The sequence below is a fragment of the Dickeya chrysanthemi NCPPB 402 genome (assembly GCF_000406105.1).
GTDB classification, from domain to species: Bacteria; Pseudomonadota; Gammaproteobacteria; order Enterobacterales; family Enterobacteriaceae; genus Dickeya; species Dickeya chrysanthemi.
In genome coordinates this window covers 1179190-1236860 of sequence record NZ_CM001974.1, presented here as the reverse complement: position 1 = coordinate 1236860, position 57671 = coordinate 1179190, and the positions used below count along the sequence as shown (strand labels likewise).

47 protein-coding genes, 4 pseudogenes and 1 riboswitch (2 of these 52 only partly in view) are annotated in these 57671 nt (G+C 55.7%); of the genes and pseudogenes, 32 read left to right on the top strand and 19 right to left on the bottom strand.

Going from position 1 to position 57671, the window contains the following annotated elements; all coding sequences use genetic code 11:
- On the bottom strand, positions 1 to 1279 hold the 5' portion of the coding sequence (gene helD, locus DCH402_RS05640; protein ID WP_040000262.1) for a DNA helicase IV. 779 nt of this gene lie to the left of the window's left edge; the window shows 1279 of its 2058 coding nt (coding positions 1–1279); its start codon is at positions 1277 to 1279; its stop codon lies beyond the left edge, outside the window.
- Positions 1280 to 1432: 153 nt separating this feature from the next.
- Here helD and DCH402_RS05635 point away from each other — a divergent pair.
- Together DCH402_RS05635 and yccS are read left to right on the top strand one after the other, a co-directional pair.
- Positions 1433 to 1878 (top strand): annotated as a pseudogene (locus DCH402_RS05635) (YccF domain-containing protein).
- Between the two features lie 18 nt (positions 1879 to 1896).
- The gene (yccS, locus tag DCH402_RS05630) at positions 1897 to 4092 is read left to right on the top strand and encodes a YccS family putative transporter (protein ID WP_040000261.1); all 2196 of its coding nucleotides are present in this window, start codon (positions 1897 to 1899) and stop codon (positions 4090 to 4092) included.
- On the opposite strand, the gene DCH402_RS05625 is transcribed toward yccS, so the two are convergent.
- The gene (locus DCH402_RS05625; protein ID WP_027711366.1) at positions 4089 to 4718 is read right to left on the bottom strand and encodes a TfoX/Sxy family DNA transformation protein; all 630 of its coding nucleotides are present in this window, start codon (positions 4716 to 4718) and stop codon (positions 4089 to 4091) included. The genes yccS and DCH402_RS05625 overlap by 4 nt on opposite strands.
- Before the next feature lie 219 nt (positions 4719 to 4937).
- On the opposite strand from DCH402_RS05625, the gene sulA reads away from it, so the two are divergent.
- Together sulA and ompA are read left to right on the top strand one after the other, a co-directional pair.
- A complete protein-coding gene (gene sulA / locus DCH402_RS05620) occupies positions 4938 to 5432 on the top strand; it encodes an SOS-induced cell division inhibitor SulA (RefSeq protein ID WP_027711365.1) in 495 nt (164 codons plus the stop codon).
- A 365-nt stretch (positions 5433 to 5797) separates the two neighbouring features.
- Entirely contained in the window at positions 5798 to 6862 is a 1065-nt protein-coding gene (gene ompA / locus DCH402_RS05615; protein ID WP_027711364.1) for a porin OmpA, read from the top strand.
- A gap of 719 nt (positions 6863 to 7581) precedes the next feature.
- On the opposite strand, the gene DCH402_RS05610 is transcribed toward ompA, so the two are convergent.
- Positions 7582 to 8544 carry an aldo/keto reductase gene (locus DCH402_RS05610; protein ID WP_027711363.1) on the bottom strand — a complete coding sequence of 321 codons (963 nt, stop codon included), beginning with the start codon at positions 8542 to 8544 and terminating at the stop codon, positions 7582 to 7584.
- Positions 8545 to 8802: 258 nt separating this feature from the next.
- On the opposite strand from DCH402_RS05610, the gene DCH402_RS05605 reads away from it, so the two are divergent.
- From DCH402_RS05605 to trhP, 9 genes and pseudogenes are all read left to right on the top strand, one after another.
- The gene (locus tag DCH402_RS05605; protein WP_040000260.1) at positions 8803 to 9984 is read left to right on the top strand and encodes a NupC/NupG family nucleoside CNT transporter; all 1182 of its coding nucleotides are present in this window, start codon (positions 8803 to 8805) and stop codon (positions 9982 to 9984) included.
- A gap of 210 nt (positions 9985 to 10194) precedes the next feature.
- A complete protein-coding gene (locus DCH402_RS05600; RefSeq protein ID WP_040000259.1) occupies positions 10195 to 11454 on the top strand; it encodes an MdtA/MuxA family multidrug efflux RND transporter periplasmic adaptor subunit in 1260 nt (419 codons plus the stop codon).
- Positions 11454 to 14594: an MdtB/MuxB family multidrug efflux RND transporter permease subunit gene (locus DCH402_RS05595; RefSeq protein ID WP_040000258.1), complete on the top strand. Its 3141-nt coding sequence runs from the start codon at positions 11454 to 11456 to the stop codon at positions 14592 to 14594. Before DCH402_RS05600 ends, DCH402_RS05595 begins: the two co-directional genes overlap by 1 nt.
- Complete coding sequence (gene mdtC / locus DCH402_RS05590) at positions 14591 to 17680, top strand: multidrug efflux RND transporter permease subunit MdtC (protein ID WP_040000257.1); 3090 nt, start codon at positions 14591 to 14593, stop codon at positions 17678 to 17680. Before DCH402_RS05595 ends, mdtC begins: the two co-directional genes overlap by 4 nt.
- A 93-nt stretch (positions 17681 to 17773) precedes the next feature.
- A pseudogene (gene mdtD / locus DCH402_RS05585) lies at positions 17774 to 19176 on the top strand (multidrug transporter subunit MdtD).
- A gap of 8 nt (positions 19177 to 19184) precedes the next feature.
- The gene (gene baeS, locus DCH402_RS05580) at positions 19185 to 20543 is read left to right on the top strand and encodes an envelope stress sensor histidine kinase BaeS (RefSeq protein WP_040000256.1); all 1359 of its coding nucleotides are present in this window, start codon (positions 19185 to 19187) and stop codon (positions 20541 to 20543) included.
- 13 nt (positions 20544 to 20556) lie between these two features.
- Positions 20557 to 21288, top strand: a complete 732-nt coding sequence (gene baeR, locus DCH402_RS05575; protein ID WP_012768945.1) for an envelope stress response regulator BaeR — start codon at positions 20557 to 20559, stop codon at positions 21286 to 21288.
- A 127-nt stretch (positions 21289 to 21415) separates the two neighbouring features.
- Positions 21416 to 22378: a glutathione S-transferase family protein gene (locus DCH402_RS05570; protein ID WP_040000255.1), complete on the top strand. Its 963-nt coding sequence runs from the start codon at positions 21416 to 21418 to the stop codon at positions 22376 to 22378.
- Between the two features lie 168 nt (positions 22379 to 22546).
- A complete protein-coding gene (trhP, locus tag DCH402_RS05565) occupies positions 22547 to 23923 on the top strand; it encodes a prephenate-dependent tRNA uridine(34) hydroxylase TrhP (protein WP_040000254.1) in 1377 nt (458 codons plus the stop codon).
- 185 nt (positions 23924 to 24108) lie between these two features.
- Here trhP and psiE read toward each other — a convergent pair whose 3' ends face one another.
- The 5 genes and pseudogenes from psiE to DCH402_RS05540 all read right to left on the bottom strand — a co-directional run bounded on the left by psiE (position 24109) and on the right by DCH402_RS05540 (position 27470).
- Positions 24109 to 24516, bottom strand: coding sequence for a phosphate-starvation-inducible protein PsiE (gene psiE / locus DCH402_RS05560; RefSeq protein ID WP_012768942.1), 408 nt, complete (start codon positions 24514 to 24516; stop codon positions 24109 to 24111).
- Positions 24517 to 24715: 199 nt separating this feature from the next.
- Positions 24716 to 25519, bottom strand: coding sequence for a bifunctional hydroxymethylpyrimidine kinase/phosphomethylpyrimidine kinase (thiD, locus tag DCH402_RS05555; protein ID WP_040003405.1), 804 nt, complete (start codon positions 25517 to 25519; stop codon positions 24716 to 24718).
- Between the two features lie 2 nt (positions 25520 to 25521).
- Positions 25522 to 25821: pseudogene (locus tag DCH402_RS05550) on the bottom strand (hydroxyethylthiazole kinase); the annotation flags it as partial.
- Between the two features lie 35 nt (positions 25822 to 25856).
- Positions 25857 to 25953: riboswitch (TPP riboswitch) on the bottom strand.
- A 70-nt stretch (positions 25954 to 26023) separates the two neighbouring features.
- The gene (locus tag DCH402_RS05545) at positions 26024 to 26443 is read right to left on the bottom strand and encodes a VOC family protein (protein ID WP_040000253.1); all 420 of its coding nucleotides are present in this window, start codon (positions 26441 to 26443) and stop codon (positions 26024 to 26026) included.
- A gap of 247 nt (positions 26444 to 26690) precedes the next feature.
- Entirely contained in the window at positions 26691 to 27470 is a 780-nt protein-coding gene (locus DCH402_RS05540) for a DUF3750 domain-containing protein (RefSeq protein WP_040000252.1), read from the bottom strand.
- A gap of 505 nt (positions 27471 to 27975) precedes the next feature.
- Here DCH402_RS05540 and DCH402_RS05535 point away from each other — a divergent pair.
- The 13 genes from DCH402_RS05535 to DCH402_RS05475 all read left to right on the top strand — a co-directional run bounded on the left by DCH402_RS05535 (position 27976) and on the right by DCH402_RS05475 (position 40539).
- Positions 27976 to 29100 carry an FIST N-terminal domain-containing protein gene (locus DCH402_RS05535; protein ID WP_027711340.1) on the top strand — a complete coding sequence of 375 codons (1125 nt, stop codon included), beginning with the start codon at positions 27976 to 27978 and terminating at the stop codon, positions 29098 to 29100.
- Complete coding sequence (locus tag DCH402_RS05530; RefSeq protein WP_040003403.1) at positions 29093 to 30208, top strand: sensor histidine kinase; 1116 nt, start codon at positions 29093 to 29095, stop codon at positions 30206 to 30208. The genes DCH402_RS05535 and DCH402_RS05530 overlap by 8 nt, the downstream gene beginning before the upstream one ends.
- Entirely contained in the window at positions 30199 to 31296 is a 1098-nt protein-coding gene (locus tag DCH402_RS05525) for an HDOD domain-containing protein (RefSeq protein WP_040000251.1), read from the top strand. The genes DCH402_RS05530 and DCH402_RS05525 overlap by 10 nt, the downstream gene beginning before the upstream one ends.
- Positions 31289 to 32428, top strand: a complete 1140-nt coding sequence (locus DCH402_RS05520; protein ID WP_040000250.1) for a response regulator — start codon at positions 31289 to 31291, stop codon at positions 32426 to 32428. The genes DCH402_RS05525 and DCH402_RS05520 overlap by 8 nt, the downstream gene beginning before the upstream one ends.
- A gap of 195 nt (positions 32429 to 32623) precedes the next feature.
- Positions 32624 to 33352, top strand: coding sequence for a MerR family transcriptional regulator (locus DCH402_RS05515; protein WP_040000249.1), 729 nt, complete (start codon positions 32624 to 32626; stop codon positions 33350 to 33352).
- Positions 33353 to 33740: 388 nt separating this feature from the next.
- Positions 33741 to 34175: a nuclear transport factor 2 family protein gene (locus DCH402_RS05510; RefSeq protein WP_040000248.1), complete on the top strand. Its 435-nt coding sequence runs from the start codon at positions 33741 to 33743 to the stop codon at positions 34173 to 34175.
- The gene (locus DCH402_RS05505) at positions 34172 to 34891 is read left to right on the top strand and encodes an SDR family NAD(P)-dependent oxidoreductase (protein ID WP_040000247.1); all 720 of its coding nucleotides are present in this window, start codon (positions 34172 to 34174) and stop codon (positions 34889 to 34891) included. The genes DCH402_RS05510 and DCH402_RS05505 overlap by 4 nt, the downstream gene beginning before the upstream one ends.
- Positions 34888 to 36150 carry an NAD(P)/FAD-dependent oxidoreductase gene (locus DCH402_RS05500; protein WP_040000246.1) on the top strand — a complete coding sequence of 421 codons (1263 nt, stop codon included), beginning with the start codon at positions 34888 to 34890 and terminating at the stop codon, positions 36148 to 36150. The genes DCH402_RS05505 and DCH402_RS05500 overlap by 4 nt, the downstream gene beginning before the upstream one ends.
- On the top strand, positions 36143 to 36886 hold the full coding sequence (locus DCH402_RS05495) for a DUF1365 domain-containing protein (protein WP_040000245.1): 744 nt from the start codon (positions 36143 to 36145) through the stop codon (positions 36884 to 36886). The genes DCH402_RS05500 and DCH402_RS05495 overlap by 8 nt, the downstream gene beginning before the upstream one ends.
- Complete coding sequence (locus DCH402_RS05490; RefSeq protein WP_040000244.1) at positions 36883 to 38103, top strand: SAM-dependent methyltransferase; 1221 nt, start codon at positions 36883 to 36885, stop codon at positions 38101 to 38103. Before DCH402_RS05495 ends, DCH402_RS05490 begins: the two co-directional genes overlap by 4 nt.
- Before the next feature lie 175 nt (positions 38104 to 38278).
- On the top strand, positions 38279 to 38809 hold the full coding sequence (locus tag DCH402_RS05485; protein ID WP_040000243.1) for a DUF3833 domain-containing protein: 531 nt from the start codon (positions 38279 to 38281) through the stop codon (positions 38807 to 38809).
- Positions 38806 to 39765 (top strand): YbgA family protein, encoded by a 960-nt coding sequence (locus DCH402_RS05480; RefSeq protein ID WP_040000242.1) that lies wholly within the window; start codon positions 38806 to 38808, stop codon positions 39763 to 39765. The genes DCH402_RS05485 and DCH402_RS05480 overlap by 4 nt, the downstream gene beginning before the upstream one ends.
- 138 nt (positions 39766 to 39903) lie before the next feature.
- Positions 39904 to 40539: a carbonic anhydrase gene (locus DCH402_RS05475; protein WP_012768917.1), complete on the top strand. Its 636-nt coding sequence runs from the start codon at positions 39904 to 39906 to the stop codon at positions 40537 to 40539.
- Between the two features lie 140 nt (positions 40540 to 40679).
- On the opposite strand, the gene DCH402_RS05470 is transcribed toward DCH402_RS05475, so the two are convergent.
- Positions 40680 to 41540 carry an SDR family oxidoreductase gene (locus DCH402_RS05470; protein WP_040000241.1) on the bottom strand — a complete coding sequence of 287 codons (861 nt, stop codon included), beginning with the start codon at positions 41538 to 41540 and terminating at the stop codon, positions 40680 to 40682.
- Positions 41541 to 41605: 65 nt separating this feature from the next.
- Here DCH402_RS05470 and DCH402_RS05465 point away from each other — a divergent pair, with 65 nt between their 5' ends.
- A complete protein-coding gene (locus DCH402_RS05465) occupies positions 41606 to 42043 on the top strand; it encodes a winged helix-turn-helix transcriptional regulator (protein WP_233276322.1) in 438 nt (145 codons plus the stop codon).
- Between the two features lie 141 nt (positions 42044 to 42184).
- Positions 42185 to 42331: pseudogene (locus DCH402_RS05460) on the top strand (acyl-CoA thioesterase); the annotation flags it as partial.
- 201 nt (positions 42332 to 42532) lie between these two features.
- Here the strand turns inward: DCH402_RS05460 and DCH402_RS05455 are convergent.
- Together DCH402_RS05455 and DCH402_RS05450 are read right to left on the bottom strand one after the other, a co-directional pair.
- Positions 42533 to 42910, bottom strand: a complete 378-nt coding sequence (locus DCH402_RS05455) for an antibiotic biosynthesis monooxygenase family protein (protein ID WP_040000240.1) — start codon at positions 42908 to 42910, stop codon at positions 42533 to 42535.
- 98 nt (positions 42911 to 43008) lie between these two features.
- Complete coding sequence (locus DCH402_RS05450) at positions 43009 to 43902, bottom strand: NAD(P)/FAD-dependent oxidoreductase (RefSeq protein WP_040000239.1); 894 nt, start codon at positions 43900 to 43902, stop codon at positions 43009 to 43011.
- Positions 43903 to 44267: 365 nt separating this feature from the next.
- Between DCH402_RS05450 and DCH402_RS05445 the strand changes: the two genes are divergently transcribed.
- Positions 44268 to 44915 carry a TetR/AcrR family transcriptional regulator gene (locus DCH402_RS05445; RefSeq protein ID WP_040000238.1) on the top strand — a complete coding sequence of 216 codons (648 nt, stop codon included), beginning with the start codon at positions 44268 to 44270 and terminating at the stop codon, positions 44913 to 44915.
- 581 nt (positions 44916 to 45496) lie between these two features.
- On the opposite strand, the gene guaA is transcribed toward DCH402_RS05445, so the two are convergent.
- Positions 45497 to 47074: a glutamine-hydrolyzing GMP synthase gene (guaA, locus tag DCH402_RS05435; RefSeq protein WP_040000237.1), complete on the bottom strand. Its 1578-nt coding sequence runs from the start codon at positions 47072 to 47074 to the stop codon at positions 45497 to 45499.
- Between the two features lie 87 nt (positions 47075 to 47161).
- Positions 47162 to 48625, bottom strand: a complete 1464-nt coding sequence (gene guaB, locus DCH402_RS05430) for an IMP dehydrogenase (RefSeq protein ID WP_040000236.1) — start codon at positions 48623 to 48625, stop codon at positions 47162 to 47164.
- Positions 48626 to 48797: 172 nt separating this feature from the next.
- Between guaB and xseA the strand changes: the two genes are divergently transcribed.
- From xseA to DCH402_RS05415, 3 genes are all read left to right on the top strand, one after another.
- Positions 48798 to 50189, top strand: a complete 1392-nt coding sequence (gene xseA, locus DCH402_RS05425) for an exodeoxyribonuclease VII large subunit (protein WP_050583264.1) — start codon at positions 48798 to 48800, stop codon at positions 50187 to 50189.
- A gap of 82 nt (positions 50190 to 50271) precedes the next feature.
- Positions 50272 to 51321, top strand: coding sequence for a M4 family metallopeptidase (locus tag DCH402_RS05420; protein ID WP_040000235.1), 1050 nt, complete (start codon positions 50272 to 50274; stop codon positions 51319 to 51321).
- Positions 51302 to 51670: a protealysin inhibitor emfourin gene (locus tag DCH402_RS05415; protein WP_040000234.1), complete on the top strand. Its 369-nt coding sequence runs from the start codon at positions 51302 to 51304 to the stop codon at positions 51668 to 51670. Before DCH402_RS05420 ends, DCH402_RS05415 begins: the two co-directional genes overlap by 20 nt.
- A 3-nt stretch (positions 51671 to 51673) precedes the next feature.
- Here the strand turns inward: DCH402_RS05415 and DCH402_RS05410 are convergent, their stop codons facing one another.
- The 6 genes from DCH402_RS05410 to ispG form a co-directional block, all read right to left on the bottom strand.
- On the bottom strand, positions 51674 to 51934 hold the full coding sequence (locus DCH402_RS05410; protein ID WP_040000233.1) for a zinc ribbon domain-containing protein: 261 nt from the start codon (positions 51932 to 51934) through the stop codon (positions 51674 to 51676).
- Positions 51935 to 52011: 77 nt separating this feature from the next.
- Positions 52012 to 53505, bottom strand: a complete 1494-nt coding sequence (gene der, locus DCH402_RS05405; protein WP_040000232.1) for a ribosome biogenesis GTPase Der — start codon at positions 53503 to 53505, stop codon at positions 52012 to 52014.
- Between the two features lie 140 nt (positions 53506 to 53645).
- Positions 53646 to 54827, bottom strand: coding sequence for an outer membrane protein assembly factor BamB (bamB, locus tag DCH402_RS05400; RefSeq protein WP_040000231.1), 1182 nt, complete (start codon positions 54825 to 54827; stop codon positions 53646 to 53648).
- A gap of 10 nt (positions 54828 to 54837) precedes the next feature.
- Complete coding sequence (locus DCH402_RS05395; RefSeq protein ID WP_040000230.1) at positions 54838 to 55458, bottom strand: YfgM family protein; 621 nt, start codon at positions 55456 to 55458, stop codon at positions 54838 to 54840.
- Positions 55459 to 55471: 13 nt separating this feature from the next.
- A complete protein-coding gene (hisS, locus tag DCH402_RS05390; RefSeq protein ID WP_040000229.1) occupies positions 55472 to 56746 on the bottom strand; it encodes a histidine--tRNA ligase in 1275 nt (424 codons plus the stop codon).
- A 152-nt stretch (positions 56747 to 56898) separates the two neighbouring features.
- A protein-coding gene (gene ispG / locus DCH402_RS05385; protein WP_012768868.1) for a flavodoxin-dependent (E)-4-hydroxy-3-methylbut-2-enyl-diphosphate synthase crosses the window boundary here: on the bottom strand, positions 56899 to 57671 show its 3' portion. It continues 349 nt past the right edge of the window; only the last 773 of its 1122 coding nucleotides appear in the window; its start codon lies off the right edge, out of view — the gene reads right to left on this strand; it ends in the stop codon at positions 56899 to 56901.

The window sequence follows — 57671 nt, the reverse complement described above, 5'->3', positions numbered from 1 at the left end:
AACGACCCTTATCCAGATAGTTGACCGCCTGGTGGATCAAACCGGAAAAATCGACGGCACCTTCATCCTTCAAGGCTTTTTTCCATGCTTTCAGCAGTGGCGCCATTAATCTTAACCGTTGCTGGAATAGCGGCCGGGTTTCGTCGTCGGCCAATGCCAGCATCTCGCTTTGGGTGCCGCCTTGCATCCGCATCACCCCTAACCAGCGCTCCAGCCGCCCGGCCAATCTTGATGCGATGGTCTCATCCTGCCAAAAATTTCCCTCAGGCAACGTCCATTCCAGTTCTTCGGTCAACCACTGCCGCCAGCCTTTCGCCTGAGTTTTCTTTTCGTCACACTGCTGCTGCCAGTGCTGGATCAGAAATGCGCGCCGGTGCGCGCCGTCGGTTTCCAGCCGACTGATGACCGGAGCCTTACGGCTGCACTGCTGGATAATGTGCAGCGCCAACGCATGAAACGTCTTCGCCTGAACCTCATCAGTATGCAGCCGCTCATGAATACGGCCGTTCATTTCATCCGCAGCTTGCCGACCAAATGCCAATAATAAGATCTGCTCAGGCGACGCCTCGGCCCGATGCAGCAACCAGGCGGCTCGCGCCACCAATACCGAGGTTTTGCCGCTGCCTGCGCCGGCCAACACCAGCACGGCATTTTCGCCATTCACTACCGCCCGGCACTGACTGGGGTTCAACGGTGAGCTTTCCACCGTATCGAAAAAGGCTTTGTGCCCGACCAACGTGGTTTCCGTCCAGAGCTGGTTGGCTTGCTGACGCAGGGTCTCCCCCTGCTCCAACCAACGCAGACAACGCTGATAATTGTCCCGGCAATGTTCAAATTCATCCAAACGCGCCAATGGTAACGGCAACGCGGCGAACCCGCTTCGGATCGCTTGTTGAACGCGCATCAGTGTCTGACGGCTGAACCAGCCATCTACCGTTTCCTGCGTCGTAATCTTCTCCGCCAGTTGCTGCAATACGTCTTTGCACACCTCGCTCATCTCCTGACTCCAGCTCTGCCAGGACTTGAACAGATGACGGAAAAACTGCTGCGTTTCCTGCCATTCCGTACCGTGCAAACGCACCACCTTGTTCTCCGGCAACTCGAATTCCAGCTCTCCCCAGATCAACCCTTTCTTACAGCGAATCGCCAGCAACTGATTAAAGGGGATGAGGTATTCGTGTCGGTCGCCGCTGACATTGACACCGGCATTCAGCAATTGCACACGGTTGTAGGGATGCTGTGCCAGATGCTTACCCAACGAGGTCGATTTCAGTTCCATGAGCGCTGTGCCATTTTCAGAAGAAATGTTCAAAGTTGTAGTGTAACCGCTATCCGACCCCACGCTCTAGCCAGAAAAACACGTTAGAATAACCCGGCTAATAATGTGATAATTCGTTTCCCGTCATAGGGTTTGACCGAGGGTGTTCATATCATGCGAGCCGTACTTAATATCCTGAATTTCGTGCTGGGTGGTTTTTTCACCACGCTCGCCTGGCTGCTGGCCACGGCGGTCAGCATTGTATTGGTCTTTACCCTGCCGCTGACACGCTCATGCTGGGAAATCACCAAACTCTCACTGTTACCCTATGGTAATGAAGCCATTCATGTCGACGAACTGCAGCCTGAGCAAAAAATACGCTGCTTAATGCCGGCGGTACTCTGCTAAATGTATTCTGGCTGGTCTTTTTCGGCTGGTGGCTGTGCCTGTCGCACATTGCCAGCGGTATCGCGCAATGTCTGACGATTATCGGCATCCCGGTGGGCATCGCCAATTTCAAAATCGCCGCCATCGCACTCTGGCCGGTGGGACGTCGCGTCGTGTCGGTGGAAGAAGCGCGCGCCGCAAGAGAAGCCAACGCCCGTCGGCGTTATCAGTAACCAAAGCGGGTCATCATCGTGCAACTGAACGTCACAACCAACCTGCGGCAGGTCATCTATAACAGTAGCTGGCTGTATAATCTACGGATTCTCATCGCACTCAGTGGTGTGGCGCTCGTCCCTTGGTGGCTGGGAGTATCGACCAGCACCATTCCTTTAACGCTGGGGGTCGTCGCCGCCGCGCTGACAGACCTCGATGACCGGTTGTCCGGCCGTCTGTTTAATTTGATCATTACGCTTGCCTGTTTCCTGGTCGCCTCGGTGTCAATCGAACTGCTCTACCCGCATCCCTGGTTATTCGCCATTGGGCTGGCCGGTTCAACCTGGAGCTTTATTCTACTGGGCTCACTGGGGCAACGCTATGCCACCATCGCGTTTGGCGCACTGCTGATTGCCATCTACACCATGCTGGGTATATCGCTTTACAACGACTGGTACCAGCAACCGTTTCTGCTGTTGTTGGGGGCATTGTGGTACAACTTGCTGACCCTACTCGGCCACTTGCTGTTTCCTATTCGACCGCTTCAGGACAACCTGGCTCGTTGCTACCAGCAGTTGGCCCATTATCTGGAAACCAAATCCAATCTGTTTGACCCTGATCTTGATGATAACGACCAACCGTTGATTGACGTGGCGATGGCCAACGGCCAGTTGGTTGATACGCTCAATCAGGCTAAGGCGTCGCTACTGACTCGGTTGCGCGGCGACCGCGGCCAGCGCGGAACCCGACGCACGTTACACTATTATTTTGTCGCGCAGGATATCCACGAACGCGCCAGCTCGGCACATATCCAATACGAACAACTGCGACAGATGCTGCGCTACAGCGATGTGCCGTTTCGGTTTCAGCGTTTGCTATTTATGTTATCGCGCGCCTGCCAGCAAGTATCTCAATCCATTTTGCTGCAACAAAAATATCAGCATGATTACCGTATTGAGCGAGCCTTCTTTCATCTTGATGCAGCTATCGACAGGTTAGCCGCTCAAGGGATAGAAACGTTGTACATCAAGGCATTACGCCATTTACTCAATAACTTGCGAGCAATTGACGCCCAATTCATCAATATCCAGTCCGAGCAGACGCTGGAACGCCACAATCACCGTCTTACGGCGGAAAGCCGGCTTTCAGACGATAAAATTACCGGCTGGAGTGATATCAGGTTACGTATCAGCCGTCACCTGACGCCGCAATCCTCACTATTTCGTCATGCGGTTCGTATGTCGCTGGTACTGTGCATCGGCTACGCGATTATTCAATTAACCGGGTTACAACACGGCTACTGGATCCTGTTGACCAGCCTGTTTGTCTGTCAGCCTAACTACAACGCAACCCGCCGACGTTTAGCCCTACGTATTGTCGGAACGCTGGGCGGCGTACTCATCGGCGTTCCTTTGCTGTATATCGTGCCCTCTCTGGAAGGACAACTGGCGCTGATTGTTATCAGCGGCGTCTTGTTTTTTGCCTTCCGCACCGTGCAATACGCCCAAGCCACGCTGTTTATCACGCTGCTGGTATTGATGTGTTTTAATTTATTGGGCGAAGGGCTGGAGGTTGCCATTCCCAGGGTAGTCGACACGTTGGCGGGCTGTGGTATTGCCTGGGCAGCGGTCAGTTTTATCTGGCCGGACTGGAAATTCCGCGGTCTTCCCGCCGTGATAAATAAAGCGATGATGCGGAATTGCCGCTATCTCGATGCCATCATGCTCCAATATCATCAAGGCAAAGATAACGGATTGCCTTATCGCATCGCTCGTCGCGATGCCCACAATAGCGATGCGGAGCTGGCTTCAGTGGTGTCCAACATGTCGGCAGAACCCCACGCCCGCCCTGGTATGCGGGAAAACGCCTTCCGGTTAATGTGCCTCAACCACACCCTGCTGGGATATATCTCGACGTTGGGAGCTCACCGCGAACACATTCAGTCGTCTGAAACCCTGCAATTACTCAATGATGCCGTTTGTTATGTCGATGACGCACTTCATCAAGATAACAGCGACCAGGCGGTACTGGACCGCGAACTGGAAGCGCTGAAAAACCGTATTCATACTCAGTCACCGGAACAAGACAGCACAGGGCAATTACTGCTGCAGCAGGTGAACCTGATCATCGGCCTGCTGCCGGAACTGACGCAACTGAAAAATCAGATGATTGCCGAAGAAAATCACACACAGGAACCGATGCATCGGAATCGACAACAGACCTCTGCGCCCTAATTGATTCTGGGAGGTCTGATAGCACGCAGACTGGTATTCTCGAACCATTCAATCAGTTCGCTGCGCACGACTTGCGGTAACGCCGCCTGATGGACGCCACAGATTGCACCCGCCAGCGCCAGCAACACATTAACGCTCAGATTCTGACTGACAGACCGCAGTTTGAGGTAACTGGTTTTAGCACCAAGACGATGTAATTCATCAATATTTCTAATCCCGACCTTCCAGAGTAAACGCTCCAGGTCATGATTGATATTCGGTAGGTCTTTTAATCTGATGCAACGCATTCTGGCGGCTTTGTCCTGACGAGCCCCCTGTAGGGCACGCGACGCCAATTCCAACAGCACGGATTCGTCCTGCCAAAGCGCCTCCCCCACCAGATAATAATTAAGCGGCACCGGCAAACCGCGTTTGGTATAGATAAGTTTGGGTGTTTGCCTGTCGAGAAAAAACGCCTCATTATCAGGTGCTGCACGCAGATAAAGCTCACCATTGGAGACTAAAGCGAAAATCACACCATCCACTGCAATGCTGTAGCCGCCAAATTGTGAGCGAGAAAGGATACTTCCCAGCGGGGAAAATACTGTTTTCGCCTGTAAAATCCTTTTTTCACATAGCTTTTTCATTACTCATTCCTTGTATTGAATATTTTTCCCTGTTTACCAGATACATCTGTAACGCGAACAATTAATTAAACACAGCAAAACACCCTCTTCAAATACAAAAAATGTTATGAAGGCAACGACATAACGATTATGCGAAGCGCTTTCAGAAATTCCGGTTGATCTTTGCTCACACAAAAGATACTGTACGCACATACAGTAATACTGTGAGGTAAAGAAATCATGCGTACTCAAACCATCCGTTCTCGTCATGTTTGTCACACGTCACGTCTGAGTAATAACGCGATGCCTCAAGCCGCCTCCAGCGGTTTCATCAGTGAAATCGTCTATGGCGATGATCATCCGGTATTAACGCCGTTACTGCTTCCTTTATTGCAACAGTTGGGTACGCAATCACGCTGGTTACTCTGGCTGTCGCCACAGCAAAAACTCAGCCGTTTATGGCTGCAACAGGCAGGGTTGCCACTGGAAAAAATGATCGAATTGCACCGTATCAATCCAGTGTCTACGGTTGATGCCATGGAGAAAGCATTAATGACCGGTAATTACAGCGTCGTATTGTGTTGGTTAGCGGATGAACTGAATCATGAACAAAAAATGCGGTTGCAAAGGGCGGCGCAGCATGGAAATACCTATGGATTTATTATGCGTCCAGAGGAAAAAACAATCACAAGACCTTTTTCCACACTAAAAATTCACTCAAGATTGTATCACTAAATGAATATTAGGACTTTTCTTACAAGGAGGTAAGAAGTTCGCTTTAGCCCCCGTAAATAGGGTGTCTGGCGTATTATTGCGGAGTGTTAATATTAAAAGACATCCGGGTAATCTGACAAAATCGTCCATGCTTTGTTAGTAATTATGTATGAACGACTGATTTTTTCATGGCGTCTGTCACATCATACTTGTAACTTTCTCCCCACGTTGTAGACTTTAGCTCGCTGGAGTTGTCCTTAATCATAATGCCAGTTCACTGGCAGCACGTAATTAGACCAAGGGCAATGTCTCCGAGAAAGGATTTTAACCAAAGGCTGATTAGCTTACAGAGTTAATTGCCGATTTGGATGATAATGAGGCGTAAAATGAAAAAAACAGCTATCGCGATTGCAGTGGCACTGGCTGGCTTTGCTACCGTAGCACAAGCCGCACCGAACGATAACACTTGGTACGCAGGCGGTAAACTGGGTTGGTCCCAGTATCACGACTCTGGCCTGAACGGTAATGGTTACAACGTGACCAATGCTGCACAGAACCAGTTGGGTGCCGGTGCATTCGGCGGTTATCAGGCTAACCCGTACCTGGGTTTTGAAATGGGCTATGACTGGCTGGGCCGTATGAAGTATAACGGCGGCAACCAGGGCAGTTTCAAAGCTCAGGGCATCCAGCTGGCAGCGAAACTGAGCTACCCGATTGTTGACGATGTGGACGTCTACACTCGTCTGGGTGGTTTCGTATGGCGTGCAGATAGCCATGACGACTCCGGCCTGAACGATCACGACACCGGTGTTTCTCCGCTGGCTGCCGTCGGTGTTGAATACGCTATCACCAAAAACTGGGCAACCCGCCTGGATTACCAATGGGTGAACAATATTGGCGACGCTTCCACCGTTGGCGGTCGTCCTGACAATGGCCTGCTGAGCGTAGGCGTTTCCTACCGTTTCGGTCAGGAAACCGTTGCTCCAGCTCCAGTAGTGGCTGCTGCTCCGGCCCCGACTCCGGCTCCGGCTCCGGTTGTTCAGACCAAACGCTTCACACTGAAGTCTGACGTACTGTTCAACTTCAACAAAGCCACTCTGAAACCGGAAGGTCAGCGTTCTCTGGACCAACTGTACTCTCAGTTGAGCTCTCTGGATCCGAAAGATGGTTCTGTAGTCGTTCTGGGCTTCACCGACCGTCTGGGTTCCGACCAGTACAACCAGACCCTGTCTACCAAACGTGCTCAGACTGTTGTCGATTACCTGGTTCACAAAGGTATCCCGTCTAACAAAATCTCTGCTCGTGGTATGGGCAAAGCCAACCCGGTTAGCGGCTCTACCTGTGCTAACGTGAAAGCACGTGCTGCGCTGATTGACTGCCTGGCACCGGATCGTCGCGTAGAGATCGAAGTGAAAGGCATCAAAGACGTAGTGACTCAGCCTCAGGCTTAATTGCCGCGCACGCGTTAAGTTAAGGGTAAGCACGGCCCCTATAGATAGTTGTTCTATCGTTGTAAGTGGTTGCGGTTTCCCTGACAAAGAAACAGTCTCTGTTTATGCAGAGGCTGTTTCTTTATTCCTGACGCTTACTGTTGCTCATAAACACACTACCTCAATTACCTCATCCTACTCTGGAATAAACGCATGTGCTTCATAGAATAAAACAATGATGGCAGCGCTAAAATGCCTCATCGGTTATATTCAGGTAGTACCAAAACCACCCGCCATCACCACACCGGATGACAACCAGAACCGGCTACAATCAAGGCAGTATCAGCAGCTCGCTCGTTATCCCCCAAATAATTTGAGTTGCAGGACAACATGCATGGTGTGTTAAACAACGCAACGCGTTGGCCCTCGAAATAATTTCGCACATTGATGCTTCACTTCTCATCGCGCGAGGCCAGTGCTGACAGGACCACCTCCCACAATAGATGCAAAGCTATTTAGGCAAGGCTCATATTGGGCATTGTCACGCGGCAAGAGAGTGGATGACGATGAGCTTATCCAGGTCAGTGATTCGGGTGAACGACAACGCTGCCGGGAGCCGCGTTGAACGCAGCGTGTTGCGGCCCTGAAAAGGACAAGGCCCATTTATGATGAGCCGAGTAAGAAAGCCAACGTGCCGGACAGCCGCCTCGTCATATCAACGTAACGACTGCACTCAACACTCAGGCGCTGACGACAGTTAGCCGTTCAATCTCATGAGGCGTCAACGCCAGACGAGTCGCGCCAGCCAGCTCTGCGACCTGCTCAATCGACGTTGCGCTGACTATCGGCGATGTGACGCCCGGTCTGGCTATGAGCCATGCCAACGCAACCTGACTGGGTGTAGTATGGTGAGCCTCCGCCACCTGATCTAACGCATTCAAAATCGCCAGCCCGCGCGGATTAAGATAACGTTCCACCACTCCCTGACCACGTGCGCTTTTCACCGCATCGGCGGCCGAACGATATTTGCCTGACAAAAAGCCGCTTGCCAGCGAATAGTACCCGATCACCCCTAGCCCATTGGCTTTCACCACCGGTTCCAGCGTGGTTTCATAGTGCTGTCGATCATACAGGTTATATTCCGGTTGCAGCGTTTCATAGCGAGCCAAATGGTTATCCTTACTGACCTGCAACGCCTGCGCCAGACGTTCGCCTGCATAATTGGATGCCCCGATAGCACGCACTTTGCCTTCGCGAATCAACGCATCAAAAGCCGACAGAGTTTCTTCCAGCGGAGTCGAGCGGTCATCATCATGGGATTGATACAAGTCGATATAATCGGTCTGCAAGCGACGTAATGAATCCTCTACCGCCCGACGGATATAACCAGCCGACAACCCCTGCCGATCGCCGCCCATAGTCTTACCCACTTTAGTGGCGATAATCACCCGATCACGGTTTCCACGCTGTTTGAGCCAGTTGCCGACAATACTTTCCGACTCACCGCCTTTATTGCCCGGAGCCCAGATCGAATAGACATCGGCGGTATCAATAAAATTAAGTCCTTGCTCAAGCAAGGCATCCAATACGCGAAACGAGTTCGGCTCATCAATAGTCCAGCCGAACACGTTGCCGCCAAACGTCAGCAACGGTACCCGAATTCCTGAATGCCCTAATTCACGTAATACGTCAGATGCAGGCATGATTCTCTCCTTGTGGTTAGGTTTTCCCTACTCTGCCGGAGTGACGGACAGGGAACTTCCATCACAGCATTTTCCAGTCAGCCGTGCTGAAATGCCCGACGATCTCTCAGACAGAAGCGAATGCTATGAGACCAACGCTTTAGTTTAGGTTATTTTCCGCGATATAATTCCGCTTTTGCGTCTTACGTCTCATTTTAAGCGCAATCGTTACATAAAATGACGTCCAAAAATCGGCCCCTATCATAATTTGGAGCAAACATGTCCAACATTCTGCAATTTATCCTGGCCCTGATTGTTGTCGCCGGCCTGTCACTGCTGGTGTGCCGCGATCGCAAAAGCATTCGCGTCAGGTATATTGTTCAACTTTTAGCCATTGAAATCCTGCTCGCTTATTTCTTCCTTTACTCCAGTGCAGGTCTCGGTTTCGTAACAGGCTTTGCCGGTCTGTTTGACAAGTTGCTCGGTTTCGCCGGTGAGGGTACAACCTTCGTCTTTGGCAATATTGGTAACAATAGCTTTGTGTTCTTCCTGAAAGTACTGTGCCCGATTGTATTCATCTCCGCGCTGATCGGGATTTTGCAGCACATCAAAGTGCTGCCGTTCATTATCCGGCTGATCGGTACCATCCTGTCCAAAGTCAACGGCATGGGCAAGCTGGAGTCGTTTAATGCCGTCAGTTCGCTGATTCTGGGCCAGTCTGAAAACTTCATTGCGTATAAAGACATTCTCGGACAGATGTCTGAAAAACGCATGTACACCATGGCAGCCACCGCGATGTCGACCGTCTCCATGTCGATCGTCGGCGCTTACATGTCAATGCTGGACGCCAAATACGTCGTAGCGGCACTGGTGCTCAACATGTTCAGTACCTTTATCGTGCTGTCGCTCATCAACCCATACGACACCAATGAAGAGAAAGAACTGCACCTGAGCAATCTGCATGAAGGTCAAAGCTTTTTTGAAATGCTGGGCGAATACATCCTGGCCGGTTTCAAAGTTGCGGTTATCGTTGCTGCGATGTTGATCGGTTTCATCGCGTTGATCGCCGCTATCAACGCGCTGTTCAGCGCCGTATTCGGGCTGAGCTTCCAGGAAATCCTGGGTTACGTGTTCTATCCGTTTGCCTGGGTAATGGGGATTCCCAAAGCCGAAGCGCTGCAGGTGGGCAGTATTATGGCCACCAAACTGGTGTCCAACGAATTCGTCGCCATGATGGAGTTGCAGAAAGTGGCCGGTCAGCTGTCCCCGCGCAGCGTGGGTATTCTGTCGGTATTCCTGGTGTCTTTCGCCAATTTCTCCTCGATCGGTATCGTCGCCGGGGCCATCAAGGGGCTGAACGAAGCGCAGGGCAACACCGTTTCCCGTTTTGGTCTGAAACTGGTCTATGGCTCAACGCTGGTCAGCTTGCTGTCCGCCGCCGTTGCCGGTCTGGTGCTGTAACCCGATTGTCGTGGCAATGACACCTTGCTGACACACTCAGCACCGTTCCCGGCGTTCACCACGCCGGGGATTCTTTTTCTACAAACCCTGACATATCTTCCATATTTCCTCCATTTTTGTCCTCCCTTCGCTGTTTAAACTAGTATCATAATATTCAGTGTTTCATGGGCTTATCTTGGCCTGTGCTGATTGGAGGTTCCTTCCATAATTATGAACGCCGCACGCTTATTTCGTTTCCTGATCCTCGTTATTGTTATTGCCGCGGCGTTGTTCGCCTGGCGTTATTTTCGCCCATCACAATCAGAATCCGCCAACGAGGCGACGACCTCACAGCAAGCCTCACGTCAGGGACAAAACCGCAACGGCAGTGGCCGCCGCGGTTCTACCGCTCCGCCGCCGGTTCAGGCTGCGTTTTCCGCTTCATCCAACGTGCCTTACTATCTGTCGGGTCTGGGTACGGTGACGGCGGCCAATACCGTTACGGTACACAGCCGGGTGACGGGTCAATTGATGGCGATCCATTTTCAGGAAGGGCAACAGGTTAAAGAAGGCGAACTGCTGGCGGAAATCGATCCACGGCCATTTCAGGTCGCGTTGGCACAGGCTCAGGGGCAATTAGCCAAAGATCAGGCTTTGTTGATCAACGCCCGTCAGGATCTGGCTCGTTACCAGCAACTGTCTAAAACCAGCTTGGTTTCCGGCCAGCAACTGGATACCCAGGAATCGTTGGTCCGCCAGTACGAAGCAACGGTGAAATCGGATCAGGGATCGGTCGCCAGCGCGCAACTGCAACTCGATTACAGCCGCATCACCGCACCGTTTAGCGGCCGCGTCGGCCTGCGTCAGATTGATATCGGCAACTATGTCACCAGTACCGATAACCTGCTGGTATTAACCCAAACCCACCCGATAGACGCCGTTTTCACTGTACCGGAAGGCGATATCCCCACTGTGCTGAAAGCACAAAAATCCGGCCAGCCGGTACTGGTGGAAGCCTGGGATCGCGCCAGTCAGCGCCTCCTCTCGCAGGGGCGATTGCTGAGCATGGATAACCAGATCGACGCGACCACCGGCACCATCAAGCTAAAAGCCCGCTTCGACAACACCGATGACGCGCTGTTCCCCAATCAGTTCGTCAATATCAAGATGAAAGTGGACACACTGCAAAATGTGGTGGTAGCACCCTCCTCGGCGATCCAAATGGGCAACGAAGGGCGCTTCGTCTGGGTATTGAACGATAAGGATCACGTCAGTAAACACCTCGTCACCACCGGTATTCAGTACGGCCAGCAAACCGTCGTGGCAAACGGGCTGAACGCGGGCGAGCGGGTCGTTACCGACGGGATCGACCGCCTGACCGAAGGCGCGCAGGTAGAAGTGCTGGCGCCAGTGGCGGCTGACGCCAAATCCACTGCCGGCACCGAAAAGCCTCAGCGTGAAAAATCTCAGCCTAAAGCGGAGAAATTCTGATGCAGGGGACAACGCCGTCAGAGGACACCACGCTGCATAACAGTGGCGGACCGTCACGCCTGTTTATTCTCCGGCCGATTGCCACCACGCTGTTGATGATCGCCATTCTGCTGGCCGGGATTGTGGGCTATCGTGCGTTACCGGTTTCCGCGCTGCCGGAAGTCGACTATCCGACCATTCAGGTCGTTACGTTGTACCCCGGCGCCAGCCCGGACGTGATGACTTCGGCGGTCACCGCACCGTTGGAACACCAATTCGGCAGCATGTCCGGCCTCAAGCAGATGTCGAGCCAAAGCTCCGGCGGTTCATCGGTGATCACATTGCAGTTCCAGCTGTCGCTGTCGCTGGATGTCGCCGAACAGGATGTACAGGCGGCGATTAACGCCGCCACCAATCTGCTGCCCACCGATCTGCCGTTCCCGCCTACCTACAGCAAGGTCAACCCGGCGGATCCGCCGATCATGACGCTGGCGGTCACCTCCACTGCCCTGCCGCTGACACAGGTGCAGGACATGATTGAAACGCGCATCGCGCAGAAAATCGCTCAGGTGGAAGGCGTCGGGCTGGTTACCCTGGCCGGCGGGCAACGGCCATCGGTACGCGTCAAGCTCAATCCGGGCGCGCTGGCCGCCTATGGGCTGAGCAGCGAAACGGTGCGCACCGCCATCACCGCGGCCAACGTCAATACCCCCAAAGGCAGTTTTGACGGCCCGGCACGCTCGGTGACGCTATCCGCCAACGACCAGATGCGTTCGCTCGATGACTATCGCCAGTTGATCATTACCTGGAAAAACAATGCTCCGGTACGGCTACAGGACGTCGCAACGGTAGAACAGGCGGCGGAAAATACCCATCTGGCGGCATGGGCTAATCAGAATCAGGCCATTGTCCTCAATATTCAGCGCCAGCCGGGGGCCAACGTTATTGCGACGGCCGACCATATCCGCAGCCTGTTGCCATCGCTGAAAGCCAGCTTACCCAAGTCGGTGGATGTTGCTCTGCTCACCGACCGTACCACCACTATTCGCGCATCGGTGGACGATGTGCAGTTTGAGCTGATTCTGGCCATCGCATTGGTGGTGATGGTGATTTACCTGTTCCTGCGCAACGCGGTAGCCACGCTCATCCCCAGTATTGCCGTGCCGCTGTCGCTGGTGGGGACGTTCGCCGCCATGTATTTTCTCGGTTTTTCGATCAACAACCTGACGTTAATGGCGTTAACCATCGCCACCGGTTTTGTCGTCGATGACGCCATCGTGGTGATTGAAAACATCGCCCGTTACATTGAAAAAGGCGAAAAGCCGCTACAGGCGGCGCTGAAAGGCGCGGGGGAAATCGGCTTTACCATTATTTCACTCACCTTTTCACTGATTGCAGTGCTGATCCCGCTGCTGTTTATGGGCGATATTATCGGTCGCCTGTTCCGCGAATTCGCCGTAACATTGGCGGTATCTATCCTGATCTCCGCGGTAGTGTCGCTGACGCTGACGCCAATGATGTGCGCCCGCTTGCTCAGCCACCATTCGCTGAGCCAGCAGAACCGGTTTACTCGTGCCAGCGAGCGCTTCTTTGATGCGGTGATCGCCTGGTATGGTCGCGGCCTGACCCGGGTGCTTAATCACCCGTGGATTACCCTCGGCGTCGCATTGAGTACGTTGGTACTCACCGTCTTGCTGTATATCGTGATCCCCAAAGGTTTTTTCCCGATACAAGACAACGGCATCATTCAGGGCACCGTGCAAGCGTCGCAAACCATCTCCTTCTCCGGCATGGTGGACAAGCAGCAGCAGGTCACTTCGCTTATCATGCAGGACCCGGCGGTGGAAAGCGTCTCGTCGTTTATCGGCGTTGACGGCACCAACCCATCGCTCAACAGCGGCAGGTTGCAGATTAACCTGAAGCCGCTGGATGAACGCAGCGACCGTATTCAGGGCGTGATCGAACGGCTGCAACAGCGCACATCCGCCCTGCCCGGCATTCAGCTTTATCTGCAACCGGTGCAGGACTTGACCATCGATACGCAAGTCAGCCGCACTCAGTATCAGTTTACTCTGCAAACCATGTCGCTGGATGAGCTCAGCACCTGGGTGCCGAAACTGACCGCCGAGCTACAAAAATTGCCGCAGTTGCAGGATGTCAGCAGCGACTGGCAGGACAGCGGCGCGGTAGCCTACCTCAAGGTCAACCGCGACAACGCCAGCCGTCTCGGCATCACTATGTCGCAGGTGGACAGCGCGCTGTACAACGCCTTCGGCCAGCGGTTGATTTCCACCATTTACACCCAGTCCAACCAGTACCGGGTGGTGTTGGAACAGCACCACGAAAGCAGCAACGGGCTGGCGGCGCTGAGTGATATCCGGCTTATCAACAGCAGCGGCGGCGTAGTGCCGCTCAGCAGCATCGCCACGGTGGAAGAGCGCCAGGGGCCGCTGTCAGTCAACCACATCGACCAGTTCCCCTCGACGACCATTTCGTTCAACGTCGCCTCCGGCTACGCGTTGGGCGATGCGGTAAAAGCCATTCAGCAGACGCAGCAACAGATGCAGTTGCCGAGCGACATCATTACCCGCTTTCAGGGCAGTACGCTGGCGTTCCAGTCGGCGCTGACCAGCACCATCTGGCTGGTGGTGGCCGCAGTCGTGGCGATGTATATCGTACTGGGCGTGCTGTATGAGAGTTTTATCCACCCGGTCACTATCTTGTCCACCCTGCCGACCGCCGGAGTCGGCGCGTTGCTGGCGCTGATGATCGCGGGCAGCGATCTGAACATCATCGCCATCATCGGTATTATTTTGCTGATCGGTATCGTGAAGAAAAACGCCATCATGATGATCGATTTTGCACTGGCGGCCGAACGCGAACAGGGAATGGCGCCGTATCAGGCTATTTATCAGGCTTGTTTGCTGCGTTTTCGCCCGATACTGATGACCACCATGGCGGCGCTGCTCAGCGCCGTACCGCTGATGTTCAGTACCGGCGTCGGCGCGGAGCTGCGACGTCCGCTCGGCATCTGTATGGTAGGCGGGTTGGTGATGAGCCAGGTGTTGACGCTGTTCACTACGCCGGTAATTTACCTGTTGTTTGACCGTCTGGCGCATCGTCTGCGTCGCCGTCGGCCGCAGGAAGGGGAAGCACAGTGAAGTTCTTCGCACTGTTTATCCATCGTCCGGTCGCCACCACGTTGCTGGCGCTGGCGATAGCGCTATGCGGGCTGCTCGGCTATCAGTTGCTGCCGGTATCGCCGCTGCCGCAGGTGGATTACCCGGTGATTTCGGTCTCCGCCACCTTGCCCGGCGCGTCGCCGGAAACCATGGCGTCGTCGGTGGCAACACCGCTGGAGCGTTCGCTGGGCCGCATCGCCGGCATTAACGAAATGACGTCGATGAGTTCGCTGGGCAGCACCCGCATCATCCTGCAGTTTGCGTTGGATCGTGACATCAACGGTGCGGCCCGTGACGTGCAGGCGGCGATCAACGCCGCCCAGAGCCTGTTGCCAAGCAGCATGCCGAGCCGTCCCTATTACCGCAAGGTGAACCCATCCGATGCGCCTATCATGATCATCACGCTGACGTCGGACACTTACGGCCCCGGCCAGTTGTACGACTATGCCTCGACCCAGATTGCGCAACGCGTCTCGCAAATCGACGGCGTCGGCGACGTCACCATCGGCGGCAGTTCGTTACCGGCGGTCCGGGTGGCGCTCAACCCACAGGCACTGTTTAATCAGGGTGTATCGCTGGACGCCGTGCGCCAGTCGATCGCCCAATCCAACGTGCGCCAGCCGCTCGGTAGCGTGGACAGCGGCAGTACTCACTATCAGATTCAGACCAACGACGAGCTGAAAACCGCAGAGGCCTATCGCTCGCTGATCATCCACTACAACAATGGCGCGCCGGTGCGCCTGAGCGATGTGGCGACGGTGAAGGACTCGGTGCAAAACGTGCTCAACGCCGGGATGACCAACGCCAAACCCGCCGTTCTGGTGATGATCCGCCGCGCGCCGGATGCCAACATTATTTCCACCGTGGATGCTATCCGCGCCTCCATGCCGGAATTGCAGGCGATGTTGCCCGCCTCGATCACGTTGAATGTCGCACAAGACCGCTCGCCGACGATTCGCGCCTCGCTGCACGACGTGGAACGGTCGTTGATCATCGCGGTATCGCTGGTGATTCTGGTGGTGTTTTTGTTCCTGCGATCCGCACGCGCCACGCTGATCCCGGCCATCGCCGTACCGGTGTCGTTGATTGGCACCTTCTCCGCCATGTACCTGTGCGGTTTCAGTTTGAACAATCTGTCGCTGATGGCGTTGACCGTCGCCACCGGTTTTGTGGTGGATGACGCCATCGTGGTGCTGGAGAATATTTCCCGCCATATCGAAGCCGGTATGAAGCCGTTGCAAGCCTCGCTACAGGGGGTGCGGGAAGTCGGGTTCACCGTGGTATCGATGAGCCTGTCGCTGATCGCCGTGTTCATTCCGTTGCTGTTCATGGATGGCCTGCCCGGCCGCTTGTTCCGCGAATTTTCGATTACGTTGTCGGTCGCCATTCTGATCTCATTGTTGGTATCCATCACGCTGACGCCGATGATGTGCGCCCGCTTGCTGCGCCCTCATACGCCCCGCAGCCAGCCGCGTACCCGCGGTTTCAACCGGCTGTTGCTCGGGCTGCAACAAGGCTATGGACGCAGTCTGCGTTGGGTGTTGAACCACTCGCGCTGGGTAATGATGGTGCTGCTGGGGACGATCGGCCTGAGCGTCTGGCTGTATATCAGCATCCCCAAAACCTTCTTCCCCGAGCAGGATACCGGGCGGCTGATGGGGTTCATCCAGGCCGACCAGAGCATTTCCTTTCAGGCGATGAAGCGCAAACTGCAGGATTTCATGACCATCGTACGCGCCGACCCGGCGGTGGATAATGTCACCGGTTTTACCGGTGGAATGCGCACCAACAGCGGCTCAATGTTTATTAGCCTGAAACCGCTTGCCCAGCGCGACGTTAACGCGCAGCAGGTGATTACCCGGCTGCGCGCCAAACTGGCGAAGGAGCCGGGCGCCAATCTGTACCTGATGGCGGTACAGGATGTGCGTATCGGTGGGCGCGAAGCGAACGGCGGTTACCAGTTCTCACTGTTATCGGATGATTTGGCGGTGTTACGGAACTGGGAACCCAAAATTCGCGATGCGCTGAGCAAATTGCCGCAACTGGCGGACGTCAGTTCCGACCAGCAGGACAAGGGCGCCGAATTGATGATGGTCTACGATCGTGATGCCATGGCACGGCTTGGCATCAATGTGTCCAGCGTCAACGCGTTGCTGAACAATGCCTTTGGTCAGCGGCAGATTTCCACCATTTACCAGCCGATGAACCAGTATAAAGTGGTGATGGAGGTGGATTCGGCTTACACCCAGGACCCCAGCTCGCTGGACAAAATGTTTGTGATCAACAACGACGGTAAGCCGATCCCGTTGTCATTCTTTGCTCACTGGCAACCGGCCAACGCGCCGCTGGCGGTTAACCATCAGGGGTTGTCGGCCGCGGCGACCCTCTCGTTCAACCTGCCGGAAGGCGTCAGCCTGTCGGATGCCACCACCGCCATCGAACGCACCATGACCGCAGTGGGCGTGCCGCCCACGGTTCGCGGGCAATTTGCCGGCACCGCGCTGGCGTTCCAACAATCGCAGCATTCGCAGGTGGTGCTGATTATCGCGGCGATCCTGACGGTCTACATCGTGCTGGGAATATTGTATGAAAATGTCGCCCACCCGCTGACCATTCTCTCTACCCTGCCCTCTGCCGGGGTCGGTGCACTGCTGGCGCTGGAGCTGTTCAACAAACCGTTCAGCCTGATTGCGCTGATCGGTATTTTGTTGCTGATCGGCATTGTGAAGAAAAACGCCATCATGATGGTGGATTTTGCGCTGGTAGCACAGCGGGAAGGAAAACTGTCGGCGCAGGAGGCGATTTTCCGCGCCTGCATGTTGCGTTTCCGCCCGATCATGATGACCACTATGGCCGCGCTGTTCGGCGCGTTGCCGCTGGTGCTGAGCAACGGCGACGGCTCGGAACTGCGCCAGCCGCTGGGTATCACCATTGTCGGCGGGCTGGTGATGAGCCAGTTGCTGACGCTGTACACCACGCCGGTGGTGTACCTGTTCTTCGACCGTCTGCATTGGCGCCGTCGTGATCGCACCGATGCGGCCGGGCATACCGAACCGTTGGCCTGATGCCGCTTCAGCCGTCATTGTCGTACCTGTAATCATCGCCGGGGTTCGCCCCGGCGCCTGTCAGGGACAGGATATTCCCGGGAGTGATACCGCATGACCCATCAGCTTGCATCCGTTCGCTGGCAATTGTGGATTGTGGCCTTCGGCTTTTTATGCAAGCGCTGGACACCACAATCGTTAACACCGCCCTGCCCTCTATGGCCGCCAGTCTGAATGAAAGCCCGCTGCGTATGCATGCAGTGATCGTCGCTTATGTGCTGACCGTCGCCATGTTGTTGCCGGCCAGCGGCTGGCTGGCGGATAGGCTGGGTGTGCGCAACATTTTCTTTTCCGCCATTATGCTGTTCAGCCTTGGTTCACTGCTGTGCGCCCGCTCCACCACCCTCAATGAACTGCTGTTTTCCCGGGTAATTCAGGGCGTCGGCGGCGCGATGATGGTGCCGATAGGTCGGCTGACGGTGATGAAGCTGGTGCCGCGTGCTCAGTACATGGCGGCAATGACCTTCGTTACGCTGCCGGGGCAGGTAGGCCCGCTGATGGGGCCGACGCTCGGCGGTTTTCTGGTGCAATACGCCAGTTGGCACTGGATCTTCCTGATCAATCTTCCGGTCGGGTTGATAGGCGCGCTCGCCACCTGGCGGTTAATGCCCAACTTCACCATGCCGCCACGCCGTTTCGACCTGCGTGGGTTTATCTGTCTGGTGATCGCGATGGGCACGCTGACGCTGGCGCTGGACGGGCAGAAAAGCCTTGGGTTTTCCGCGCCGACGCTGATCGCGCTGGTGCTGACCGGCATGTTGGCGCTGCTGGGTTACTGGTGGCATGCCAGGAACAACGAGGCATCGCTGTTTAACCTGCGCCTGTTCCACACCCGCAGCTTTACCATCGGGTTGTTAGGCGGCTGGCTGGCGCGCATCGGCAGCGGCATGTTGCCGTTTATGACGCCGGTATTTCTGCAAATCGGGCTGGGGTACACCCCGTTTCATGCCGGTATGATGATGATCCCGCTGGTGCTGGGCAACATGGGGATGAAGCGGCTGGTAGTGCTGACCGTCAACCGGTTCGGCTACCGTATCGTGCTGATCGCCTCTACGCTGACGCTGGCGCTGGCTACCTTGCTGTTTGCGCTGGTCGCGCTGATGAACTGGCACTGGATGACGCCGTTAGTGTTACTGTTGGTGGGGATGGTCAACGGTATCCGTTTTTCCACCATGAATACCCTGACGCTCAAAGATCTGCCCGACTCCCTGGCCAGTGGCGGCAACAGCCTGATGTCGATGTCGATGCAGCTCTCTACCAGTATGGGTGTGACCATCGCCGGCTTACTGCTGGGCATTTTCGCCAATCAGCATCTGGTGAGCGGCGCGCCGGAAACCCACAGTGTGTTCCTTTACACCTATCTCTGCATGGTGGCGGTGATGGCGCTCCCGGCGCTGATTTTCAACCGGGTGCCGCCCGATACTGTTCAGCAGGCGACGCTGACACATTCCTCATGAGGTGAATGATGAGATTCGGCATTACCGCCAGACTGTTTCTGGCGATATTTTCCACCTGCATGTTGGTGTTGGTCATCATGCATTTCGGCGTCCGGCTCAGTTTCGAAAAAGGCTTTATCGATTACATTCGCCGCGGCAACGAACAACGGGTGGTGCAGATCCGCAGCTGGCTGGAGGATCAGTACCAACAGTACGGCAACTGGGATTTTCTGCACAACAACGAGCGCGGTATCTTCCCGATGCTGCGGACGATGGAGCAGAACAACGATGAAGCCATGCAGGGTTGGCGTACCCGGTTTTGGGTCACGGACGAGAACCGCCGCCGCCTGATAGGCCCGCCGATCTCGATGCCTGCCGGCAGCACCTGGCAGCCGCTGATGATGCAGAACCGGGTCGTGGGTTGGCTGGTGGCGGCACCGGTCGAAGGGCTGACGCGTAGCGCCGACATCAGTTTCGATCGCCAGCAGCAACGTACCAGTTGGCTGATTGTCGCCTTTACCACCCTGCTGGCGGCCGTAGTCACCTGGCTGATGTCGCGTGGCTTGCTGGCGCCGGTCAAACGGCTGGTCAACGGCATCCACCAACTGGCGGGCGGCGATTTCAGTACCCGCGTCAGCGCCGGCAGGCGAGACGAGTTGGATCGGCTGGCACAGGATTTCAACCAGTTAGCCTCGGCGCTGGAGAAAAATGAACAGTCGCGCCGCGCGTTCATGGCTGATATTTCCCATGAGTTGCGTACACCGTTGGCCGTGTTGCGCGGCGAACTGGAAGCATTGCAGGATGGCGTACGGCGGCCCGATACCGCAGCATTTTCTTCACTGCAGGCGGAAGTCACGTTGTTAACTAAACTGGTGGACGACCTGCACCAACTGTCGTTGTCTGATCTGAGTGCGCTGGCTTACCGCAAAGCGGCCGTTAATGCCACCGCACTACTGCAATTGTCGGTAGCGGCATTCAAAGAGCGTTTTCATCACAAAGGCATCCGGCTGACCACCCGCTTTCATCCCGAAGCCATCGTATTTGGCGATCCGGACCGCCTGAACCAGTTATTCAACAACCTGATGGAAAATAGCCTACGCTATACCGATGATGGCGGACGACTGGAAATAGAAACCGAGTTACGCCCGCAACGATTGGTGATTCACTGGCGCGACAGCGCTCCCGGCATCAGCGATGAACAGCTGGCGCTGATTTTCGAGCGCTTCTACCGTGCGGAGAGTTCGCGCAACCGAGCCAGCGGCGGCTCCGGACTGGGATTATCCATTTGCGCCAATATCGTTGAGGCACATGATGGACGCTTGTATGCTGAGCATTCCACGCTTGGCGGTGTACAAATCACCGTCGAACTTCCGTTGCACTTATCCTGATACAGGAATCGACATGACTGCATCGTCTCCTGCAGCGGCCGGTGATGAAAACCCGCCGGTGCTGATCGTTGAAGATGAGCCCAAACTGGCCCAATTGCTGGTGGATTATCTGCAGGCATCGGGTTATCGCACCCACTGGCTGACGCAAGGTGAAGAGGTCGAGCCCTGGGTTCGCGAACACCCCTGCCAGCTAATCCTGCTGGACCTGATGCTGCCGGGCCGCGACGGCCTGACGCTCTGTCGCGCCATTCGCGGCTTTTCCAACGTGCCGATCATCATGGTGACCGCCCGCTCCGACGAAATCGACCGGCTGCTGGGGCTGGAAATCGGTGCCGACGACTACATTTGCAAACCCTACAGCCCGCGTGAAGTGGTCGCGCGAGTGAAAACCCTGCTGCGCCGCTGCCGCTGGCAACACGAACCGCTGCCGAATGACGCCTTACCCGCATTGCTGATCGATCAGAATCGCTATCAGGCCAGTTATCTCGGCCGCCACCTGGAACTGACGCCCGCTGAATTCAGGCTGCTGAAAACCCTCTCCGCCGAACCGGGGCGTGTCTTTTCACGCGAGCAACTGCTCGATCATCTGTATGACGACTACCGGGTGGTGACCGACCGCACCATCGACAGCCACATCAAAAACCTGCGCCGCAAGCTGGAAATGTTCGACCGGGAAACCTCGTTCATCCGTACAGTCTATGGTATCGGTTACCGTTGGGAAGCCGCCGCCAGCCAGGAAATCTAGACGACTAGCCGCGTACTGCGGCAAGTCGTCAAAGAAACTGTCCGACTCGGTTAAAAATTTGCAATTTTCTCTCCGCTACCGGCTGCTAGCATAATCACACAACATAATGATGATGATGAGGGTAAACATGTCGGGATTAGTCAATGGCAAATGGGTCGAGGGCGATGTAGCGGCCGAGGAAATCAAAGGCGGCGCCTTTCACCGTCAGGAAACGCTGTTTCGTGCAACAGCGCTGATACCGGAAGCGGGACGCTATCAGTTATTCGTCTCATACCTTTGCCCATGGGCGTCCCGCACCACTATCTACCGCAACCTGAAAGAACTGCAAAATGTGATAGCCCTGTCGGTCGCGGAACCCCGCATCGGCGAACAGGGTTGGGAATTCAGGACTCCGCAGGATGCCGGCGACACCATCGCGCCGGTACGCTACCTGCACCAGCTCTACACCGCCAGCGACGCGCACTACACCGGCAAGGTTTCAGTACCGGTGCTGTGGGACCGCAAAGAAGGCCGTATCGTCAATAATGAATCGGCGGAGATCATTCGCCTGCTCAACCACGCGTTCAATGACCTGACCGGCAACCGGCTGGACTTTTACCCGCCGGAGCTGCAACCGGAGATCGACCGCTGGAACAGTCTGATTTACGACAACATCAACAACGGCGTATACAAAACCGGTTTCGCCAAAACACAAGCGCATTATGACCAGGCGGTAACGAACCTGTTTGCCGCGCTGGATTCGGTGGAAGCCCTTCTGGCGCATCATCGCTATCTGGCAGGCGACACGCTGACCGAAGCCGACTGGCGGCTGTTCGTGACGTTGGTGCGCTTTGATGCGGCTTATCACGGCGCGTTCAAATGCAACATCCGTCGGCTGGAAGATTACCCGCACCTTTCCGGCTACCTGCGCGAGCTGTACCAGTGGCCGGGGGTCAAAGACACAGTCAGGTTGGATGATATTAAAGCCGGGTATTACAGCATCCGCTGGCTCAACCCCACGGGTATCGTGCCGAAGGGGCCGTACACGGATTTTGAGCGCCCGCACTTGCGCTATCAGGTAGGCTCATCAGCCGGTATCCGCACGGCATAATCGCCCTTGACGGCCGGCGCAGACCCGGCCGCCACAGACCCGGTTTCCAATAGTCGCACTTTCTGTAAGCCGACTACTGATTTTTCCTGCCGTTGGCGTTAGAATCTGCCGCCTTTACTGTTCCCAACCGGGAACAGCCTGACCTGTGATCAGACTCGAGAAAACACCATGTTCAAACCGGAATTACTCTCTCCGGCCGGTACGCTAAAAAATATGCGTTACGCCTTTGCTTATGGCGCTGACGCAATTTATGCCGGCCAGCCTCGCTACAGCCTGCGTGTGCGTAATAACGAATTCAACCACCAGACGCTGGCGCAAGCCATCAATGAAGCCCATGCGCTGGGCAAGAAATTTTACGTGGTGGTGAACATTGCGCCGCATAACGCCAAACTGAAAACCTTCCTGCGCGACCTGCAACCGGTGGTCGAGATGAACCCGGACGCGCTGATCATGTCCGACCCGGGGTTGATCATGCTGGTGCGGGAAAACTTCCCGCAGATGCCCATCCACCTGTCGGTACAGGCTAATGCAGTAAACTGGGCGACGGTGAAATTCTGGCAACAGATGGGGCTGAGCCGGGTGATTCTGTCGCGCGAGCTGTCGCTGGAAGAAATTGAGGAAATCCGCACCCAGGTGCCGGACATGGAGCTGGAAGTGTTCGTCCACGGCGCACTGTGCATGGCCTATTCCGGCCGCTGCCTGCTGTCGGGCTATATCAATAAGCGTGACCCGAATCAGGGCACCTGCACCAATGCCTGCCGCTGGGAATACAACGTGCAGGAAGGCAAAGAAGACACGGTGGGTAACATCGTGCACATCCATGAACCGATTGCGGTCACACAACTCGACGACACCCGGCCGGAACCGACGCTGGGCATCGGCGCGCCTACCGACAAGGTCTTCATGCTGGAAGAGAAGCAGCGCCCGGGCGAATACATGAGCGCGTTTGAGGACGAGCACGGCACCTACATCATGAACTCACGCGACCTGCGCGCCATTCAGCACGTGGAACGTCTGACTAACATGCAGGTTGCCTCGCTGAAAATCGAAGGCCGCACCAAGTCGTTCTACTACTGTGCCCGCACCGCGCAGGTGTATCGCCGCGCCATCGACGATGCCGCCGCCGGCAAACCGTTCGACCCGACGCTGCTGCAAACGTTGGAAGGCCTGGCGCACCGCGGCTATACCGAGGGTTTCCTGCGTCGCCACGTCCACGAGGATTACCAGAATTACGACTACGGTTACTCGGTATCGGACCAGCAACAGTTTGTCGGGGAATTTACCGGCGAGCGCCGCGACGGACTGGCGGAAGTGGCGGTCAAGAACAAGTTTTCCCGCGGCGACAGCGTGGAAATGATGACGCCGGGCGGCAACATCCGGTTCACTATCGATACCCTGCTCAACAAAAAAGGTCAGGCTGTCGATGTCGCGCCGGGCGACGGCCATACCGTGTATCTGCCGGTGCCGGATGACGTTGCACTGGAATACGCGTTATTGCTGCGTAATCTTCCGGGGACCAACACCCGTAATCCACATGCAAAATAACAAAAAGGTGACAACATCGTGCCAATTGTGACTTTTTTTAGAATCAGATCACATCAATGGCATCGCTAACTGGTTATTATTGCAGCGCTGAGAAAATAGAAAACGAAAAATAAGCGTAGTAATGCTACTAGGAACCACCTCCTTGGCCAGCTCAATCTCCCTTGAGCTGGCTTTTTCTTTTCGGGTTATTCCCGCTTCAGGCGTGGGCTATTCACCAGATAGAGCGTGATCACCAGAATCAGGATCGCCCCGGCATAGGTGAAGGTATCCGCCGGGTTTTTATGATCGACAATAATCAGCCGCACGATGGCGGTAATACCGATGTAGATAAAATAGCGCAGCGGGAAGTGATAACCGGACAGAAAATACTTCACGATCAGCGCCAGAAATTCAAAATAGAGAAAGTAAATCACCAGGCTTTCGATCAGCATATACGACGATTCTTTTTCATTGCTGACCAGCAGCACCGTCGCCAAATGCCAGGTTTCCTTGCCCAGAAAAATCACCAGAATCACCGCCAGCATCAACAGGCCGAAATTGAGTATAGTCTGTAACCCCTTGGCAATCATGACCGCACGCGCTGAACCCGCCATGAGCATCTCCCCAACAATATGATTCAGAGAAAAAATACGACTCAGAAAAAAATCTCCTAAAATCCGGTAAGCGTTAACCCTGCCACACAGGCAATAATCTGACGCAGATCACAAAATTACCGGGTCATGAACGGGCTGTCTATGCAATATTTTTTACTATTTATCTGATTTTCTTATCGCTTTGATCAGGCTGCCATCGTCACCACCAGCGGTGAAAATGGTGTACCGGGCCGATACCGTGGCCGACTTCCAGCGAATCCGCCTGTTCCAGCGCCCCTTGCAGATAGGCCCGCGCGGCGGACAGGGTATCCGGCCAGTTGTCATAACGCGGGCGTAACGCCGCCAGCGCTGCCGACAGCGTGCAACCGGTGCCATGCGTATGCCGGGTGTTGATGCGCGGCGCGCTTAACCGCACCGCCTCCGCATCCGGCATGAACAACCAGTCAGGACTTTCCTGGTCACTCAGGTGGCCGCCTTTCATCAGCACCGCCCGGCACCCCATCGCCAACAACCGTTCCCCCTGCCGCCGCATTTCCGACTCGTCGGCCGCCAATGCACACTGCAACAGCGCCGCGGCCTCCGGCAGGTTGGGGGTGATCAACGACACCCGCGGCAACAGCAACCGGCGCACCGCGTCCACTGCCTCCGGCGCCAGTAGCGGATCACCGCTTTTCGCCAGCATCACCGTATCCAGCACCACATAAGGCACCGGGTAACGCAACAGCCGGTCTGCTACCATTTCCACAATATCCGTCTGTGCCAGCATGCCGATTTTCGCGCTGTCAATGCGAACATCGCTCAGTACAGAATCCAGTTGGGCACCGACAAACGCCGGTTCAATGCGGTAGACCGACTGCACGCCGCGGGTATTTTGTGCCACCAGCGCGGTAATCACACTGGTGCCGTATGCTCCCAGTGCCGAGAAGGTTTTCAGGTCAGCCTGAATACCGGCACCACCGCTCGGGTCGGTGCCGGCAATGGTTAGCGCGTTGATGCGTTTCATATCAGCACCCACGACGTACCGGCCTCAATGGCGCTTGCCGCCGCCGCGCGCATCGCCTGCGCACGGTCGGTTTCAAGCATACCCAGATTAATCAGTAGCCCGTCAGCCAGCGCGCTGAACTGCGCCGCTTCACCGGCATCGACCACCATGGCAGGCGAGGCGCCCAGCGCCAACAGCACATTGGCGGTAAACCTCTGCACCCCCTCATTGGTCAGGCAGTGCACCAGCGGTGCGCGCAAACGGAAAGCGTCAAGGGAATCCGCGACGGACGCGGCAGGGAAAAGTACAGGTCGAGTGTTCATAAACCTCCCAACCGGCGTGAAAAGAAGGCGGTACCGGTGGGATACCGTGACTTCCCTACGCTGGCATTATCCAGATCAGGTAATACGGGTTTTTCTCAGCCTTCACGCAGAAGGGCACCCCGAGTCAACGAACACCATTATTGGGAGTATTCACCCAAAAGGTCAATGTTAGAAAAACGCTCTCCGCTCCATCAGGTTGCATTTAAGCGCATAAACGATTACCGGCCAGCGACGGCGCCCGGTGAAACACCGCTTCGATATTGTAGCCATCCGGATCACGGACAAAGGCGGCATAGTAATCAGGGTGATATTGAGTACGCACGCCGGGCTGGCCGTTATCCACCCCGCCCGCCGCTACCGCCGCAGCAAAAAACGCATCCACTTCCGCTCTCGATTCGGCGCTGAAAGCAAAATGCGCCGGTGGGTGCGATGGCACCTCACCCTGAAAAATCCAGAATTCGCCGCCCGGATCGGAAGACAGGCCGTATCCCATCAATACGCCGAAGCTCACGGCGAATTTCATGTCCTTAACCTGTTCGAACCCTAATGGCTTTAACGCCTGCTCATAAAACCGCCGACTGCGACTCAGATCAGACACCGGAATACTCAAATGATCCAGCATGTTCCCTCCTTCTGGCGATTGAATTCTGTGGTTTTCCACTCCGGTTCGCATCACGTTCGCGCAGTGGAATGACCAACATAATCGCGTTGGCGGCGGGAAAAGATGATCCAGATCTATAAGATAATGCCTATTTATTCATTAAAAGTGATTTTTTATCAAATCACTACCACTGTGAAATCACCATCACAGCCCCCCGCTGCGTTTTGCCAGTGGACGGCAACCCACCCAGACGTGGCTGCGTCAGCGTTTATCCTTCATGCGTTGTCGTATTGTCATAGCCCAGGCGGCCGATAAACGGCAAACGCAGCGCAGGCGGGTTGAAATCCAGCCCCAGGTTCGCCCCCAGAATGTTGACTTCAACGCCCTCTTCCACTCCCAGCGTCAGGCCCAGCACACCGAGCAGTGAAACCTGTACACCTCTTCCCGACGGCGGCAATCCCACCGGGTGGGTTAACGAGCGAAAATCCTTACCGATGGCATTCGCCGGCAGGTCCAGTTTCAATTCCGGCACTTCCCGGCCGATATGCGCCATAAAGGTATTGCTATTCGGGCCGGGCCAGGCGTGATAGGTGTGCGGCCAGGGGTAGCGGCTGATCGCCGCTTCTATTTTCGGGATCATGGCGGCGGCACTCGCCCCGCGATGTTCAACCAATAACCGCGGCGTTGAGCCGAACCAGAATCCGTCGGGCACGCTATAGTTACGGCGAATAACCTCATCGCCGCCCCAACCGATCACCTCGTAACGCTGAAAACGGGTTTCCCCCGCTTTTTTGATGATAATCCAGGGGTGAACCGCCACCAGCCCGCGCCAGCCGTAGGTAGGCGCGGTATAAACCTGCACAATCGCAATATTGCTCAGAGCCGCCGGATCCGGCGCGATACCGGCAGAGTCGCGTCGCGCCGTCCAAATACTCTGGCCTGAAACGCTCGCCTTATCCTCACGCCATGTGGCCTGCGCCAGGCTGCGCCCAAATGACAAAATCAACACACCGATAAAAACGACACCCACTACCTTGAGGTAATTCATCGCTTCGGTTTTCTCCTGAATATGCGGGGGAATTTAAAGAAGATTAAGCCTATCGTGCCTCGCTGCCGGACGGCAACAACCGTGGATAAACCTGGCCATCGGGGGTTCATGCATAGTTCATGCATAGTGCTAAAGCAACGTTTATCACCGGTGCCAGCCAGGTTCAGTTCAAAGAAAATAATCATTTTTCATTTTCGCTACTATGAATAAGCGCATTGGATGTGCCATAGCCCGAAAGCACTTACTCTTCCCGAAGGCGGTTTGTCTGCCTGTTCATGTAGCATTTTCTGACTACCAGCACGCATTACAGGGCTATCCATAACGATGGAAGGCGCAGCCCTGCTAATATCCATAGATAAGATAAAATTCTACATATTTGCTATTTGCACCACCACCGCCTACCCTCTCTGAAGAGGGAAAAAGGGCAGAAGGATACTGACAGAGGATAACTGAAGAATGCAGGAGCGCAGACGAAGGCTTCTACTTAGTACAAGGAAAACTCGTCATGAATTTCCAACCCAAATATGCCAGTAGCGAATCGCCGAACCCGGTTCAGGCTGTCGCCGAGTTTGCCAGCCAGATTGGTCATGAAGGCATCGATACCGTCATTTTTTTCTGTTCTCCAGACTACGACCTGGACATCCTGGGTCGGGAGTTGAAGAACACCTTCTCCTGTTCCTGCATAGGTTGCACGTCTTCTGGTCAGATTGGTATAGAAGGCTTCCAGCACTCCGGACTGTTGGGTCTGGGGCTGGGCAAAGACTTTCGCACTCACGCCTTCATGATTCAGCCTTTGGTTAACTACACCTCGGTAATAGCCGACATCGCCGAAGCCATTCGCCTTGATACCGAGGCCAGGCCGAACCTGCATCGCTTCGGCCTGCTGCTGGTAGACGGTCTTTCTATGGTTGAAGAGCGCCTGGTTGCGAACCTCTACCAGCAGATCGGCAACGTTCCTATCATCGGCGGTTCCGCTGGCGATGACCTGCGTTTCGAGAAGACTCACGTCTATGATGGAAATGGACGATTCATTTCCGATGCAGCCGTATTCGCCGTTATCGAGACCAGTTCGCCCGTCACCACCTTCAAGGTGCAGCACTTCGAGCCCAGCGAGGTGGAGCTCGTCATCACCGAAGCCGACCCGGAGAAGCGGCTCATCCTGGAGATAAACGGCGAACCTGCCGCTCAGGTTTACGCGGAAGCCCTGGGCCTGACGGTGAACGAATTGACGCCGACCGTCTTTTCCCGCCACCCGCTGGTGCTCTCTTTCGGCGATGAGCCCTACGTCCGTTCCATACAGAAGTGGAACGAAGACCTCTCTCTCACTTGCTACTGCGCCATCGAGGAAGGACTGATCGTCGCTATCGGCAAAGCGGAGGACCCGGTCCAAACCCTCCAGCAGGCCTTTGACAAGGTCCGCGAGACAATTCCGGAGCCCGCGATAATCATTGGCTGCGATTGCATCCTGCGTCGTCTCCAGTTCGAACAGGAAGGGCTTGAACAGCAGATTGGCAACGTCATGATGCAAAACCGGGTAGTGGGCTTTTCCACTTACGGCGAGCAATACAACGGATTGCACGTGAATCAGACATTCACGGGCATCGCCATTGGAGGACAAGACGTTGACTGAAGGAACATTTTCCGAAACGTCCGTCATAGGACTCTCCGTTGCCGAATACGAACGCAAGCTCGCCGCCCGGGACAAGACTATTGATGTACTCAAGCGCCGCATCGCACAGGAGGCCCGGCACAGTCACGCAACGCCTTTTGCCATCCTGGAGCAGAATGTAGGCCTGGAGAAGGTGGTCGCCCGTAAAACCCTGGAGTTGGAAAACGAACGACAAGAGTTAGAAAAAGCGCTGACCGAGCTGCGCTTCACCCAGGCCCAGTTGCTACAGGCGCAGAAAATGGAGTCCATCGGCCAACTCGCCGCCGGCATCGCCCACGAAATCAACACGCCAACCCAATACGTCTGCGACAATGTGGGTTTCGTTAAGACCGCTACCGTTTCCCTGCTAAGCCTGTTGGATTCCGCTCTGGCACTGGCTGAGGTTACGCGGGGAAAAATGGCCGAAGAGCCCACGGTGTTGGAATTCGATGCGGCCCTCAGGCGCACTAAAGTGGAGTTCCTGCGCCGCCAGATTCCAAGCGCTTTAGACGAATCACTGGAGGGCCTGGGTCATATTGCCAAGATCGTGGCCGCCATGAAGGAATTCTCCCACCCTTCTCATAACGAGAAGGAAATGGTGGATGTGCGCGAGGTCATCAACACCACGGTGACCGTCGCCCGCAACGAATGGAAATACGTGGCGGAACTTGAGACACGCTTCGAGGACGATTTGCCGCAACTGCCGTGTCTGCGCGACATGATTGGTCAGTCCATTCTCAACCTGGTAGTGAACGCCGCCCACGCTATCGCAGACACCATCCAGGAAGGCGTCAAAGAAAAAGGCCACATCATCGTATCAGCAGCACGGAACGGCGAGCATATGGAGATCCGAATCAAAGACGACGGCAGCGGTATTCCCGCCGGGATCCGCGACCGCATCTTCGATCCCTTCTTCACGACCAAAGCCGTAGGCAAAGGCACGGGCCAGGGTCTCGCCATTGTCTATTCGACCGTAGTGGACAAACACGATGGACGGATCCGTTGCGAGTCGGAAGAAGGTGTGGGCACGACGTTCATCCTGCAACTGCCCCTTCACTGCCACAAAGAGGATTGCCCTGCATGCAAGTGATGTTCGTCGATGACGAAAGTCGGGTGCTCTCCGGTATTGAACGGGCCCTCATGATGCAAGACACCGACTGGGAATGCCGCTTCGCCAATAGTGGTCATGAAGCACTTACGATGCTGGAGGAAAAACCGGCCGACGTAGTGGTATCCGACATGCGCATGCCCTTCATGGATGGCGCAGAGCTGCTTTCTCAGGTACGCAACCGTTGGCCCGGCACCATACGTATCATCCTGTCTGGCTACTCTGAGCCTGAGGCCACCTTGCGCATGCTGGACGTGGCCCATCGCTTTGTTTCCAAACCCTGCGACAGCACGGTGCTGCTGGCGATGGTAGGCAACGCTCTGGCCCTGCGCGACAGGTTTCAGGACCCAACGCTGGTCGAGATAGTGGGCCGCACCAGCAGGCTGCCTGCCTCGCCCAACGTGTTCACCGAAATAAGCCTTCTCCTTGCCGATCCTGCCAGTGATACCCGACAGATCGCCGGGCTGCTGGGCAGTGATCCAGCTCTGAGCGCCAAGATTATGCAGCTTGCTAACTCGGCCTGGTTCGCCAGAGGCGGTCACATTAATGATATCGGCAACGCCATCACCCACTTGGGTCTGGATCAGGTGAAGCTACTCGTCCTGGCTTCTCAGGTCTTCGCAGATGTGAAGACGGCCCCCTATGTGGACCAGCTACAACAACACGCCCAGCTCGCTTCTACCCTGGCAGCCCGCATTTCCGGCCACCAAGGACTGGAGGCGACCGCCGCCTTACTCGCCAACATTGCGCTGTTCATCCCCGAAATGAGGGAGGTGAACTATGAAACCACCACAACTCGCTGCACCCCCCCCATACACGCCACGGTAGGCGCGTATCTGCTGGCCTTGTGGGGGTTGCCCGTGGACATCGTGGAAGCCGTGGCCTGTCATGCGCAGCCTTCCCGTTCTACAGAAAAAGCCTTCGGCGTGATCGGTGCCGTGCATGTCGCGGTCACTCTCGCCAACAACGGTGTCCTCGATCTGGACTATCTCGAACAAACTGGCGTGCTGAACAAACTGCCGCAGTGGCAGGCGATGCTCGCCCACACGCAGGAAACTCTCAATGACTGAAACTGCCTTGCCCCGGGTGCTGTGCGTAGATGATGAACCCAATGTGCTCGCTGCAATGGAGCGAAACCTCTTTGGCGAATTCGACGTAGTTGTGGCTCACAGTGGTGAAGCCGGCCTGGACGCCATTCGCTGGGGTAAGCGTTTTGCCGTAATCATGTCCGACATGCGCATGCCCGGCATGGACGGCGCCGCTTTCCTCGCCAAAGCGCGGGAAATCTCCCCCGACAGTGTGCGTATTCTCCTCACCGGGCAGGCCGACGTGGAATCCTCCATCGCGGCCATCAACAAGGGGGCCATCTTCCGCTACCTCTGCAAACCGTGCCCCAAGGAGGAACTGGTTTCAACGCTTAACGACGCCGTCAGTCAGTATCGTCTCGTGTGCGCGGAAAAGGAATTACTGGAAACCACCCTTACCGCCTCGGTCAAAACGCTAACCGACGTGCTCGCCATGGTTGCTCCATGGGCTTTTCAGCGGGCAGCCTTCGCCCAGTCCTGTGTCCGCCACGCACTGCCCAAGCTGGAGTGGCCCGATAGTTGGATATACACCATTGCCGCCTCATTGAGCCAAATCGGCTGTGTCGGTATCCCCGCCGACATCGTCCAGGCCGATGCAGCTCAGCGCAAGCTATCGGAGGACGAGAAAAAACTCCTCCTGGAACATCCGGATGTCGCGGGTCGTCTGGTAGAACACATTCCCCGCCTTGAGCTGGTAGCCGAGATTATCCGCTACCAGGCCAAACCGGCCCCATCCAGCGCGCCCACAGAGGTGATCCGTGGCGCTCAGCTCTTGCGCGCCGCTCTTGAACTGGAACGCCACGCAGCCCGGGGGCTGGGTCTGGAGCACCCAGGGGAAATCCTGCGCGCGGTAAAGCCGCCGATCCCCGAGTACATCATCAAAACCCTGACTAATTTTCGCGCTAACGTGGCCGGCGTTCGCTCTGCACGCATTAGCGAATTGAAGCCCGGCTGGGTGGTGGATGAAGACATCCGGACCACCAACGACTTAATGGTGCTCACCAAAGGCCATGAACTCACTGACACCGCGATCTCCGCTCTTCAGCGTCTTCTCGCCGTCAACGCCGTCAAAGAGCCGATACGGGTGAGTGGGGTTCCAGACACAGAGCCGCTTTGATATCAGGTTATGCTCACAAGTTACGTGGAGAAAGCGCCGTTATAGCGCTTTCTGTTGTATGCTCCAGTCCCCTATCCTCACTTCACGCCAGACATATTGAACGCGTCGCACAAACTACGCACGCCGGCCCGGCTTCATTCAGCGCTAAAATATTCGTAATATATCAAACAAAATAGTTTTCAGCGGATGCACTCTATGTCTTACTCCATCGGCGAATTTGCCAGACTCTGCGGTATTAACGCCACGACGCTCAGGGCATGGCAGAGTCGCTACGGCCTGCTGAAACCGCTGCGTACCGATGGGGGACATCGTCTGTATAGCGATGCGGATGTCCAACAGGCGTTGAAAATTCTCGACTGGGTAAAAAAAGGGGTTCCCGTCAGCCAGATTAAACCGCTGCTGGAACGCCCGCAGACGCGACGCAGCAATAACTGGGCGACATTGCAGGAAACCATGCTCCAGCGTCTCAGAGAAGGCCGCATTGAATCGCTGCGCCAGCTTATCTACAACACCGGCCGCGAATACCCCCGGCCGGAAGTCGTCAATGAGGTATTACGCCCGCTGCGACGCCACGTATCGGCGAATATTCCCGCTATTATGACGCTGCGGGAGATACTCGACGGTCTCATTATTTCCTACACCTCGTTTTGTCTTGAAGGCGACCGAAAAGCGCCCGGAGACAATTATCTGATCGGCGGCTGGCAGTTGACCGACCCCTGTGAAATCTGGCTGGAAGCGCTGAAACGCACCGGACAAGGCCATCGCATTAATGTGCTGCCGCTTTCCCCAGCCACGCCTGCGCCGGAAATTTTCCCGGACAGGCAATGGCTGCTGGTAACCAGTGGGAAACTCACGGTGGCACGCAAAAAACAAATCGAAAAGTGGCGCGAGCAGGTTGCCTCGCTGGAAATTATCTTATTGTAAACACCCGCTGTACGCTGCCTGAGCGCTGAATGAGCCTTGCCGGTCAACACGCCGAGACTGAATTTCCTTTGCTGCCAGCTCGCACCTCAACGCACGCATCGCCAGATACCACGCCCGGCAAACGCTGAACCACACCGCTATTTGCTATTTGCTATTTACTATTCGCTATTCGCTATTCGCTATTCGCTATTCGCTATTCGCACCGACGCCGTCAATACCGGCACACTTTTTCAAGCCGTATTTCCGCCTGCCAAAGACCATACTAATATCATGATTTTAAAAAACTATACAAAATTATCCTCAAAAAACTTAGACAAAAAACCGAGTTTGTGTAAGTTTTAATTATACCGTTTTGATTCAGAATTGCCCGTTGCAAGGGGTAACGCCCATGAGCACACTACGAACCGTATTCGACAACTTTGCCGGCTTTTATGCCGGGTTGGATACCCAGCCGCTGGAGAGACTGCCTGCGATCTATCACCCGGACGCCCTGCTCGTCGATCCGTTTGGCCAGCATCGGGGGTTGCCCGCCATACAACGCTATTTCGCCCATTTACTGGAAAACACCGCGCAATGCTATTTCACCGTCGATGATCCCGTCTGCGATACCCATCGCTTTGCCATGAGCTGGACGATGCACTGGTCACATCCTCGTATTGCCGGCGGCAAGCCGTTGTCGCTGTCGGGATGCTCTATCGTCGAGCTGCAACAAACGCACATCACGCACCAGCGTGATTTCTACGATGCCGGTGAAATGATTTATGAACATCTGCCGGTGCTGGGGTGGGCGGTTCGCCACGTGAAAAGGAGGGTATGCGCATGATGACGGTACTTATCACCGGCGCCAGCTCGGGCATTGGCGAAGGGCTGGCGAAATCCTGGGCCGACGAAGGCCATACCGTCATCGCCTGCGGCAGAGATATCGATCGCCTGACCACACTGAGTCAGTACAGTCCGCATATCACCATTCGTCAATTCGATATGACAAATAGTCAGGCTTGCCATGCGGCACTGGCCGACTGCCGCGTCGATCTGGCCGTGCTGTGCGCCGGAACCTGTGAATATATCGACCACGGTGTTATCGACCCGGAACGGGTATCCAGGGTCATCAACACCAATTTTATCGGCCCGATCAATTGCCTGGCGGCCTTGCAGGCGCAACTGGCGCCCGGCAGCCGCGTTGTGCTGGTCAGTTCCATGGCTCACTGGCTGCCCTTCCCACGCGCAGAGGCTTACGGCGCATCGAAAGCCGCGCTGAGCTGGTTTGCCGACAGCCTGCGGCTGGACTGGGAGCCCAAAGGCATTGCCGTCACCGTCGTTTCGCCGGGCTTCGTCGATACCCCGCTTACCCGTAATAACGACTTTGCGATGCCGGGCCTCGTCACCGTAGAACACGCGGTGGCGGCGATACGGCGCGGCATCACGGCGGGCAAATCACATATCGCTTTTCCAGCCGGATTCGGCGCACTGCTGCGACTGCTGTCGTGGCTTCCCGGTATCGCTCAACGCGCACTCCTGCGCAGGATGGTAAGACCATGAAAATCGCTATTATCGGTAGTGGCATTGCCGGGCTGACTTGCGCGTGGCGGCTTGCGGGGCACCATGACGTAATCATGCTGGAAGCCGCGGCTACGCCGGGCGGCCATACCGCTACGGCAGATATCACCACGCCTTCCGGCAGCTATGCCATCGATACCGGATTCATCGTCTATAACGATCGCACCTACCCACGTTTTATGGGGCTACTGAGCGAACTGGGTATCCACGGGCAAAAAACGGAGATGAGTTTTTCGGTGCATAATCCGGCGAGCGGGCTTGAGTATAACGGCCACTCGCTGCGTTCACTGTTTGCGCAGCGCAGCAATCTGGTTAATCCCCGTTTTTGGGGGCTGTTGAAAGACATTGTCCGCTTTAATCGCCTGGCGAAACAGGCGGTTACCCAACAGGTCGGCGATGACGAGACGTTGCAGACCTTTTTGTCGCGCCACCGGTTTAGCGCTTTTTTCGCCCGCCACTATATTTTGCCTATGGGCGCGGCGATCTGGTCTTCCTCATTGCAGGAGATGCGCCGCTTCCCGCTCGCGCTGTTTTTGCGCTTTTTTGACAACCACGGTCTGCTGGACATCACGCAACGTCCGCAATGGTACGTGGTGCCCGGCGGTTCACGGGAATACGTGCGCGCCCTGCTCACTCAGTTGGAAAATCGCTTCACGCTTTGCGTCAACACACCCGTGAAAAAGGTGGTACGCCACGCTCAGGGGGCGGATATCCATCTGGCGGACAGCACTCTCGCGGTCGATCAGGTGATTTTCGCCTGCCACTCTTCGCAGGCGCTTGCCCTGCTGGATAACCCCAGTCGCGAAGAGACGGAGATTCTGGGCGATATCGGCTGGCAACGTAACGAGGTGGTTTTGCATAGCGATAAACGCTGGCTACCGGTACGACCTGGCGCCTGGGCCAGTTGGAACTATCGGCTGCATCGCGATGATCAAGCCAGCGCCTGCGTCACCTACAACATGAACATTTTACAAGGGCTGCCCGAGGGGAGCCCCTTATTCTGCGTCACGCTCAATCCCGATACCCCTATCGATGAGCGTTATATCTGGCAGCGTTTTGTCTACGAACACCCTCTGTTTAACCCGAAAAGCTGGCGTGCCCAGTCACGGCGCGCACAGATTAACGGCCGGCAGCACAGCTGGTTTTGCGGGGCTTACTGGTACAACGGTTTTCACGAAGATGGGGTACGCAGCGCGCTGGATGTGGTCAAGGGAATTGCCGACTGGAGGAGCAATGAATAACTGTCTCTATCGGGGCGTCTTGCGTCACCGGCGCTTGTCACCCCGCGAACATCAGTTTAGCTATGATGTATTTATGGCTTACCTGGATCTCGACGATCTGGATAACCTGCCGTCGCTGGGGATTCGCCGTAACCGCTTTGCCACCGTCGCCTTTTACGACAGCGACTACCCGCTGGGCACGCCGCTGAAAGCAAACGTCCTTGACCGGCTGGCGACACTGACCGGCGAGCGCCCTGACGGCAAAGTGATGCTGTTAACGCAGTTGCGCTACCTGGGGGTTCATTTTAACCCGGTGAATTTTTACTACTGCTTTGATGCCGACGAGACCCTGCGCTGGGTGCTGGCCGAAGTGCGCAATACGCCGTGGAATGAACGCCACTATTACGCGGTTAATGCTCAGGATACGCGCCCTATCGCCAAGGCGTTCCACGTTTCGCCGTTCAACCCGATGAATATGGACTATCACTGGCGGTTTAACCGCCCCGACAAAACGTTACATATGCACATCGAAAACCATCAGATGCACAGTGAAAACCATCAGGATGAAAAAGTGTTCGACGCCACACTGACGCTGTCGCGTAAGCCATTAACGCGCCTGCATCTGCGCCAAATGCAGCTCGGCATTCCATTGATGACCGTCAAAACCGTCGCGGCTATTTACTGGCAGGCGCTGTTGCTGTGGCTCAAACGCGTTCCTATTCATAACCACCCTGCCGGCAGGAGTGAACGTTCATGACCGAGCCCGTTTTCGCGCTTGAATCCGATGTACCGCGCACGATTCGTTTTGCGCGTCGGCTGCTTTTTCGCCTGCTGGCAGGTTTACAACAGGGTTCGCTGACGGTTCGCGAAGGCAGTCAAACCTTCCATTTTGGCGATGCCGCCGCTTCCCTGCGCGCCGAAGTCAGCATCCTTTCGCCTGACGTTTACCGACGCCTGCTGACCGGCGGCAGTATCGCCGCGGCAGAGTCATGGATGGACGGCGAATGGGAAACAGACCAGCTAACCGCGTTACTGCACATCATGGCGGCCAACAGCCGGGTACTGAGCCGGCTGGAGTCCGGCTTCCGCTTACTGAGTCAACCGTTCGAGCGCCTACGGCACTGGACAAGGCGCAATCACCGCCGGCAGGCGCGTGCCAACATTGCCGCCCATTACGATTTGGGTAATCAGTTTTACCAGTATTTTCTTGATGAGGCGTTGCTCTATTCCAGCGCGCTCTTTACCCCCGACACACCGGACCTCGCCGGCGCCCAGCAGGCGAAAATACGGCGATTGTGTGACGAGCTCACACTCACGCCCGACGATCACCTGCTTGAAATCGGCACCGGCTGGGGCGCACTGGCGGAATTCGCCGCACGCCATTACGGCTGCCGGGTGACCACCACCACCCTGTCCCGCGAGCAGTATGATTATGCGCAGGCGCGTATTGCCCGTGCCGGCCTGCAAGAGCGGGTAACCGTGCTCTTGTGCGATTACCGCGACCTCACCGGCCAGTTCGACAAGCTGGTATCGGTAGAAATGATCGAAGCCATCGGAAAAGCGTTTTTACCGCAGTTTTTCCAGACTTGTCAGGCACGCCTGCGCCCCGGCGGAAAAATGGCGATTCAGGCGATCACCATTCAGGATCAACGCTACCGCGACTACGGCAAAAGCGTCGATTTCATCCAACGTTATATTTTCCCGGGCGGCTTTTTGCCCAGCGTCACCGCCATCAGCAACCTGATGACGCGCCATACCGATTTTGTGCTGCGCAATCTGTTCGATATGGGCCCGCATTATGCCCAGACGCTGGCGCACTGGCGGCAGCGCTTCCTGCATGCCTGGCCGGATATCGAACGGCTTGGGTTCGATACCCGCTTTCGTCGCATGTGGCTGTATTACTTTGGCTACTGCGAAGCCGGTTTTAACGCGCGCACCATCAGTGTGGTGCAATTGACCGCTGAGCGGGTGTGACATGCCGACGCGGCTGATGACGGGAAAGCGCAGATGCAAATGAAGCGCCGCGTCCGCTTGCTGGTCGGGCTTATCGCCGTTCTGAACGTCGCTTCGGCGCACGCCGCCGACTGGCTTGGCTGAGCCCGCAGACCCGCTATCCCGAATTACGCCGGCAATTACTGGGGGGTGAACGATGAAACGATTTCTGCTGTTCAGTGTGGCGATGCTGATGTTGCTAACCGGCTGTAGCACCGACATTAACGACTACCGCGCTCAACAACCACGGCTCGATATCTTTCACTATTTTCAGGGCCGGACGGAAGCCTGGGGGATGGTGCAGGATCGCAGCGGCAAGCAACTACGCCGCTTTCACGTCGTTATTCACGGCGAAGCGGCGGGCGACACACTGACGCTTAACGAGCAGTTCGTCTATGACGACGGCGAACGCCAGCAACGCGTTTGGCATATCCGCCGGGTCGGCTCCCGGTACGAGGGCACCGCCGGAGACATTGATGGCGTCGCTTACGGTCAGGCGGCAGGCAATGCGTTTCACTGGCAGTACAGCATGAACGTGAAAGCGAACGGCACAACCTGGTTGCTCAACTTTGATGACTGGATGTTCCTGCAAGACGAAAATCACCTGTTTAATAAAACGGAAATGAAGAAATTCGGCATTATCGCGGGCTACGTCACGCTGTTTTTCAGTAAAGGGGCAACGCCATGAACAGTAAACCGGTAATCGGTATTAGCGGATGTCTGACCGGCTCGGCCATTCGGTTTGACGGCGGGCATAAACGCCTGCGCTTCGTGATGGATGAACTGTCGCCGTGGGTCACTTTCCAGCCGGTCTGCCCGGAGATGGCTATCGGTCTGCCCGTCCCTCGCCCGGCGTTACGCCTTATCCAGACCGCCGATGGTGATATCCGTATGCGCATGAGCCATGCGCCGCAACAGGATATGACGGAAAAAATGAACCATTTCGCCGCCGATTATCTGCCTGGCGTCGGCCGCCTTGCCGGGTTTATCGTCTGCGCGAAATCGCCCAGTTGCGGCATGGAGCGCGTGCGGCTGTACGATGAACGGGGCAACCGCGGCCGCAAAGAAGGCGTCGGGTTGTTTACCGCCGCCCTGCTGAAAACCTACCCGTGGCTTCCCGTTGAAGAGGATGGCCGCCTGCACGACCCGGTATTACGCGAAAACTTCGTGGAACGCCTGTTTGCGCTGCATGAACTGAACACACTGCGCGATAACGGATTAACCCGTCGAACCCTGCTGGCGTTTCATAGCCGCTACAAACTTCAGCTACTGGCGCACCATCAGGCAGGCTACCGCGAGATAGGCCCTTTCGTCGCCCGACTTCACGAGTGGGACGATCTCGAGGCCTTTTTCATTGCTTATCGCCACAAACTGATGGCGATACTCAGGCAACCAGCCTCGCGTAAAAACCACACCAATGTGCTGATGCACATTCAAGGGTATTTCCGTAAACAGCTCAATAACCGCCAGCGGGCGGAGTTGCGCGCGGTGATTATCGGCTACCGGGCAGGACGCCTGCCGATTCTTGCGCCGCTCACGCTGCTGAAGCACTATCTGGCGGAACACCCGGACGAGTATCTGCTGACGCAAAACTATTTTGACCCGTACCCCGAAGATCTGGGGCTACGCTTAGCGGTGGCCTGATTATTACTCAAAAACGGGGCGCTGCCGCTGATGTCGCAAGACTCTGCAATCCATCTATTAACACCGTCAACAGCACCTGCAATTTGAAACATGACGGGTATATGATGTCGTGATCACTGCCAAAAAAGAGAACGTGCTATGCAACATATCATTGAGGGTTTCCTCAGCTTTCAAAAAGAGATATTTCCTCAGCGTAAGGAACTCTTCCGCAGCCTGGCATCCAGCCAGAACCCTAAAGCGTTGTTCATTTCCTGCTCAGACAGCCGACTGGTGCCGGAACTTATCACTCAGCAGGAACCCGGGCAGTTGTTTGTTATCCGCAATGCCGGCAATATCGTGCCCTCTTTCGGCCCGGAACCCGGCGGGGTTTCCGCTACCATTGAATACGCGGTCGTCGCGCTGGGTGTGACCGATATCGTCATCTGTGGCCATTCCAACTGTGGGGCGATGAAAGCCATTGCCTCCTGCCAGTGCCTCGATCCGATGCCGGCAGTCGCGCACTGGTTACGTTATTCCGACGCGGCGAAAGCCGTCGTAGAGAAAAAATGCTGGGATAATGAAACCGATAAAGTCAACGCCATGGTGGAAGAGAACGTCATCGCCCAGTTGAACAACATCAAAACGCATCCTTCCGTCGCCGTCGGGTTGCGTGATAACGCATTACGCCTGCACGGCTGGGTATACGACATTGAAAGCGGGGCGATACGCGCGCTGGATAAAAACAGCAAAACGTTCGTCTCGCTGGCTGAGAACCCACAGGTTTATTTCGAGTAATCCTTCTTGGTCAACATACGGCCCTGCCCTATCGGCGGCAGGGCCGTAAACGCGCATCACTACCCATAACCGCACTCTACCCTGATCGGCCGTTCATGGCCGAACCGCACAGGCGTTACCTTTAGTCCATCATTGAGCCATCAGGCAGAGACATCCGCCAGCCACTGTTGTACTGAACGCGGCGTCAAACCCAGCAGTTTCTGCCCGCTTGTCGCCTGATGGATAACACTGCCGGATGTACGCGCCTTAGCCTGATATCCGGCGACTACGCCGGCCGCAGCGTCTGCGCCGATCCAGGGGAGCAACAGCTCACCGAATGCTTCGGGGCTGATGCCCTCGAATTTTACCTCCCGGCCAAAATGCTGCGAAAAACCATTCGCCAGGTCGATACCGGTCAGGCCGGGTAATGCCCCCACCCCGATGACGCCGGTGACCGATGCGTCGGTTAACAACCGCTCGGCCGCCTCGGCAATATCCAAATGAGAACTCCATGACACAGGGTAGTCAGCCCTCAATGGATAACGCAGAATCCCCTCGGACTTGACGGATTCGAGCACCATCGGCAGCAGAAGGTTTTCCAGATAAAGATGCGGCGCAATGACGGCAAAAGAGACGCCGGTCTTCGCCACTTCTCTGATAAGGGTAACTACCGCGCTGTCTGATTCTGCCGGCATCGCGTCCAGCGGTTCATCGGTAATATAGCCGCTGGTGGAAAGGACCACTCGCTTCGGTTTGGCCTGGGCTATCGCCTGGGCGAAGTTGTGTGCGTATTGAATACGCTCGGCCTCTGAAGCCAGCGGCAGATGAAAGAACACCCCTTCGGCATCCCGATAAGCCGCCACCAGCGATGCGACCACAGCATTATCGACGGCAAGAGCGGGCCTATCTTTAACTGCCGCGGTGTTACGTACGGCAGCGACCACGGGTTTACCTGAGCGGCATAGACGGTTGAATAACGGGGCGCCCTGAGCACCGGTAGCGCCATGGATCACAAAAGTCATCGAACATCCTCAATAGTGCAATTAATGGAGTTTTAATGGTGCTTTGATTAAACTGGTTACGTCAAATGCACTATTGGGAATATTTCACGATGAATGAAAAAAAAGTGCCGTGCTGTGGCGTCGCACGCTTTCTGGTCCTGCTGGACGGGCCGTGGGCTACGTTGATCATACGTGAACTGCTGTCCGGCCCCAGACGATTCACCGAATTACGCGATGCGCTTCCCGGTATTAGTGCGCATACCTTAACGCATCGGCTAAAACGCTTTGAACGTCATGGGCTGGTCACACGAACCGCGTACGCCGAAACGCCGCCTCGCGTTGTCTATGCACTCACTCCGCTGGGCGAAAGGCTGCGAGATGTTCTGGAAGCAATGCGAACATGGGGCGATCTGGTGCCTGATGAGGCGATCACAGAAGAGGAGAGCGAGGGAGAAACAGACCGCCTCCGACATAAACAAGCGCCAACCTGCCCACTCAGCGGCATAAGCAAAAAAGGGCCATGAAGAAGCTGAGCGAGCCTGGCCTCCCGGCGCTGATCAGCCGCCCCCTGACCAGCGATGCCGCCCCCTGTAGCCACCCTGCATTTAGTCTAACCGCGCGAATACAACGTGATGAACTGGCTGACGCGGGAATGGGCGACTAGAAAAAACGAAAAAAGCAATCGCGTTAACTTCGTTCAACAGATTAAAGTTGACGGCATCACTTACGCAGAAGCCACATTTGTGGCGACTTGCCTGATCAATGGCCGGCCTTCCATGCCAGAAGCCGTGACCAATGCGCTAGCGCTGTAAAGCCGCATAGTACCTCCATGCCACCAGAGCTGGTGCATGGAGAGACAAACAGCCGGACCATAGCAGAATAAAAAATCAATCTATTACAATGAATTATGTGTATTTTTATGCATGGTGGCGCCAGACTATGCCAGACGCGGGATCATTTCTCACTCGATTATAAACAGCCAATAAAAACCAAATAAAATCAAATAGCTGGATTCAGGCCGTGCAAAAGCCGGGGACGGCGACCTTCTGAAACAGGTGCGGGCTGGCTGAGACGGATGGCGGATAGGCCGAAACCTTCGCCATGAACTCGGGACGGGCGAAGGCATCGCGGAGCGTCTCGGTGGACTCCCACTCCACATAGTTCAGGAAGATCGGGCTATCGCCGATCGCCCGGTGCAGTTGGGTGGAGATGTAGCCCGGCTGCTTCGTCAGGATTCCGGCAGCCGTCGTAAAGGCATCCAGAAAGCCCGCTTCGTCGGCGGAACCGACCATGAATATGTTGATGAGTACGATTGGCGCGGCCGAGATACCCAGTTGGCGCTCAAGCGGGAATTCATCGTCTAGCGGCTTGAATTTCTTTAAAACTTCCATGGTAGTACTCCCATCTATTGTGAAATCGAAACTGGGGTGATCAATGCGGCTAGCAGGCTTCAGAAGCCTGCGGCAACCGGAGAAGGTAATCTGTACTCTCAAACCAGCATCGACTGCTGGGCGGAGATACCCGCCATGGCGCCTTGCCATGCCGCCGTGGTGACCGAATGCATGGAGGGGTTGGCGAGGTCGCCCGCGGCGTAAATGCCGGGCATACTGGTTTCACGGCGCTCGTCGACCTTGAGGGCAATGCCCTGGGGCGTATCGACCGTGGCGAGGCCCAGCGATTCATGCAGGCATGCGGACGGCTTGTTGCGCGGATGCGCGAACAGGATGTCGACCGCGACTGGGGGGGCGACATCGAACTTGATGGTGGCGTTATGGCTCGCGTCATAGTCGATTTTGGTGATCCGTCCATCGACGACGGGAATGCCGCGGTGCGCCAGATCCGCACGGATATCGGCTGGAATGTCATGACCATCGGCAAAGACCGTCAGCGTGTCGGTCCAGTCGTGGTACAGCCTGACGTAGTTGTGCGACATTGGGCCGGACCAGACGAGGCCCCAATGCCGGTCGGCGACTTCAAAGCCGTCGCAATAGGGACAGGGCACGATGTCCGAACCCCAGCCTTCGGCAAAGCCCGGAACAGTGGGAATCTGGTCGGCGACGCCATAGCTCAGTATCAGGCGGCGCGCTCTGAGGCTTTCGCCATCGCTGGTGAGGACAGAGAAATCGTCGATGGCGCCGGAGACGTTCTCGGCCCGGGCGCTCACCAGTTTGATCGTGGGATAGCGCGTCAGTTGCTGCCTAGCCTCGGTCAGGATGTCCTGCGGCAGCTTGTGGTCATGGCCGAGCACGCCATGCGAGCGATCCGCGAAGCGATTGCGCGGCAGGCCGGTATCGAGAACGGTGACCTTACGGCGGGCACGGCCGAGTTGCAGCGCGGCGGCGAGGCCGGCAAAGCTGCCGCCGATGATGATAACGTCATTCATGGTAATGGGTTCCATGTTGTTGATGGAAGGTGCTGGGCTTAATGGTGGACTGTGCATGGGCGAAGCCGCTGGTGGGCAGCACGGCCAGCTTCTAATCGGGATCGTCGTTTCATGGAAATCTCCTTGTTTCGCAGGCCGGTGCATTATCGTCATGCGATACGCGCCGCGAGCAGGGCTTCGGCGAGTTGCCATCACTGCGTTAACCAACAGGACAACGCTACCTTCAATATCGCCGGGTAGGCCGTGGAAACGTGATTGAAGAACATGTTGAAACCTGCTCATTGGCACTCATTGGCTTGCACATTTTAGATACTATGCGGTATCATAATTAAGAAATTAAGATACTGTCAAGTACTGGAATTCACATGACCGAAAAAAAGCAGGGGCGGCGCGGCCGACCCGCCAACGAGGCGCTCGGCCAAACGATAGTCGACGCCGCGAGCGAACTCTTTGTGGAACTGGGTTTTCAAGCGACGACAATGGACAAGGTCGCTCAGCGGGCGAAGATATCCAAGCTAAGCATCTATCGGCACTTCGAGAACAAGGAGGCGCTGTTCAGCGCAGCCATCGCGGCTCACTGCCATCAGTTTGCACCACAGGCCCTTATTGAAAGCGTCGGCGGTTCGGCCGAAGATCAGCTCATCGCGGTGGGATCATCCCTGCTTCGCACGCTGTTGAGCCCGGAAGTCCGCAGTGTCGAAGCCATGATCATGGCCGACAAGACGAATCAAAAGTCGTTAAGCAAGCTCCATTACGAAGCCGGCGCTGCCTATGTCATCGCCCAGATCGAGGCCCTGTTGCGTCAGTTGCACGCGAAGGCGGTACTGAACGTTCCCGATCCTCTCCGGTCCGCCCGCTTGTTTGGCGCGCTTATCAAAGGATCCGACCTCCTGACAATCGCCCTGTTCGATGAGGCAAGAGTAGAGGACGACAACGAAATCGAATCCTACTGCCGGTCGGCCGTCGAGATGTTCATCGCTGCGCACGGTGGTAACGATCACACGGGCGGATAAGTAGCAGACGCATTGCCAATCGATGTGAGGCTAATGCGCTGCTATTGCATGAAAGACGCAGGTTTCAAGCGTAAAGATAATCTGGACATGTGCAAACTCGGTCGCATTGGTGAGTCCACGGTGTATGACGGACGCCGATAATCAGGCCCAGTCCGGGGCGTTCATGGACATGGAGAATGTGACGCTGTTGACGCGTGATCAGTTGTTGGGTCTGAACCTTCAGTTAGGGGCTGTCCCCCCTTTTCAACCGCCGCCAGGGGACTTCACACAATGGTACAAAATGGGGGTTCCAATCGGGCGTCGACAACGCCATGCGTGCTTGCGGGTAACAGTGGCGAGGCAGATGGTGATGAGTTACCCATATCAACATCATAGTGAAGACTGGCAAACCGTGGCTGCTGACATCTGCGGCTACTGAGCGTTCTCGATACCATGTCGGCATTCCTTATCCGGGACATGGTATCGATGTAGCTCTCTCACATACGTACAATGTACGCCATTAAAAACGCCATTGATAACGTAGTAAATATTACTATCTTTTTCTATTTTTTAAAACAAAATCAAATAGTTATTAATCAACCTTACTCCCACTCGATCGTTGCCGGCGGCTTGCCCGATACGTCGTACACCACGCGGGAAATGCCGTCGACTTCGTTGATAATGCGGTTGGAAACGCGACCAAGGAACTCATACGGCAGGTGTGCCCAGTGCGCAGTCATAAAGTCGATGGTTTCGACTGCACGCAGCGACACAACCCAATCGTATTTGCGGCCATCGCCCATCACGCCGACGGAGCGTACCGGCAGGAACACCGTGAACGCCTGGCTGACTTTATCGTACAGCTCTGCTTTGTGCAGTTCTTCAATGAAGATAGCATCAGCGCGACGCAGTAAATCACAATACTCTTTTTTCACTTCGCCCAACACGCGCACACCCAGACCCGGCCCCGGGAACGGATGGCGATACAGCATGTTGTACGGCAGGCCCAATTCCAGACCAATCCTGCGCACTTCGTCTTTGAACAGCTCTTTCAGCGGCTCAACCAACCCCAGCGCCATGTCGTCCGGCAAACCGCCGACGTTATGGTGCGATTTAATCACATGCGCTTTGCCGGTAGCGGAAGCGGCGGATTCGATCACGTCCGGGTAAATGGTGCCTTGCGCCAGCCATTTCACATCGGTCAGCTTGCCGGCTTCTTCATCAAATACCTCAACGAAGACGCGGCCGATGGTTTTACGCTTGGCTTCCGGGTCATCAATGCCCGCCAGCGCCGACAGGAAACGGTTTTCCGCCTGAACATGTACGATGTTCAGGCCGAACTGGTCGCCGAACATCTCCATCACCTGCTCGGCTTCGTTCAGGCGCAGCAGACCGTTGTCCACAAACACGCAGGTCAGGCGATCGCCAATAGCGCGATGCAGCAACAGTGCCGTCACCGAGGAGTCGACCCCGCCGGACAGGCCAAGAATCACCTTATCCTTACCTACCTGCACGCGAATACGTTCAACCGCGTCGTCGATGATTTTGGCAGGTGTCCACAACGCGTCACACTGGCAAATATCGCGCACAAACCGCTCCAGCATGCGCTGGCCTTGACGAGTGTGGGTCACTTCCGGGTGGAATTGCACACCATAGAAGCGTTTTTCCTCGTTCGCCATGATGGCGTACGGGCAAGTATCGGTACTGGCAACAGTCACGAAGTCAGCCGGGATAGCGGTGACTTTGTCGCCATGGCTCATCCACACGTCCAGCAACGGTACACCGCTGGCGCTGACGGCATCCTGAATGTCGCGGATCAGCGCGCTGCTGGACTTGACTTCCACCTGCGCATAACCGAACTCACGCTCGCTGGAGCCTTCTACCTTACCGCCCAACTGCATCGCCATGGTCTGCATGCCATAGCAGACGCCCAGCACCGGTACGCCTGCCTGGAAAACATATTCCGGCGCACGCGGGCTATTGAACTCGGTGGTGCTTTCCGGACCGCCGGAAAGGATGATGCCATTCGGGTTGAACTCGCGAATTTGCGCTTCGGTGACATCCCATGCCCACAGTTCGCAGTATACGCCCAGTTCACGTACGCGACGTGCCACCAGTTGCGTGTATTGCGAGCCGAAATCCAGAATAAGAATGCGATGTTGATGAATGTTTTCTGTCATGAGAGGCGTATTCCACTACGGAGCGAAAGAAAAATCGAACCCGGCAAGTTTACCGGGTTCGTAACAGTAAATCAGCCGTTAACGCGCTTAGCCCATGCGATAGTTCGGCGACTCTTTGGTGATGGTCACATCATGGACATGGCTTTCCTGAATACCGGCGCCGCTGATACGCACAAATTCGGCTTTGGTGCGCAGCGCATCGATGGTCGCACAACCGGTCAAACCCATACAAGAGCGCAGGCCGCCCATCTGCTGGTGCACGATCTCTTTCAGGCGGCCTTTATAAGCCACGCGACCTTCGATACCTTCCGGCACCAGTTTGTCGGCCGCATTGTCAGACTGGAAATAACGGTCGGACGAACCTTTGGACATCGCGCCCAGTGACCCCATGCCGCGGTAAGATTTGAACGCACGGCCCTGATACAGTTCGATCTCGCCCGGCGATTCTTCCGTACCGGCCAGCATGGAACCGACCATAACGCAGGCCGCACCAGCGGCGATCGCTTTGGCGATGTCGCCGGAGAAACGGATGCCGCCGTCGGCAATCACCGGAATGCCGGTGCCTTCCAGCGCATCAACCGCATCGGCAATCGCCGTAATCTGCGGTACACCCACGCCAGTCACGATACGGGTCGTACAAATAGAACCCGGGCCAATCCCCACTTTCACGGCACTGACACCGGCGTCGGCCAGCGCGCGCGCGCCGGCACCCGTCGCGACGTTACCGCCGATGATCTGCAAATCCGGATATTTAGCGCGGGTTTCGCGAATACGCTGCAACACGCCTTCAGAGTGACCGTGGGAGGAGTCAATCAGCAATACATCGACACCGGCAGCGACCAGTGCGTCGATACGCTCTTCGTTACCCGCGCCAGCACCGACTGCTGCACCCACGCGCAGGCGGCCGTGTTCGTCTTTACAGGCGTTCGGCTTACGCTCGGCTTTCTGGAAATCTTTTACCGTGATCATCCCGACCAGACGGAACTGCGCATCCACCACCAGCGCTTTTTCGATGCGGCGCTCGTGCATTTTTTGCAGCACTACGTCGCGGGCTTCGCCTTCCTTGACCGTCACCAGACGTTCTTTCGGGGTCATTACCGCGCTGACCGGGCGGTCCAGATCAGTGACGAAACGGACGTCACGGCCGGTAATGATGCCAACCAGCTCCTTGCCCGTCGTAACCACCGGGTAACCAGCGAAACCGTTACGTTCGGTGAGCGCTTTCACTTCACGCAGCGTTGTTTCCGGCGTTACCGTCTGTGGGTCAACCACCACGCCGCTTTCATGACGCTTCACGCGGCTAACTTCTTCCGCCTGACGCTCAATGGGCATGTTCTTATGAATGAAACCAAGGCCGCCTTCCTGTGCCAGCGCAATCGCCAGACCGGATTCGGTCACGGTGTCCATCGCGGCAGACAGCATAGGAATGTTCAAACGGATACGTTGAGTCAGTTGCGTACTCAGATCGGCCGTGTTGGGCAGAACGGTGGAATGGGCAGGAACGAGGAGAACATCATCGAAGGTCAGTGCTTCTTTAGCGATTCGTAGCATGGCAATATCTCACCGGAAATTAGGATGGGAAATAGATAAAATATTGCCGCGGCATTATACAGGCAGAAATCGATTGCCTCCAGCATTTTTTTATAAAAACGCTTGCGAACGGCCCATTGGCCGGTAGTATTGATAGATTAACTCTCTGTTTTACTCTTTGATCCGGGTCACAATGTCTTCATTGCCTTCATCCGCCATATTTACCGTCAGCCGCCTGAATCAGACGGTAAAACAGTTGCTGGAAGGTGAAATGGGTCAGGTCTGGCTTTCCGGCGAAATCTCCAATCTCTCTCAGCCCTCCTCCGGCCATTGGTATTTCACGCTAAAAGATGAACGCGCTCAGGTGCGATGCGCCATGTTCCGCACCAGCAACCGTCGGGTGACCTTTCGGCCGCAAAACGGCCAGCAAGTGCTGATTCGCGCCACCATTACGCTGTATGAACCGCGTGGCGATTACCAGTTGCTGGCGGAAAGTATGCACCCGGCAGGCGATGGCCTGCTGCAACAACAGTTCGAGCAGTTGAAACAGCGCCTGTCAGCGGAAGGGTTATTCGACCAGCAATATAAGCAATCGCTGCCCAGACCGGCGCGCCAGGTTGGCGTCATTACTTCAGCCAGCGGCGCCGCGCTGCATGATATTTTGCATATCCTGCAACGCCGTGATCCGTCTCTGCCTGTGGTTATCTACCCGACGGCGGTGCAAGGCGTGGATGCCCCCGGTCAGATTGTGCGGGCCATTGAACTGGCCAACCTGCGCCGGGAGTGCGACGTGTTGATTGTCGGCCGCGGCGGCGGCTCGCTGGAAGACCTGTGGAGTTTCAACGATGAACGGGTAGCTCGGGCTATCTTTGCCAGCCGTATCCCGATTGTCAGCGCGGTCGGTCACGAAACCGATGTGACTATCGCCGATTTTGTGGCGGACCTGCGAGCGCCGACGCCTTCCGCTGCGGCGGAACTGGTTAGCCGTAACCAACTGGAGTTGCTGCGGCAAATTCAATCCCAACGCCAGCGGCTGGAAATGGCGATGGACTATTATCTGGCGCATCGCCAGCAGCAATTCGCCAGGCTGCAGCATCGGCTGCATCAGCAACACCCGCAATTGCGTCTGGCCCGCCAGCAAACTCAGTTGATTCGTCTGCGTCAACGTCTGGATGAAGCCATCCAGTTGCAACTGCGCCAGCGGATACGCCGTCGGGAACGCCTCGTCCAGCGGCTGCAACAACATCAACCGCAATCACGGCTGCACCGGGCGCAACAACAGGTACAACAATTACGCTATCGCATGCAACACGCGCTGGAAAAACAACTTAATCAGCATAAACAGCGATTTGGCGAAGCCTGTTCCCATCTCGAAGCGGTCAGCCCATTGGCTACGCTGGCCCGCGGCTACAGTGTCACCACCGCCCCGGATGGCAAGGTCATGAAACAAACCGCTCAGATTACCAAGGGCGATATCCTGAAAACCCGGTTGCAGGATGGCTGGATAGAGAGTCAGGTAACTGAAATAAAAAAGAATCTACTAAATCACGCACCAAACGCCAGACAAAAAATATTTAACGGTTAGGCTATACTTATCGTGTCGTAACTGTGGTAGATCAATGTTGATAACATGTTGCACCATACTGCCAGGCATAAGGAGATGAAGTATGCAATCCGCTCGTAGCATCATTCCGCCCTACATTCTGCACCGCATCATTAACAATGGTTCGGATGAAGAACGACGTTGCGCGCAACACACTCTGATGCACGTGCAATCGCTGATGGTGGCTCCAGTCACTCATCCTGACGAACATGAGGAACACCCTGCAGGCAATATACAGCGCGACATTTACGATGCAGAGCACCAGCAAGCATTACCGGGTAAGCGGATTCGGGCGGAAGGCCGGCCAGGAAACGGCGATATCACTGCCGAAGAGGCCTACAATTATCTGGGCATCACCTATGACTTCTTCTGGAAAATCTTCGGTCGCAATTCATTGGATAACAAAGGATTACCGCTAGTCGGCAGTGTGCACTACGGCAAGGATTACCAGAACGCATTCTGGAACGGTCAGCAGATGGTATTTGGCGACGGTGACGGTAAGATCTTCAATCGCTTCACGATCGCACTGGATATCGTTGCTCACGAACTGTCGCACGGCGTAATAGAAAGTGAGAGCAATCTGTTGTATTTCCGCCAGTCAGGGGCACTCAACGAATCGCTCGCGGATGTATTTGGCTCCATGGTCAAACAATACTACCGCAATCAGAAAGTACAACAGGCGGACTGGATTATTGGCGAAGGGTTACTGGCCGAAGATATCGACGGCAAAGGCTTGCGCTCTATGGCTCGCCCCGGGACCGCTTACGACGATCTATTGCTGGGCACCGACCCGCAACCGGCTCATATGCGGGATTTCGTCAATACCCGTGAAGACAACGGCGGCGTACATCTGAATTCCGGCATTCCCAACCGTGCTTTTTATCTGGCCGCAATGGCGCTGGGCGGCTATTCCTGGGAAAAAGCCGGTCATATCTGGTATGACACCCTGTGTGACAAAGAGCTACCGCAGAATGCAGATTTCTCCATCTTCGCCAAATTCACCGTAGAACACGCAAAAAGACGCTTCAATGAAGCGGTCGCTGACGCGGTACTGCGGGCCTGGCATCAAGTTGGGGTTGATACGGGAATTATCAATGAGCACGAACAGGAATAACCTGCCGGATTTGACGGATGATGTGATCATTGAACTGGCTCGCGAAGGCGGCTTTGCCTGGATCCCCAGGCTGGCTGGCCTGCGTCGTTTCACACTGGCGGAAGTACCCGCTTCGCAAAAAGAGAAAATTCGAGCCGTACTGCACGATGCTTTACCCGCAGCACAAGAGCCCGGCCAGCCAGACTCCCCCGGTCGCGGCGATCAGTTTTACTACCGAATCCACATTCACTGCTGCAATACGCAGAATAACCGCCAAACCGACTGGGTATTGCTGATCCCCGAACAGAGCGCGCCATCAGCGCTTGAAGCGTTATGGCGTAATGGGCTGGATGACTGTCAAACCTCCTGACGGTTACTGCGGCTGGTAACGAATGGTCACGCGGGAGCGTGAAATCAGCCCATGACCGCCGGCGCACAAATAACTTTCCGCTCCATAGGCTCGCAGCACTTGCACTGGTTGTTCGCATTCCGGGCACAACGCCAGACGCAGGAAATAGCGCTGACACGCATCGCAGTAATACTGCTGATTGCTGGTGTGCTGATCATTGCTGTTATGCTGATCGTTGCCGCGCCACACCATCGGTTGCCGACATCCAGGACAATAAGCGTCCATATTCATCCTCCAGTTCGCAGTATAAAAAACGGGGCGGAATCACTCCCGCCCCGACTGCTGATTTCCCGCTACAGAATTTACTTGCCCTTCTTGATGTGCTGCATCAGGCGTTTACGTTTGCGCAACTGATTCGGCGTCAACGTATTGCGTTTGTCGGCGAACGGGTTTTCCCCTTCCTTGAACTGAATACGAATTGGCGTTCCCATGATATCCAGCGAACGCCGATAGTAGTTCATCAGATAGCGCTTGTAGGAATCCGGCAGATCTTTGACCTGATTGCCGTGGATCACCACGATAGGCGGGTTATATCCCCCGGCATGGGCGTATTTCAGCTTCACGCGACGGCCACGCACCAGCGGCGGCTGATGGTCATCAACCGCCATCTGCATGATGCGGGTCAGCATCGCGGTGCCCACACGACGGGTGGAACACTCATACGCTTCGTTGACGGATTCGAACAAGTTGCCCACGCCGCTGCCGTGCAGTGCCGAAATAAAGTGGATACGAGCAAAATCGATAAATCCAAGGCGCAGATCGAGGGTTTCCTTCACCTGCTCCTTCACTTCTTGCGACAGCCCATCCCACTTATTTACCACAATCACCAGCGAACGGCCGGAATTGAGGATAAAGCCCAACAGCGACAGATCCTGATCCGAAATCCCTTCGCGGGCATCGATCACCAGCAACACCACGTTGGCATCTTCAATCGCCTGCAATGTCTTGATCACCGAGAATTTTTCCACTGCATCGGTAATCTTGCCGCGCTTGCGTACCCCGGCGGTGTCGATCAACACGTAATCGCGGCCATCACGCTCCATCGGGATATAGATACTGTCGCGCGTGGTGCCCGGCATGTCGTATACCACCACCCGTTCCTCACCGAGAATACGGTTGGTCAGTGTCGACTTGCCGACATTCGGACGACCCACGATAGCCAGTTTGATCGGCAATCCTTCCAGATTAGGCGCGTCATCGTCGACGCCTTCAATGTCGTCGTCATCACCTTCGCCAAGTTGTTCCGCCCAGTAAGCCGCGTTTGCTTCTTCTTCAGTTAATTCACGCGCTTCCTGCGCCGGCTCAGCGGCAAACGGCAACAGCACTTTTTCCAGCAACGCAGTCACGCCACGGCCATGCGACGCCGCAATCGGATAGACCTCACCCAAACCAAGCGAATAGAAATCGGCCGTCCCCGTATCGATATCAATACCGTCAATCTTGTTGGCAACCAGAAACGTGTCTTTTTCCCGCGTACGTAAATGCTGGGCAATGGCATGATCCGCCGGCATCAGGCCGTCACGGGCGTCCACCAGGAACAACACGATATCCGCTTCTTCAATCGCCAATAGCGACTGTTCGGCCATGCGTGTTTCCACACCATCTTCAGTACCGTCAATACCGCCGGTATCGATAATGATGAACTCATTCCCTTCCACCTCGGCACGACCATACTTGCGGTCACGCGTCAGCCCAGGGAAATCCGCCACTAATGCGTCACGGGTACGCGTTAAGCGATTAAACAGCGTGGATTTCCCCACATTCGGGCGCCCGACCAGCGCGACGACAGGTATCATTGTTGCAACCTCATTGCTTATATTTCAATTCGTTACAGCAGAAAGATCTGCTGATGATAAAAGACGAAACGGCCCCTGACAGCATCAGGAGCCGTTACAGGGACGACGGATTCACCATCTGTCCCGATCATGCGGAACGGTTAACGAGTAAAGGCGTAAACCTCGCCATCTTTGGCTTGCAGCAACAGTTTATCGCTGGCAACCACCGGTTTACTCAACAGACCGGAACCGTCCACTTTCTGCTGAACCACAAAACGACCGTCGGTGGTATTCACCCAGTGCAGATAGCCTTCGGCATCGCCGACGACCAGATAGCCATTGTACAACGCCGGCGCCGTCAGGTTCCGATGCAAAAGGTCGCCCTGCCGCCAGATAACAACACCGCCGTTGGTGTTCAGCGCAGTGATGCGATCATCCTGATCCACCAGATAAATACGATCGCCATCAACAATAAAATCGTTTATCGAACCAATTTCGCGCTTCCAGGTAATCTGTCCGGAACGCAGATCCAGTGCCGTCAAATTACCATTATAACCCAGAGCATATACCACGTTGCCCGCCACGACCGGCGTGGTGTCGACATCGTTCAGACGGGCAATTTCCGTCGCACCGCCCGGTTGGGAGATACGCTGCTGCCAAATCAACTGCCCCTGATTGATCATCACTGCGCTCACGCGACCATTGTCGCCGCCGACAATCGCCGCCCCAAACGCCGCTGTCGGCGACGATTCGCCGCGCAACGACAACGACGGCATATCCAGGTTTACGGTCCACTTGATGGTGCCGTCGGATTCACTGAGCGCCTGCAACATGCCGTTACTGGTGTGAATAATCACCATGCCGTCGCTGACCGCCGGGCTCGACAACACTTCACCCGCGACTTTGGTTTGCCACTGCAAGGAACCGTCGTCAGCGTTCAGAGCAAAAAGCTGCGCCCGTTCGCTACCGACATAAACATGGTTACCCGATACGGAAACGCCGCCCGACAACAAAGCCGGACGATTGCTGGATAGCAGGCCGGTTTTCTCCGCCAGATCGGCACGCCACTTCTCTTCACCGCTATTGATATCCAGCGCTTTCACCGTACCGTGACGATCAGCCGCATAGACACGGCTATCCTGCCAGATCGGGCGCAGGTTGGAGTAAAACTCCCCCGTGCCGCCGCCAACGGAACGACTCCAGACTTTGGTAGGGGTAAACTGGTTAGTTACCTGCGGCAGAGGAGACATTTTGACGACATCCTCCTCGCGATCGAACAGCGAACAGCCGCTCAGCAGCGTGATGGAAACCAGTCCGACCCAAAGTGTTTTACGCAATTGCATGAAGTCCCTCTTAGCTGGGCAGATTATTCAGTTTGAGACGCAACAGAGATTGCAATCCCTGAGCGGGTTTCGCTGCCATGCCTTTGTTATAAGCGTCGCGTGCGCCCTGAGTGTCGCCTTTGCTCGCCAATACATCGCCACGGACATCAGCCACCATCGCCACCCAACCTTCCAGCTTGATAGCATCAAGCGCTTTCAACGCCTCATCAGGCTTCTTCTGCTGCAACAGCACACGAGCCAGACGCAGGTTGATCATCGCCTGCAAGTCGCCGTCTTTGGTTTGGCCCAACGCCTGACGAAGCTGCTGTTCGGCTTTAGCGATATCGTTTTTTTCAACGAACTGATGCGCCAGCGCCAGCGAAGCCAATGCGCCATAATTGCCATGATCGCCGGTGATGAATTTTTCGGCACTATTGATACCTTCCGGCGTACCGGCAGACAATGCTTCGGTGGCTTGTTGATAGGCGGCGGAAGCCGCCATCGCGCTACTTTCCTGATGATTCTGCCAGAAACGCCAGCCGACCAGAGCGCCGATTCCCAGCACGACACCGATAGCCAACGCCTTGCCATTCTCGACGAAGAAGCGGCGAATCACCTCTACTTGTTCGTTTTCAGTGGTATAAACTTCCACGCTGCCTTTCTCCTTAATTCAGTAACGCCGCCAGACGCGCTGCTACGTCCGCCTGAGACAGGGTTTCCTGTTCGCCGCTGGTCAGGTTTTTCAGTACTACCTGTCCGGTAGCCACTTCGGTTTCACCCAGTACCAGCGCGACCCGCGCCCCACTCTTGTCCGCGCGAGCAAACTGTTTCTTGAAATTACCGCCGCCATAGTTAGTCATCAACGTCAACTGCGGCAACGCATCACGCACTTTTTCCGCCAGTTTAATCGCCGCATGCTGCGTGCCGACACCGGATGAAATCAAATACGCATCCACGCCAGGTTGCGCTGCAAACGCCGGATTGACCGTCTGCACCAACAGCACCAGACGCTCCAGTCCCATAGCAAATCCTACCGCCGGGGTGCTTGAGCCGCCAAGCTGTTCAACCATGCCGTCATAGCGACCGCCGCCACACACCGTTCCCTGAGATCCCAGACTGCTGGTCACCCACTCAAAAACCGTCCGGTTGTAGTAGTCCAGCCCACGAACCAGCCGCGGATTAACCTTATATGGGATGCCAGACTCAGTTAAAAGTTCACACAATTCATCGAAATGCGCGCGAGAGTCGTCATCAAGATAATCAGTCAGCACCGGTGCGTTATCCAGCAACGCTTGTACCTGCGCGTTCTTGGAGTCCAGTACACGCAACGGATTGTTATACATCCGGCGCAGACAATCTTCATCCAGTTGGTCTTTATGCTGTTCCAGGAAGGCAATCAGCGCTTCACGGTAGCGGGCGCGCGCATCCAGCGAGCCGATCGAGTTCAGTTCCAGACTGACATGCTGATCAATCCCCAACACTCGCCACCAGCGAGCGGTCATCAGGATCATTTCTGCATCGATATCCGGCCCTTTCAGACCAAACACTTCACAACCCAACTGATGGAACTGGCGATAACGCCCTTTCTGCGGACGTTCATGACGGAACATCGGCCCGGTATACCACAGGCGCTGCTCCTGGTTGTACAAAATGCCGTGCTCAATCCCGGCGCGCACGCACCCCGCGGTATTTTCAGGACGCAAAGTCAGGCTATCGCCGTTGCGGTCCTCAAAAGTGTACATTTCCTTTTCAACCACATCGGTCACTTCGCCGATTGCACGTTTGAACAGCGAAGTCTGCTCAACGATCGGTGTACGAATTTCGCTATAGCCGTACCCGCGGAGTACCTGTTTCAGGCTATCTTCAATACGCTGCCACAGTGCCGTTTCGGCTGGCAGGTAGTCGTTCATGCCACGGATGGCTTGAATATTCTTTGCCACGTCAGTTCTCTATGCGTTTTCAGAAAGTAATGCGCTGTTAAAAAATAGACCCGATTATAGGAGCAACGACGCAATCTCTTCAATGTCGTTGCCGCCATCATCGGGTGCTTCAGTTCAGGAATTCGTACCGGACAGCGTCCAGGCCGAATGGATCACTTATCCACCATATTGACGGCGATACGCTGTTTCTCATCCAGCATAGAGGCCTTGGCTCGGATCCGGGCTTCCAGTTGATCGATCATATTATCGTTGTCAAAGCGCTCTTTCTGACGAACACCGTCTTCGTAAAAGCCGCTTTTTTTATTGCCGCCGGTCACGCCCAATGTCGACACCAACGCTTCGCCAGGGCCATTGACCACACAACCGATGATCGACACATCCATCGGTGTAATGATGTCTTCCAGCCGCTGTTCCAGCGCATTCACCGTGCCGATCACGTCGAATTCCTGACGAGAACAGGTCGGGCAGGCAATAAAGTTGATGCCGCGGGAACGGATACGCAAAGACTTGAGGATGTCGAAACCCACTTTGACTTCTTCTACCGGGTCGGCCGCCAGCGAGACCCGCAGAGTGTCGCCGATACCTTCGGAAAGCAACAACCCAAGGCCGATGGCGGATTTCACCGCGCCGCTGCGCGCGCCGCCCGCTTCGGTAATCCCCAGGTGCAGCGGCTGATCGATGCGAGACGCCAGCAAACGATAGGATTGCACCGCCAGAAACACGTCCGACGCTTTAACGCTAACCTTGAACGAAGAAAAATTAAGGCGATCGAGGATATCCACATGACGCATGGCGGATTCCAGCAGCGCTTCCGGCGTCGGCTCACCATATTTTTCCTGCAGATCCTTTTCCAGCGAACCGGCGTTGACGCCGATGCGGATCGGAATATTTTTGTCGCGCGCACAGTCCACCACCGAACGAATGC

Bases quoted from the DNA above. Each gene is read 5' to 3' on its own strand.
- DCH402_RS05625 (WP_027711366.1), bottom strand. From the start codon at position 4,718: ATGAAAAAGCTATGTGAAAAAAGGATTTTACAGGCGAAAACAGTATTT.
- sulA (WP_027711365.1), top strand. From the start codon at position 4,938: ATGCGTACTCAAACCATCCGTTCTCGTCATGTTTGTCACACGTCACGT.
- ompA (WP_027711364.1), top strand. From the start codon at position 5,798: ATGAAAAAAACAGCTATCGCGATTGCAGTGGCACTGGCTGGCTTTGCT.
- DCH402_RS05610 (WP_027711363.1), bottom strand. From the start codon at position 8,544: ATGCCTGCATCTGACGTATTACGTGAATTAGGGCATTCAGGAATTCGG.
- DCH402_RS05605 (WP_040000260.1), top strand. From the start codon at position 8,803: ATGTCCAACATTCTGCAATTTATCCTGGCCCTGATTGTTGTCGCCGGC.
- DCH402_RS05600 (WP_040000259.1), top strand. From the start codon at position 10,195: ATGAACGCCGCACGCTTATTTCGTTTCCTGATCCTCGTTATTGTTATT.
- DCH402_RS05595 (WP_040000258.1), top strand. From the start codon at position 11,454: ATGCAGGGGACAACGCCGTCAGAGGACACCACGCTGCATAACAGTGGC.
- baeS (WP_040000256.1), top strand. From the start codon at position 19,185: ATGAGATTCGGCATTACCGCCAGACTGTTTCTGGCGATATTTTCCACC.
- baeR (WP_012768945.1), top strand. From the start codon at position 20,557: ATGACTGCATCGTCTCCTGCAGCGGCCGGTGATGAAAACCCGCCGGTG.
- DCH402_RS05570 (WP_040000255.1), top strand. From the start codon at position 21,416: ATGTCGGGATTAGTCAATGGCAAATGGGTCGAGGGCGATGTAGCGGCC.
- trhP (WP_040000254.1), top strand. From the start codon at position 22,547: ATGTTCAAACCGGAATTACTCTCTCCGGCCGGTACGCTAAAAAATATG.
- psiE (WP_012768942.1), bottom strand. From the start codon at position 24,516: ATGGCGGGTTCAGCGCGTGCGGTCATGATTGCCAAGGGGTTACAGACT.
- thiD (WP_040003405.1), bottom strand. From the start codon at position 25,519: ATGAAACGCATCAACGCGCTAACCATTGCCGGCACCGACCCGAGCGGT.
- DCH402_RS05545 (WP_040000253.1), bottom strand. From the start codon at position 26,443: ATGCTGGATCATTTGAGTATTCCGGTGTCTGATCTGAGTCGCAGTCGG.
- DCH402_RS05540 (WP_040000252.1), bottom strand. From the start codon at position 27,470: ATGAATTACCTCAAGGTAGTGGGTGTCGTTTTTATCGGTGTGTTGATT.
- DCH402_RS05535 (WP_027711340.1), top strand. From the start codon at position 27,976: ATGAATTTCCAACCCAAATATGCCAGTAGCGAATCGCCGAACCCGGTT.
- DCH402_RS05525 (WP_040000251.1), top strand. From the start codon at position 30,199: ATGCAAGTGATGTTCGTCGATGACGAAAGTCGGGTGCTCTCCGGTATT.
- DCH402_RS05520 (WP_040000250.1), top strand. From the start codon at position 31,289: ATGACTGAAACTGCCTTGCCCCGGGTGCTGTGCGTAGATGATGAACCC.
- DCH402_RS05515 (WP_040000249.1), top strand. From the start codon at position 32,624: ATGTCTTACTCCATCGGCGAATTTGCCAGACTCTGCGGTATTAACGCC.
- DCH402_RS05510 (WP_040000248.1), top strand. From the start codon at position 33,741: ATGAGCACACTACGAACCGTATTCGACAACTTTGCCGGCTTTTATGCC.
- DCH402_RS05505 (WP_040000247.1), top strand. From the start codon at position 34,172: ATGATGACGGTACTTATCACCGGCGCCAGCTCGGGCATTGGCGAAGGG.
- DCH402_RS05500 (WP_040000246.1), top strand. From the start codon at position 34,888: ATGAAAATCGCTATTATCGGTAGTGGCATTGCCGGGCTGACTTGCGCG.
- DCH402_RS05495 (WP_040000245.1), top strand. From the start codon at position 36,143: ATGAATAACTGTCTCTATCGGGGCGTCTTGCGTCACCGGCGCTTGTCA.
- DCH402_RS05490 (WP_040000244.1), top strand. From the start codon at position 36,883: ATGACCGAGCCCGTTTTCGCGCTTGAATCCGATGTACCGCGCACGATT.
- DCH402_RS05485 (WP_040000243.1), top strand. From the start codon at position 38,279: ATGAAACGATTTCTGCTGTTCAGTGTGGCGATGCTGATGTTGCTAACC.
- DCH402_RS05480 (WP_040000242.1), top strand. From the start codon at position 38,806: ATGAACAGTAAACCGGTAATCGGTATTAGCGGATGTCTGACCGGCTCG.
- DCH402_RS05475 (WP_012768917.1), top strand. From the start codon at position 39,904: ATGCAACATATCATTGAGGGTTTCCTCAGCTTTCAAAAAGAGATATTT.
- DCH402_RS05470 (WP_040000241.1), bottom strand. From the start codon at position 41,540: ATGACTTTTGTGATCCATGGCGCTACCGGTGCTCAGGGCGCCCCGTTA.
- DCH402_RS05465 (WP_233276322.1), top strand. From the start codon at position 41,606: ATGCACTATTGGGAATATTTCACGATGAATGAAAAAAAAGTGCCGTGC.
- DCH402_RS05455 (WP_040000240.1), bottom strand. From the start codon at position 42,910: ATGGAAGTTTTAAAGAAATTCAAGCCGCTAGACGATGAATTCCCGCTT.
- DCH402_RS05450 (WP_040000239.1), bottom strand. From the start codon at position 43,902: ATGAATGACGTTATCATCATCGGCGGCAGCTTTGCCGGCCTCGCCGCC.
- DCH402_RS05445 (WP_040000238.1), top strand. From the start codon at position 44,268: ATGACCGAAAAAAAGCAGGGGCGGCGCGGCCGACCCGCCAACGAGGCG.
- guaA (WP_040000237.1), bottom strand. From the start codon at position 47,074: ATGACAGAAAACATTCATCAACATCGCATTCTTATTCTGGATTTCGGC.
- guaB (WP_040000236.1), bottom strand. From the start codon at position 48,625: ATGCTACGAATCGCTAAAGAAGCACTGACCTTCGATGATGTTCTCCTC.
- xseA (WP_050583264.1), top strand. From the start codon at position 48,798: ATGTCTTCATTGCCTTCATCCGCCATATTTACCGTCAGCCGCCTGAAT.
- DCH402_RS05420 (WP_040000235.1), top strand. From the start codon at position 50,272: ATGCAATCCGCTCGTAGCATCATTCCGCCCTACATTCTGCACCGCATC.
- DCH402_RS05415 (WP_040000234.1), top strand. From the start codon at position 51,302: ATGAGCACGAACAGGAATAACCTGCCGGATTTGACGGATGATGTGATC.
- DCH402_RS05410 (WP_040000233.1), bottom strand. From the start codon at position 51,934: ATGGACGCTTATTGTCCTGGATGTCGGCAACCGATGGTGTGGCGCGGC.
- der (WP_040000232.1), bottom strand. From the start codon at position 53,505: ATGATACCTGTCGTCGCGCTGGTCGGGCGCCCGAATGTGGGGAAATCC.
- bamB (WP_040000231.1), bottom strand. From the start codon at position 54,827: ATGCAATTGCGTAAAACACTTTGGGTCGGACTGGTTTCCATCACGCTG.